Genomic DNA, 56,257 nt, shown 5'->3' with positions numbered 1-56,257 from the left:
CCGCAACTTCTACGGCCTCTACGTCGTCGGCGTCGCAGGACTGGCGGTGTTCGCGGTGAGCTGGTGGGGGAGCGGGGCGCTGCAGACCCTGGTCGCCTACGCAGGCGCCTGGCTCCTCCTGCTGGCCGCGCCACGCCCGGTGGTCGAGCTCCAGCTGCAGCGCCGCCGGGGAGGGGCACGCACCTCGGACGCCGACCAGTTGGCCAGGCTCACCCGCGTGCCCGGGACCGTGTGGGTGCTGGTGTTCGGCGCCGTGACGTTGGCGTGCCTCGTGCAGGGCGGTCGCTGGTTGTGGGCTCCGGCGTAGGGTCGCCGATGTGCGCATCGGTATCCACTACGCGAACTTCTCCCACCCCGACTGGCAGACGCGGCTGGCCGACCGGCTGACCGAGACCGCCCGGGTCGCCGACCAGGGAGGTGCCTCGCTCTTCACCGTCATGGACCACTGGTTCCAGATGGAGAACCTCGGCGGCCCGCCCGAGCCGATGCTGGAGGGCTACACGACGCTCGGCTACCTCGCCGGCCAGACCGAGAACGTCCGCCTGAGCCTGCTCGTCACGGGCACGACGTACCGCTATCCCGGGTTGCTCGCCAAGATCGTCACGACCCTCGACGTGCTGTCCCGGGGTCGGGCGATGCTCGGCATCGGTGCCGCGTGGTACGACCGGGAGCACGCCGGTCTGGGGGTCACCTTCCCGTCGACCAGCGACCGCTTCGAGTGGCTCGAGGAAACCCTCCAGATCTGCAACCAGATGTGGAGCGACGACGACGGCCCCTACCAGGGCAAGCACTTCCAGCTCGCCGAGACCGTCTGCGTGCCGCCCCCGGTGCAGCAGCCGCACCCGCCGATCCTGATCGGCGGCAGCGGGGAGAGGAAGACGCTGCGGATGGTGGCGCAGTACGCCGACGCCTGCAACCTCTTCGGCGAGAGCCCCGACGTGGTCCGCCACAAGCTCGAGGTGTTGCGCGGCCACTGCGACGACCTGGGCCGCGACTACGACGCGATCGAGAAGACGATGATCGCGATGGCCGACCCGGTTGCCGACCGCGACGGCTTCGTGCGGTCCATGGAGGAGTACGCGGCGCTCGGCATCTCCCTCGTCACGCTGATGCCGCCCACCGACGACCCGGTCGGCTGGACCACCGCGGTCTGCGAGGACGTGCTTCCGCGGCTGGCCGAGATCTGAGCAGGACGCTAGACGACCTTGGTGCCGTACATCTCGCCGAGCGGGTCGGCGATCAGCTCCAGCCGCGCGCCGTCGGGGTCGCGGAAGTAGATCGAGGTGCCGCTCTCGCTGATGTACTGGATGCCGGCCTCGTCGAGCTTGGCCTTGAGGTGCTGCCACCGCGCCGGCTCGACCGAGATCGCCAGGTGGTGGAGGCCGCCGATCACCTCGGCGTACGGCCCGAGGTCGAGGCCCGGGAAGTCGAAGAACGCGATCAGGTTGCCGTTGCCGATGTCGAAGAAGAAGTGGCTGGAGCCCGCGTAGTCGCGGTTCTCGATGATCTCCGTGAGCGGGAACTCCAGCAGCTCCTGGTAGAACCGCACGGTCCGCTCGACGTCGCCGCTCACCAGGGCGACGTGATGCAGGCCGCGGGCCGACGGCGCCGGCCGGGAGGACTCGGGGGAGAGGTACGTCGCGCGGATCCGCTCCCGCTGGGTGTGCACGGCTGCCAGGTCGGTCATGAGGAGACGCTACCCCCGGTCAGTCGGCGTCCGGAACGTCGGCGAACGTGTCCGGCCGGTGCAGCCAGGTGATGTGGTCGCGGGGCCAGAGCACCGCGAAGACCCGGCCCACGACGAGGTCCTCGTCGATGTACTCGTCACCGGGGACGCAGCCCGCCTCCTTCGGCGCGCACAGGTGGAAGCTCGAGTCCGCGGAGTCCGCGCGGTTGTCGCCCATCACGAAGAGCTTGCCGTCGGGCACCGGGCCGGCCGTCCAGTCGCAGTCGCCGGGGCCCTCGGGGCCGCGGCAGTCCTCGGAGTCGGGGTTGTTGACGAAGTCGTCCTCGTCGAGCGGGTAGCCGTTGACCGACAACCGGCCCTGGTCGTCGCAGCAGACGATGGTGTCACCGGCGACGCCGATCACCCGCTTCACGAGGTGGCCGCCAGCGGGGTAGAGGCCGATCTTGGACATCACGGTCGGGATCGCACCGACCGGCCCGACCTTGTCCTCCTGCAGCCAGTCGCCGGGGTCCTGGAACACCACGACGTCGCCGCGCTGCGGGGTCCCGCCGAACCAGTAGGACGGCTTCTCGACCAGGATCCGGTCGTTCTTCACCAGCCCGGGGACCATCGAGGGCGACGGGATGTAGAACGCCTGCACGAAGAACGTCTTGAGCACCAGCGCCAGGGCGACGGCGATGACGAGCAGCAGGATGGTCTCCTGCCAGAGCGGCCGGTGCGGCTTCTTGGTCTTCGCCGTCCCCGAGCCGTCCGTCGTCACGGAGCCGAGCCTAGACGCTGGGTGACCGCCGCGAGGCAAGGCGTACCCCGAGCGCGACGAGCGCGCCCAGGCCCACGACCAGGAAGGTGCCCCACCAGCGCAGCGGACCCGAACCCTCGTCGGCGGTCGTGACCCGGCTCGCTGGGGCGACCGCGGAGGTCGCCCGGAGGTCGGGCGGGTCGCCCGCGGGGTTCACCGTCGCCTCACCGCCGGGGTCGACCCGGTAGTCGACGCGGGCCATGATCGGGTGGAGGTCCACGGCGACCACGTGGAAGGCCGCGACGTACGCGCCGGACTGGTCGGAGTCGCGCAGCAGCTGGGTGACGTAGCGGCCCTCGACGACGGGGTCACCCGCCGTCAGCGACTGCCCGTCGGGCGCGACCACGGCCACGTCCACCTGCGGCGCGACCTCGGCGCTGAACTCGATGGTGATCCGGTCGGGCGCCGCGACGAGCACCTGACCGGGGGCGGGCCAGGCGGCCACGGCCGTCGCGTGGGCGTCGCCCGGCGCCGCCGGCAGGAGGACCAGCAGCACCGCACCCGCCATCGCCGCCAGCGCTCCTGCGCGACGTCGCCACCGGCGGGTCCGGTCGGGCACGGTCAGCCGCGCCGGTGCGCGTAGGGGAGTCGTGCGGTCGACTGTGGGTGGATCCGCCAGTAGTAGACCTGGCCCGCCTGGAGCAGGGTCGGGCTCACCGTGTTGGCACGGGTCTGCGGCACCCCGCGGGCCGCGAGCGCCGCGTTGCGGGCGGCGTACTCGGCGTGCAGGTAGTCGCCGCGCTTGAAGAGTCGCACCGCGACGGCCTTGAACTCCTGGTAGTTCGCGTAGCGGCGGTGGAACTTCCGGTCCGGCGTGGTGCGGCCGTCGGCGCTCTCGGAGGCGAGCAGGCGGCTGAGCGCCTCCTGCCCGGCCAGCAGGTACTCCGCCACGTGGCCGCGCTGGAGCTGGTCCTGGTCCTCGACCTCGTAGGGGCGGTAGTCCATCGCGTACGTCGTCGGCGCGGCCGAGACGTCCATGACCCAGCCGAGCCCGGCCCAGTAGCACTTCCACTCGCCGGCGTTCGGCCCGCCCTCGGGGCAGCGCTCCACGCCGTACGACCCGTCGTGCGGGTGGGAGAGGCCGAGGTTGTGGGCGGCCTCGTGCTCGATCGTGTAGCTGAAGCCGGTGCCGGTCTCCTGGGTCGGCGAGCAGGGGAGGAGCGAGACCTTGTCGCCGTCCTGGTTCACCGACGGGTCGTAGACGGGGTAGTTGGCCGCGCAGGACTTGAAGCGGTCGTTCACGTTGTTGAACACGCCCCACGCGTTGCCGTCGGCGCCGGCGAGCGCGATGCCGCCGACGATCGCCGGGAGCGCCCACGTGTAGGCCTTCTCGAAGGTCATGTTCAGTGAGGGCACGGTGCCGAGGCCCGGGACGACATCGGCCATACCCCTGCGGTGGGCGTCGATGTAGTCGCGGATGATGTCGGTGTTCACCGAGTCGTCGTACGTCGCGCCCAGCAGGCCGGAGGCCTTCGCCTTCTCGATCTGGTTCTGGAACTCCGTCAGGTCGATGGTCGAGCCGTCGCTGTTGGTCTTGATGACGTGCTCGCCGTCGTAGAGCGGTTCAGGCACCAGGTCGACGTCGGCGCCGCTCTGGCGGACGTGGTACTCGGGCGCCGGCAGGTCGGCGTACTTGGGTGACGTGTCGAGCGAGCCGGTCCTCTTGCCGGTCTCGGGGTCGTAGAGCGGGATGACCTCGCCCTTGCGGCCCACCCAGCGCACGTAGGGCATCGCCGACGAAAGCCAGCGCAGCGTGTCGTCGTGGGTCTTCTTCTTCACCGAGTCGATCTTGTAGAGCTTGCTCGGGTTGGTCCACCAGCTGCCGTAGTCGCCGGAGACCGGGGCGCCGTTGACCCACTGCGGCCGGGAGTAGAAGTCGGTGAAGTTGGTGGTCGCCAGCCAGTAGACGTCGCCCTGGGGGATCGGTCGGTAGAGGTAGCCGGCGGTCGAGCGGAAGAACAGGCCGTACGAGACGTCGCGCGCGAGGCGGGGGAACATCGTGCACGGCGTCGGGTCGCCCAGGTAGTCGGGAGCGCTCGCCGGGCAGGGGTCCTGCTGCCACTGGGGGTCGTTCTCGTACTGCCACACCGGCGGGTCGCCCATCGGGAAGTCGCTGGACATGGCGTCGGCACCCTTGCTCAGCCAAGCGGCGCTCTCGTAGTTGTTGGGCGCCGCACCGATGTCGAAGAAGTGCCAGCGGTAGCGGCCGCCCCAGGTGCGGGCGAAGTCGACGCCCGACCACCCGTCGGTGTCGGGGTCGGTGACCCGCCACGAGCCGCCCTCAGCGACGGGCTTCTGGATGATCTGGCCGTCGATCACCTTGTCGGTGGTCCACGTGTGGTACGCCGTCGGCCGGAAGTGGGAGGCCGCCCAGGGCGGGGTGAAGGTGTCGAGGAAGAGGTAGGTGCTGCCCTTGTTGACGCCCTGGGGCATCCGGTCGAGGTCCAGCCCGTGCTTGTCGTAGTAGGGGTCGTGGTAGCCCGGCGTGTCCTGGAGGATCCGCGCGCTGGCGCACTTCTTCGTGTCGAGGTCACGGAAGGCGCAGGCCCACTTCTCGTCGGTCCGGGACTTCCACATCCAGTCCTCGACGGCGTAGGCGTCGACCATGTCGACCTTGCTCGGGTCGGCGACCTGGTAGTCGATGCCGGACTTGTCGACGAGGCGGTACTGGCCGAACGACTCGTCGTACTTCACGAGCTGGGCGGTCATGGTCGGGTCGTGGAACGTCTGGTCCTGGGCCGTGTGCTTCCTCGCGGTCGCGAACAGCGCCTGGCTGTAGGCCTTGGTGGCCGCGTAGACGTGCACGTCGTACCGGAAGCGGGTGCCGAGGAAGTAGGGGTCCTGGCCGGCGGCGAAGGCGCCGCGGTTCCAGTTCAGCAGGCCGGAGGCGGTGCTGAGGAGACCGTCGGGGCTGGGGGCCCCGGCGACGTTGGCGACCGTGGGCTGGTACTGGCTCGGGAGCCACTTCTTCAGCTCGGCGACCTGCTCCTTGGTCGGCGTCCGCCCGACGAACACCACCCGGAGCGGGTACTTCACCGTCAGGTCGTCCATGAGGGTGTCGCGGTTCTCGGGCAGCGTCATCGCCGTGACGAGCTTCTGGCTGGTCAGCGACACGGTGCCGGAGTACGTCGTGGCCGGGAGCGCCGCGAAGCTGACGGCGGTGACGGTGTAGTCGCCGGGCGGGAGCTGCCCGAGCGTGGTCTCCTCGCTGGTGCCGCCGCTGCTCGCCGACTGGGAGACGAGCGCGCCCTGGGCGTCGTACACGTAGAGGTCGAGGTCGGCGCTGGAGTCGGTCCAGTCGATCCGCGCCGAGAGCGAGCCGCTGTGGCTCTTCCAGAAGGTGGCCGGGATCGTCAGGTGCAGTGTCTCGGAGTCGCAGGTCACGCCTTCGGCGCACGCCGACGGGTCGAGGGCGCCGGTGCCGGCGAAGGTGCCGGTCCACGTGGCCTTCTGGGTCACCGGCTTCGTCGAGTCGGCCGGGGGAGCGCCCAGGGTGGACTCGTTCGGGTCCGCCGCCGAGGCGACCTGGCCGCCCTGGACCGGGAGGAGGAGTGCGAGTGCCGTGCCGAGCGCGAGAGCGGCGCCCAGGGCCGCGCGCCGCTGGTACCTGAACATGTCGACCGCCTTGGTGGCCTCGTGGGCCTCGTCGAAACCTGCGTGGGTGCCTGTCGCAACGATCAGCGTTGCCGAGCGGTTACGGCGCGAAACCAGCGCGACCGGGCGGTCTGGACCAAGGCCGACCCCAGGTGCGGACGAGTTGCTCGGGTTCGACCGGCTCCGCGCGGGGAAGAACCCGGGGCATGGATGCACGTAGGACGGTCATCGCCACCACCACGGCGGTGCTGCTCGCGGCCTGCCTGTCCGCCTGCTCGGGTGGCGACGCCGAGCCCCGAGCCCGAGTCGGAAGGTGCCTCGTCCGCTGCGCCGGCCGAGGATCCGGAACCGGACTGGTTGACCGGGCAGGACTGGGTCGACGAGCCGCTCGGGGACGAGCTGGACATGGTCAAGACCCTCGCTCAGCCGACGTACCGGTCCGAGTCCGTCTCCGCCGAGGTGCAGGCGGCGTTCACCGACGACGTGGTCCTCTTCGGAGACACGCACGCCAACCTCTACGAGCTGGATCGCGCCACCGGTGAGCTGGTCTGGCACGTCGCGATGCGGTCCGCCCTTCCCGGCGGGGACACGGTCTGCGACCTGGTGGTCCCGTCGCCGACGGCGACCACGGTCGTGCTCAACCACGGCGGCGGCGAGCTGTGCGGCAACTTCACGGCGTACGACCTCGAAACGGGAGAGGTGGTCGATGAGTACGCCTCGCTGCCGGAGGGGTCGGCAGGCTTCGGGCTCGCGAGCAACTCGTCGCTGTGGAGGCTGGGGGAGCGCGTCTACTGGCTCGACTCCGGCGGGCAGCTACAGGTGCTCGAGGACGACGGGAGCTCGAGCAGCGTGGGCGAGCTGCCCGCCTTGCTGCCGGGCCGGCGTGACTACTCGGTCAGCGCCCTCCAGCTGATCCCCGGCACGGACGTCTTCATGGTGCGCTACCGCGAGCACAGCGACGGGAGCTCCCGCGGTGGCCCGGACGACCGCAACGGTGGCCTTCTCGGCTTCCGGGTCGTCGACGACAGCCAGGTCGAGGAGGTGTGGCACCGCCCCCTGCGCTCGCTGACGGACGAGGCGAACTCACCCGGGCACCGAGGCCACTACCTCTACCTCAGTGACGAGCTCCCCGGCACCGTGCAGGACATGGCGGTGCGGGGCGGCCCGAAGCTCTTCCGCCTCCGCGGAGTCGACGCCGAGACCGGTGACCTGCAGAACCCGGGGGTGCTGGTCCGCGCCGACAGCATGCGGCCCGGCGGGCCGGGGATGCCCGGTTTCGCGGAGTACTACGGGCCCACGCAGGTGCTGGTCGCAGGGGAGGGCGACGTCTTCTCTCCGTTCGAGCTGTCCGACCACGTCGGTTTCACCTCCCTGGTGCGCTACGACCTGGCGACGGGTGCGGCGATCTGGCGGTGGCAGGTGCCGAAGGCGCTCCGGGCGGTGGCCGCGCCGAGCATGGACGTCGTGTCGATCACGCCGGACCGCAGCAGCGTCTACGTCCGCACCTCGGTCGACTACGACAACCGGATCTGGGAGATCGACTACGAGACCGGTCAGCCGCGCCGACACTGGACGCTGCCGGCCACGGGCGCCTATCGGTACGCCATGGACTTCGCCGAGACGTACCTCGACGACGGCGATGTGCTCCAGGTCAACCGGTACGGCTCGCCCGACGACCGCGTCCTCGCGGCGCTGCTGAGGACGGGCGACTGACGTTCTTCGGAGAAGCGGGGAGCGCCAGATGTCCAACAGTTGACATAATGTCAGTTATCGGCACAATATTCACGCTCAGACTGGCCCCGCTCCGACGTACGCCGCGAGGTACTCCCCGGTGAGCGTGGCTCGCTTCCGGACCAGCTCTGCGGGCGTTCCCTCGAAGACGACCGTGCCGCCGTCGTGGCCGGCGCCCGGGCCGAGGTCGATGATCCAGTCGGCGTGCGCCATCACGGCCTGGTGGTGCTCGATGACAACGACCGACTTGCCGGAGTCGACCAGGCGGTCGAGCATCGCGAGCAGGTTGTCGACGTCGGCCAGGTGCAGGCCCGTGGTCGGCTCGTCGAGGACGTAGACGTCGCCCTGGTCTGCCATCTGGGTGGCCAGCTTGAGCCGCTGGCGCTCACCACCGGACAGCGTCGGGAGCGGCTGGCCGATCGTCAGGTAGCCCAGGCCGACCTCGGCGAGCCGGGCCAGGATCTTGTGGGCGGCCGGGAGGCTCGCCTCGCCATCGGCGAAGAACGTCTCGGCGTCGCTGACGGACATCTCGAGCACCTCGTTGATGTCCTTGCCGCCGAGCTGGTGGACGAGGACGTCGGCCTGGAACCGTTTGCCCTCGCAGACCTCGCAGGTGGTGGCGACGCCGGCCATCATCGCCAGGTCGGTGTAGATGACACCGGCGCCGTTGCAGTTCGGGCAGGCGCCCTCGGAGTTGGCGCTGAAGAGCGCCGGCTTCACGCCGTTCGCCTTCGCGAACGCCTTGCGGATCGGGTCGAGCAGCCCGGTGTACGTCGCGGGGTTGCTGCGGCGCGAGCCCTTGATGCCGGACTGGTCGATCGACACCACGCCGTCGCGGCCCTCGACGGAGCCGCGGACCAGCGAGCTCTTGCCGGAGCCGGCGACGCCGGTCAGGACGACCAGCACGCCGAGCGGGATGTCCACGTCGACGTCTCGGAGGTTGTTGGTCGTGGCGCCGCGGACCTCCAGCGCACCCGTCGGCGCGCGGACGTCGTCCTTGAGCGACGCGCGGTCGTCGAGGTGGCGTCCGGTCGTCGTGCCGCTGGTGCGCAGCTCCTCGACGGTGCCCTCGAACACCACCTCTCCCCCGGCGGACCCGGCGCCCGGGCCGAGGTCGACGACGTGGTCGGCGATCTCGATCATCTCCGGCTTGTGCTCGACGACGAGCACGGTGTTGCCCTTGTCGCGTAGCTGCAGCAGCAGAGCGTTCATCCGGGCGATGTCGTGTGGATGCAGGCCGATGGACGGCTCGTCGAAGACGTACGTCACGTCGGTGAGCGAGGAGCCGAGGTGGCGGATCATCTTGGTGCGCTGCGCCTCGCCGCCGGACAGCGTGCCCGCGGGCCGGTCGAGCGAGAGGTAGCCGAGCCCGATGTCCACGAACGAGTCGAGGGTCTCCCCCAGCGACTTCAGCAGCGGCGCGACCGACGCGTCGTCGATGCCGCGCACCCAGTCGGCCAGGTCGCTGATCTGCATCGCGCAGGCGTCGGCGATGCTGACGCCTTGGATCGTGGAGGACCGGGCGGCCTCGTTGAGCCGGGTGCCGCCGCAGTCGGGGCAGGTCGTGAACGTGATCGCCCGCTCCACGAAGGCGCGGATGTGCGGCTGCATCGCCTCGACGTCCTTGGCCAGGAACGACTTCTGGATCTGCGGGATGAGCCCGGCGTACGTCAGGTTGATCCCGTCGACCTTGATCTTGGTCGGCGCCCGGTAGAGGAGGTCGCCCAGCTCCTTCTCGGTGAACGTGCCGATCGGCTTGTCGGGGTCGAAGTAGCCGCAGCCGCGGTAGATGCGGCCGTACCAGCCCTCCATGCTGTAGCCCGGGATCGTGAGCGCGCCCTCGTTGAGCGACTTCGAGTCGTCGTACAGCGCGGTCAGGTCGACGTCGCTGACCGAGCCGCGGCCCTCGCACCGCGGGCACATCCCGCCGGTGATGCTGAAGCTGACGCGCTCCTTGACCTCCCGACCGCCCTTCGAGTGCTTCACCGCGCCCGACCCGCTCACGGACGCGACGTTGAAGGAGTACGCCTGGGGCGAGCCGATGTGGGGCTCGCCCAGCCGGCTGAAGACGATCCGCAGCATCGCGTGGGCGTCGGTGGCCGTGCCGACCGTGGAGCGCGGGTTGGCCCCCATCCGCTCCTGGTCGACGAGGATCGCCGTGGTCAGCCCCTCCAGCACGTCGACGTCCGGGCGCGCGAGCGTCGGCATGAAGCCCTGCACGAACGAGCTGTAGGTCTCGTTGATCAGCCGCTGCGACTCCGCCGCGATGGTGCCGAAGACGAGGGAGCTCTTGCCCGAGCCGGAGACCCCGGTGAACGCCGTCAGCCTCCGCTTCGGGATCTCGACCTGGACGTCCTTGAGGTTGTTGACCCGCGCGCCGTGCACGCGGATCCGGTCGTGGTGGTCGGGCCCGGTCATCGGGCGGGGTCGGCGGGCAGGTCCGCGAACGCCGTCGTGGTGGCCGGGCGCCGGGTCGGCGTCCTCATCTCAGCGCACCTCCTGGATGCGCACCATGTTGCCCGCGGGGTCACGGAAGGCGCAGTCGCGGATGCCGTACGGCTGCTCGGTCGGCTCCTGCACGACCTCGGCGTCGGTGGCCTGGACCTTGTCGAACACGCCGTCGAGGTCCGCGGTGGCGAGCATGATCCAGCCGTAGGTGCCCTTGGCCATCATCTCGGCGATGGTGGTGCGCTCGTCCTCGGTGATCCCCGGGTCGGCGGCGGGCGGGCCGAGGAGGATGCACGTCTCGGGCTGGCCGGCCGGGCCGACCGTGATCCAGCGCATCGTGCCGCTGCCGACGTCGGTGCGGACCTCGAAGCCCAGGGCGTCGCGGTAGAAGGCCAGCGAGGCCTCCGGATCGGCGTGCGGAAGAGCCGTGGTGTGGATGGTGATGTCCATGCCGCTCACGCTAGTAGCCGGTCCGCCGCCGGTGCTTCTCCATTCCTGATCGATCTGGCCCGGACCGGTCGCGTGACCTGCTTGACGACGCACTGCGGCAGGGTCGCCGAGCCGTGCACGGCGTCGCGCCGGTAGGTGCTGGGCGGCATGCCGACCAGCTCCGTGAAGCGGGTGCTGAAGGTGCCCAGCGACTGGCAGCCGACGGCGAAGCACACCTCGGTGACGCTGAGGTCGCCCCGACGCAGCAGCGCCATCGCGCGCTCGATGCGCCGCGTCATCAGGTAGGAGTACGGCGACTCGCCGTACGCCGCCCGGAACTGGCGGCTGAGGTGTCCGGCCGAGATGTGCACGCCCCTCGCCAGCGCCTCGACGTCCAGCGGCTGGGCGTACTCCCGGTCGATCCGGTCGCGCACCCGGCGCAGCACGGCGAGGTCGCGCAGGCGCTGCTCCGAGACGGGACCGGTCACCCGAGAAAGCGTGCCACAGTCACTCGAGGCCGGAGAGCTCGTCGCCACAGGCGGTGGCGTCGTCGGTGGCCTCCGTGACGACCCAGCCGCCCTGGGACGTCCTGCTCACCGAGACCCACCAGCCGTCCCCGGCGTCGTTCTCGATGACCACCTGGTCGGGCTCCGGGTCTCCGGAGTCGACCTGGGTCCAATCCTCGTCCGGGGGTTCCGACAGCCCCTCGTGTCGCTGGAGCCAGGTCTCGAGCGCCGCGATCGGCGACCCTTCACCCCGGCCGTCCAGGTCGGGGTGGTAGCTCTGACCCCCGCAGTCGTCGTCGCCCGAGCAGGCGGTGAGGCCCAGCGTCACGGCGAGCAGGCCCGTCAGGAGCCACCGGATCGTCACCGCGACAGCATGTCAGCGACTCCCCTGCTCGTCAGGAGAACGCGCCCGGCGGCGTCGACCCCTGGCCCGTTCGGACTACGTCGCAGTGACCCGTACGGGGCATTGTCGGGCGTTCCGCACACCCGCGCCCGTCCACCTCTTTACCTTCGAGACGATGTATCCGCCGGCCGCGACCGGTCTCCTCCGAGCTGGGGTGTTGTCCACCGGGCTGAGGGCCTCGCGGGTGCGGGTCGTCCTTGGGGGGCATCATCCGAAGCGCGGGAGGAGGTAGAGCTATGTGGGACACCGTCCAGACCAACGCGGTGCACTTGTCGCATGACATGCCGTGCCCACAGTGCGGGCACGCCCTCCACACCTACCTTGCGTGTGGAGACTCCTGCGACTGTGTGCCGGCGCGCGTGCCCGGCAGGTCCGCAGACCTCGTGACCGTCTGAGTCACACCACACGCACCACCGCTGCACACCCGACCCCCCTCCGGAGCGTCGGCTGAGCGTCGTCTCGGCGTCTCAGGCGACTCGGGTCGGCGGTCGCCACCCCGCTTGAGCACGGGCCGTTCCTGGCGACCGTCGACCTGCCCCCACCGCCTCCGACCGAGCGGCGCGCTCAGCCGATCGGGTCGACGGCCGCGACCCGCCTGAGGGCCGGCAGGTCCGCGCGTCCGGTGACCTCACCGGCCGACCACCACATCCGCAGGCCCTCCGGGCAGAACTCCAGCACGGCGAGGTTGTTGTCGAACCAGGGTCCCTGGGTCACGGCCCACCGGATCGGCTCCAGCGGGACCCGGCCCGAGAGCGACATCAGCCGGCCGCCCATCCCGGACACGCGCCGGGATGCGGCCGTCATGAAGCGCTTCATGTACGGCGGCAGCGGGTTGCGGATCGGCGAGCACACCGCCTGGAGGATCCGGCTCGCGACCACGCCGTCGCGCGGCCACGCCTCGGCCACGTAGCTGTGGTGCACGTCGCCGGACAGGAACGTGATCGTCCGTGGTGCCCGGCCCCGCTTGCCGGCCGCCACCTCGAGGACGATCTCGGCCACGTCGCGGAAGCCCTGCTGGAACGCCGCCCAGTGCTCCAGGTCGGCGGCGGTGCGCGCCTTCTCCCCCAGCCACATCCCGGGCTTCGCCCAGGCGCCCTGGGCGATCGACTCGCTGAACGACTCGATGTGGTGGAGCCCGGGCGCGAGCAGGAACGGCAGCGAGGTGCCGATCAGCAGGTGGTCGACGTCGCCCTGCAGCTGGGCGTCGAGCCACATCAGCTCGCCGTCGTCGAGCATCGAGCGGTGCTCCGGCTCCAGCACCCGGGCCGCGCGCGAGTCCACGACCACCAGCCGCGCCTGGGTGTCGAAGTCGCGCGCGTAGCTCCACCGGTAGGTCTCGGGGTGCTGGTCGGCACGGTCGGCGAGCGCGTCCAGCGCGGCGGTCACGTCGAGCTCACCGTCCCCGTCGTACGACGTGATCCGCCGCCACAGCTCGTCGGCGGCGCGGTCGTCGTGGCCGAGGTTGCCGAGGTGCTGGTAGACCCAGTACGACGCCAGCCCGCCGACGACCCGGTCGTGCCACCAGTCGGTGGCCTCCATCTCCTGGCGCCAGGTCCAGCTGGTGTTCCAGTCGTCGCGGATGTCGTGGTCGTCGAAGATCATCGCGCTCGGGAGGGTCGAGAGCAGCCACCGGTTCGCCGGGTCCTGCCACGCGAGCGCGTAGAGGTGCGCGTACTCCTCGAAGTCCTGGAGCTCGTACCACGGTGCCTGCTCGGGGTCGCGGCGCTGCTCGATGAACTCGCGCATCGCCTCGCTGGTCTCGTCGGCGTACACCTGGTCGCCGAGGAAGAGCACCAGGTCGGGCCAGCGCTCCTCGTCGGTGGAGCTGCCCTCGGTCAGCCCGGCCATGAAGAGCGCGTAGGCGCGCAGCGCGTCGACGCCGAACTCGGCGTTGCCCCGCTCGTCGTGCGGCACGCTCACGCGGCACGACCCGAACGCCATCCGCAGCGGCTTGCCCTCCCGGAGCGTCGGGATGACCGGCTCGGGGAAGTCGGAGAGCTCCGGAGCCGACGACGGCCACACCCGTTCGCCGTCGACGTCCACGACGTACGGCGTCCTGGTCCCCGGCTCGAGGCCGTCCAGCTCGACCAGGGCGTAGTGGTGGCCGTGCGCGCCGAAGGTCCGGGCCGAGGCGCGGTGCTCCCCCGCCGTGACGGTGACGACGGCGGCGGTCGCCGTCTCCACCCAGATCGTGGCCGAGGTGTGGTCGACGTGACGCAGCAGGGGGCCGAGAACGAGGTCGGTCATGGAGTCGAACCTACGTGGGATCTACGATCTGACCATGGCGACTCCCGTCCGGCGCCCCAGCGCCTCCGTCCCGGCCACCCCCACCTCCGGTTACACGCCCGCGGCCCCCGTGCCCGTCGTCGCGCCGTTCGGCTGGATCCTCGCGCTCAGCGCGGGGATCGGCCTGGTCCTCGCGACCTGGGTGCTCTACCCCATCGACTACGACGGCATGTGGGCCGGCTACCGCGACGGGATCATCGGCACGCTGGTGATCATCGCCGCCATGTGGCTGCGTTCCAGCCTGCCGGCCGCCCCGGCACTCGGGCTGATCGGGCTGTGCGGGGTGGCCGCGGTGCTGTTCGCGGTCTTCCTCGACAACTCGACCAAGGTCTTCGTGGCCGAGCTCGCCGCCGGCATCGTGATGCTGGTGAGCGCGGCGTTCCAGGCCAGCGCGCTGCGCGACTAGCCTCGAGCGGCCGCGGCCGCGGCTAGGGCTCGATCAGCACCTTGATCGCGCGCCGCTCGTCCATCGCCCGGTAGCCGTCGGCGACCTGGTCGAGCGGCAGCGTGCTGTCGAAGACCAGGCCGGGGTCGACCGCGCCCGACAGCACCAGCTCGAGCAGCTCGGGCAGGTAGCGGCGCACCGGCGCCATCCCGCCGGCCAGGCCGACGTTGTGCTGGAACATCCGGCGCACCGGCAGCTCCACCCCGTGGGGCACGCCGACGAAGCCGACCATCGAGCCCGGACGCGCGATCGCGAACGCCGTCTTCATCGCCTGGTCGGTGCCGACGCACTCGAGCACGGCGTCGGCCCCCACGCCGCCGGTGATCTCCTCGATGGCGGCGGCGCCCTCCCGGTCGCGCTCGGCGACGACGTGGGTGGCGCCGAACGCACGGGCCACCTGCTGGCGGGACTCGTGGCGCGACATCGCGACGATGGTCTCGGCGCCCATCACGTGGGCGGCCAGGACGCCGCAGAGGCCGACCGCGCCGTCGCCGATGACGACCGCGGAACCGCCCTTGCGGACACCGGCCGACACCGCGGCGTGCCACCCGGTCGGGAACACGTCGGTGAGGGTGAGCAGCGACGGGATCAGCGACGCGTCGGGCATGCCGTCGGTCTTCACGAGGCTGCCGTCGGCCTGGTGGACCAGCGAGTACTCGGCCTGGCCGCTCTCGGTGAAGCCGAGGTTCTCGCAGACCGACTGGGCGCCGAACAGGCAGTGCGGGCAGGTGTTGTCGCAGTGGCAGAACGGCACGACGACGAAGTCCCCGGGCCGGAACGACCGGACGTCGGAGCCCACCTCCTCGACGATGCCGACGCACTCGTGGCCGATCGTCTGCCCCGGCGTGATCTCGTTCTCGCCGCGGTAGGGCCAGAGGTCGGAGCCGCAGACGCAGCCGGCGACGACCTTGACGATCGCGTCGGTCGGTGCGGTGATCGTCGGGTCGGGGACATCGGATACCCGGATGTCCCGGGTGGCGTGGAGGGTGGTGGCGCGCATGCCGCCATCCTGACAGGAGGGCCCGCCGCCCCGCTCCCCCGGCACCGACACCGGGCTCCGGTGTTGTTGCGTTATCTCATATGTGAGTTACCGTGGATCGCATGATCGAGGGATACAAGAACCGCATCGGGAACCTCATCCGGGACGCCCGCAAGCACCGGGGCCTGACCCAGCACCAGCTCGCCGACCTGCTCGGCACCAGCCAGAGTGCGATCAACCGGATCGAGAAGGGCCACCAGAACCTCTCGCTGGAGATGCTCGCCCGCATCGGCGCGGCCCTCGACTCCGAGATCGTCGCCCTCGGGGCCGGTCCCACGCACCTGCGGGTCAGCGGCCCGACGACGCTGTCCGGCACCATCGACGTCAAGACCTCGAAGAACGCCGGCGTCGCGCTGCTCTGCGCCACCCTCCTCAACCGCGGCCGCACCACGCTGCGCAAGGTGGCCCGGATCGAGGAGGTCAACCGCCTGCTCGAGGTGCTCACCTCGCTGGGCGTCCAGTGCCGGTGGCTGAACGACGACAACGACCTCGAGATCGTCCCGCCCAAGGAGCTCGACCTCGACCACGTCGACGCCGAGTCGGCCCGTCGTACCCGCTCGATCATCATGTTCCTCGGCCCGCTGCTGCACCGCGCCGACGTGTTCGAGCTGCCGTACGCCGGCGGCTGCGACCTCGGCACCCGCACCGTCGAGCCGCACATGGCCGCGCTGCGCCCGTTCGGGCTGGAGATCAAGGCCACCGACGGCATGTACCACGCCCAGGTGAACCGCGCGGTCGAGCCGCACCGCCCGATCGTCCTCACCGAACGCGGTGACACCGTCACCGAGAACGCCCTGATGGCCGCGGCGCTGCACCCCGGCACCACGGTGATCCGCAACGCCTCGTCGAACTACATGGTCCAGGACCTGTGCTTCTACCTGCAGCGCCTCGGCGTCACCGTCGAGGGCGTCGGCACCACCACGCTGACCATCACCGGCCTCGAGGACATCGACGTCGACGTCGACTACGCACCCAGCGAGGACCCGATCGAGGCGATGTCGCTGCTCGCCGCCGCGATCGTCACGAAGTCCGAGATCACCATCCGCCGGGTGCCGATCGAGTTCCTCGAGATCGAGCTCGCGCTGCTCGAGGAGATGGGCCTCCAGTACGACCGCTCCGAGGAGTACGTCGCGCTCAACGGCCACACCCGTCTGGTCGACCTGACGACCAAGTCCTCGAGCCTGCACGCGCCGCTCGACAAGATCCACCCGATGCCCTTCCCGGGCCTCAACATCGACAACCTGCCGTTCTTCGCGGTCATCGCGGCCGTCGCCGAGGGCCAGACCCTCCTGCACGACTGGGTGTACGAGAACCGGGCGATCTACCTCACCGACCTCAACAAGCTCGGCGCCAAGGTCAAGCTGCTCGACCCGCACCGGGTGATGATCGAAGGCCCGACCAGCTTCACCGGCACGGAGCTCGTCTGCCCGCCGGCGCTGCGCCCGGCCGTGGTGATCCTGCTCGCGATGCTCGCCTCGAAGGGCACGTCCGTGTTGCGCTCGACGTACGTCATCCACCGCGGCTACGAGGACCTCGCCGAGCGGCTCAACCAGCTCGGCGCCACGATCGAGACGTTCCGGGACATCTGAGCGCGCCTCGACCGAGCTTGCGAGGGCGAGGAGATCCGCGCCAGGTCGAGTAGCCCCGCGGCCGACGAAGGAGGACGCGACGGGCGTATCGAGACCACGACTGGGTCTCGATACGCGGGTCGCGAGCTCGTCCCTCGCCCGCGCCGCTACTCGACCTGATGACTGGGTCCGAGCCCTCGCAGGCTCGGGCTCGGGTCATTCAAACAGCGTCTCCACCCAGGCCCGGGGCGGGGCCTTGCCGACCGGCGGGGCGGCCATGTCGGCGGTGATCCGGGGCATCGGCGCGGTGTGCTGACCGGCATGCCGGTGCCAGTCGCTCTCGGACTCGATGAGCGCACCGAGGTCGGGCCGGGCCAGGAAGACGCCGTGTCCGTCGGGACACAGGCTGACCTCGCCCTCACCCAGGGACGAGCTGATGGACCGGGTGAGCATTTCGGCGCCGCAACGAGGACAAGTCAGGCTCTCCATGCGACGACGCTACCGCCCCCGGGGTGAGCCCGACCGGACGCACGCCGCGCCGTCGGGGAATACTGCACCCGTGACCTCGCCCCGCACCGGGTTCGCCTACCTGGACACGGTGCTCGACCCGCCCGGCTCCGTGCTGGCGTTCGCGCATCGCGGCGGCGCCTACCACCCCGAGATCGAGGGCCTGGAGAACACCCTGGCCGCGTTCCGGCACGCGGTGGCGCTCGGGTACGACTACCTCGAGACCGACGTCCACGTGACGCGCGACGGCGTCCTGCTCGCCTTCCACGACAGCCTCCTGGACCGGGTGACCGACCGGAAGGGCGAGATCGCGACCCTGACGTACGCCGAGGTCCGCGAAGCGCGGGTCGGGGGTCGCGAGCACGTGCCCACGCTGGCCGAGCTCTTCGACGCCTTCCCGGGCGCCCGCTTCAACATCGACATCAAGTCCGAGGGCGCGGTGCCGGTCCTGGCCGACTTCGTGGCCGCCCGCGAGGCGTGGGACCGGGTCCTGGTCGGGTCCTTCGCCCAGAGCCGGATCGACCTCTTCCGGGAGCTCACCCACGGCCGGGTCGCGACCTCCGCGACGCTGCGGGAGATCGGGCTCTTCCGGTTCCTCCCGAGCGCCCGGCTGGCCGGGTGGCTGACCCGCAACCGGTTCGCGGCCTTCCAGGTGCCGCCACGCCGCGGCCGGCTCACCGTCGTCACGCCCGGCTTCGTACGCCGGGCGCACGCGGCCGGCAAGCACGTGCACGTGTGGACCGTCGACGAGTCCGGCGCGATGCACGACCTCCTGGACCGGGGCGTCGACGGCGTCTTCACCGACCGGACGGACATACTCAGGACCGTGCTGACCGAGCGCCACGCGTGGCGCGGACCGCGGAGGGACGACGCATGACCGCAGCGGGGACGAGCGGTGTGGCCGATCTGGGGCCCCTCGAGCGGGCCCGTGAGCAGAAGGCCTGGTACTGGTACGACTGGGCCAACAGCGCGTTCGTGACGACCACCGCGGCGGTCCTCTTCGCGCCGTACCTCACCTCGGTCGCCGAGAAGGCCGCCTGCGGTCGGGCCACCGACGAGGACCTCGGCTACAAGTGCACGACCGATCTCCACGTCCTCGGGCTCAGCCTGTCGGCCGGCTCGCTGGTGTTCTACATCGTCACCGCCGCGACGATCCTGTCCGCGCTGGTGCTGCCGGTCGTCGGCGCGGTCGCCGACCGCAGCTCGAACAAGCCGAGGCTGCTCGGCGGCTTCGCCTGGGCCGGAAGCCTGATGGCGATGCTGATGTTCTTCGTCGCCGGCTCCGCCTGGCAGCTGGGCGCGGTCCTGCTGCTCCTCGCGACGCTGTTCCTGGGCGCGAGCCTGGTCGTCTACGACGCCATGCTGGTCGACATCGCGGACCCCGACGAGCGCGACCGGGTGTCCTCGCGCGGCTGGGCCCTGGGCTACCTGGGCGGCGGCCTGCTGCTGGCCGTCAACTTCGGCCTGCTCACGGTGATGAGCGACCACACCGAGCTGGCGGTCCGCATCAGTCTGCTCAGCGCCGGCCTCTGGTGGGCGGCGTTCACGATCATCCCGGTGCGCGGGGTCCGCGCCCGTCCCCCGGTCAACACCGTCGCCGAGCCCGGCGGCCTGGTGTCGGCGAGCTTCGGCCAGCTCTGGACCACGCTGAAGGACCTGCGCCGCTATCCCGTCACGATGACGTTCCTGCTCGCCTACCTCTTCTACAACGACGGCATCCAGACCGTCATCTACGCCGCGTCCGTGTACGGCGAGAAGGAGCTGGGCTTCGAGAAGAGCACTGTCCTGCTCGCCTTCCTCGTGGTGCAGTTCGTCGGGATCGGCGGTGCCCTCTGGTTCGGTCGGGTCGCGCGCCGGCGCGGTGCCTACCGGGTGATCCTCGTCGGGCTGATGGTCTGGCTGGTGGTCGTCGTCGCGGGCTGGCTGACCCCGGACGAGAACCTGCCGCTGTTCCTGCTCCTCGCGGTGGCGATCGGCGTGGTGCTCGGCGGGACGCAGGCGCTCTCCCGGTCGTTCTACAGCCAGCTCATCCCGCGCGGCCGCGAGGCGGAGTACTTCTCGCTCTACCAGGCGTGCGAGCGCGGCACGAGCTGGATCGGGACGCTGATCTTCGGCCTGGTCCACCAGTGGACCGACTCCTATCGGCCCGCGCTGCTGGCGCTCATGGTCCTCTTCGTCATCGGCATCGTCCTGCTCTCGCGCGTCGACCCCCGAAGGGGCATCGAGGAGGCGGGCAACACGGCCCCGGCGGTCGTCTGACGGTGAGCGCGGCTATACCGGGGTTTTGCCGGAATTGTGGACCCCCCTCTACCGTTGAACTGATTGAGACGGCATTGCGATGGGTACACGAATCCCTGATATCGGTGTCATGAACACCGGTGTTGTCCGTCTCGGTCAGGCAATTCGGGGGAAACAAGATTCGGGAGGTGGCTCATGGCTGAGCGCACACTGCGTGGAGCGCGGCTCGGGGGCCAGAGTTTCGAGGACGAGCGCGGCATCGAGTTCGCGGCTCGCCAGCAGGTCGGTTACCAGTGCCCGCAGGGGCATGTTTTCGAGATCACGATGTCGGTCGAGGCCGACGTCCCGGCGGTGTGGGAGTGCCCGCGCTGCGGCGCCGAGGGACTCAGTGTCTCCGGCATCCAGCCCGAGGTGAAGGCCGAGAAGCCGGCCCGTACCCACTGGGACATGCTGCTGGAGCGGCGCTCGGAGAAGGAGCTCGAGGACATCCTCAAGGAGCGCCTCGAGCTGCTGCGTGGCGGCGAGATCGGACCCGCCCACCTGCACCGCGCCAACCAGAAGAAGCGCAAGGCGACCGCGTAGGCCTCTCAGGCCTCGTCGTCGTCCACGACCTCGCCCCGGACCACGGGCCCCGATGCGGGCCCGGGTCCGGGGCGGGTCACGTTCAGGACCACCCGGCGCGCGACCAGCATCGTCAGCAGGCGGCGGAAGACCGGTCGCGTCGGCGGCAGGATGAGCACGATCCCGAGTGCGTCGGTGACGAAGCCCGGTGTGAGCATCAAGGTGCCGCCGATCAGGATCAGCGCGCCGTCGGCGAGCTCCCGGCCCGGCATCCGCCCGCTGTCCAGCGCGTCGCGCAGGGCCCGCCAGGCGCGGACGCCTTCTCGGCGGACCAGCCATGCACCGACCGCGCTGTCCAGCACGAGCAGCAGGATGGTCCACGGCGCACCGATCACCTGGCCGACCTGGACGATCACGTAGATCTCGACGATCGGCAGCACGATGAAGACGATGAAGAGCCCCAGCGAGACCGCCGGGCGACGGCGGCTCATCGCCGGCCTCCCAGGGCCCGGCGCACCTGGGCGGCGCGCTCCCGCAGCCCCCAGGCGGTGATCCGCTTGAGCGACTCGGCCGCGACGGAGCCGCTCATCTTCGAGTCGCCCCGCACCCGCTCCACGAACTCGATCGGGACCTCGCGCACGGTGAGGCCCGCGGCCAGGGCCCGCGCCACCATGTCGGTCTGGAAGACGTAGCCGGTCGACTCGACCGAGTCGAGGTCGATCTTGTCCAGCGTCGCCCGCCGGAAGAGCCGGAAGCCGGCCGTCGCGTCGCGCACCGTGATGCCGAGCAGGAGCCGGACGTAGAGGTTGCCGCCGCGCGAGAGCAGCTCACGCTGGAGCGGCCAGTTCACCACCGACCCGCCCGGCACCCAGCGCGACCCGATCACCAGGTCGGCGTCGACGAGCGCGGCCAGCAGCCGGTCGAGCTGCTCGGGCTGGTGGGAGCCGTCGGCGTCCATCTCGCCGATGACGTCGTAGCCCGCGGCCAGGGCGACGCGGAAGCCGTGCAGGTACGCCGCGCCGAGTCCGGCCTTCTCGGTGCGGTGCACGACCGACACGGCCGGGTCGGCTGCCGCGAGGTCGTCGGCGACCTGTCCGGTGCCGTCCGGCGAGCCGTCGTCGACCACGAGGACGTCGATCGCGGGCTGGGCGGTGCGCAGGCGTGCGACGATCCAGGCGAGGTTGGTCGCCTCGTTGTAGGTCGGGATGACGACGACGACGCGGCCGAGGCCGTCGATGCCCTCGCTGCTTGCGGGCCTCACGCGCTCCGCCCTTCACTCGCTCCTGCGGCAGAGGTGGCGGGAGCAGACCGTGCCGGGCCGTCCTCGGCCTGCTGCCGGTTCCGGGACCGACGATACGGGACTCCGGTGGTGACGAGGGCGAGGATCAGCCCGATCAGCGTCAGCGCGATGCAGAGCCGGCCGCTCCACGGCCCGATGCGGACGGCGGGCGTCACGCTGTCGTCGAGCTCGACCCGCTCGACCAGCGCCTGCTGGGTGCGCGGGGAGGCGCTCGCGACCACCGAGCCGTCGGGCGAGATCACCCCCGACACGCCGTTGGTCGAGGCGACGACCAACCAGCGCCCGGTCTCGATCGCTCGCAGGCGGGTGATCGCGAACTGCTGGTCGATCTGGTCGGTGTGGATGAACGTCGCGTTGCTCGTCTGCACGGTCAGCAGCTGGGCGCCGTGCTCGACCTGGGCGTAGATCGCGTCGTCGTACGCGACGTCGAAGCAGATGGAGTCGGCGACCTGCACCCCGGCGATCGTGAGGGGCTCCTGGCGGGTGCCGGCGACCATGTCGCGGCCGACCATGGTCAGGCGCCCGATCTGGAGGCTGTCGAGGTAGCGACGGAAGGGGATGTACTCCCCGAACACGACCGGGTGGTGCTTGGTGTAGCGGTCCCCGGCGCCGGTCACCGGGTCCCACACGATCCCCTGGTTGAGGACGTGGGTGGGACCCGCGTCGACGATCGCACCGACCAGGATCGGCACGCCGATGGCATCGCTGGCGGTCCGGATCGCCGCGTTGGTCTGGTCGTCGCGGAACGGGTCGACCGCGGTCGAGTTCTCGGGCCACACGACGAAGTCAGGACGCGGCTCGGCCCCGGACGCGACGTCGCGAGCGAGCTGGGTGGTCACGTCGACCTGGTTCTGGGTGACCTGGCGGAAGTCGTAGAGGATGTCGTCGCCGTTGCCGGGGACGTCACCTTGGACCGCGGCGACGGTCACCGTGCCGTCCGGCGTCGGCTGCCACGGGACGGCCAGCGGACCCACCAGGGCGGCCACGGCGAGTCCCCCCACGCAGCCGGCGGCGACCAGGCGGGTCCGACCCTCCGCCACGACCGCCCAGGCCAGCAGCGTGCCGCTGAGCGCGAGCACGAGGCTCACCCCGGTCGTGCCGATCCAGGGCAGCGCGTCGGCCACCGGCGTGTCGACGACCGCGAACGCGAGCCGCCCCCAGGGCATCCCGCTGAACGGCCAGGTGCTGTACCAGAGCTCCGTGGTCACCCAGGCGACCGCGATCCAGACCGGCCAGAGCCGGTGTCGCTGCAGCACGGGTGCTGCGGCGCCCAGGACCGCGAAGTACAGCGACTGCCAGATCGAGAGCCCGACCCAGGCGTCCGGGCCGACGGTCCGCATCCAGAAGAGGAGGACGGCCTCGAAGCCGAGCCCGAACGCCAGGCCCACGAGGAGGCCGCTGCGCACCCGGAGCCCGCGGGTCACGAGCACGAAGCCGGCGACCGCGAACGGGATCACCGGCGGAGCCGCGACCGGCTCGAAGGCGAGGGACAGCCCCACGCCCGCGAGGGCGGCGGCGAGGACGCGGATCAGCACGAGGACAAAATTACCGGGCCTCCCCTCGGGGGAGGCCGGCTCGGCTCCTGTGCGGCGGTGCAGAACTCCGGAAGAGACCCGCACCCTTCGGTCCAACGCGCCGACGACCGGCTGCCGAGAGCGAGCTGTTGTCTAGGGGACGCGGGTCCCTTCCGTATCCGGTCTCGCGGAGCGGACCGACCTCCGCGAACCACGTCGGACGGGATGGGTGGCACCCCACCCTCCGACACGGCCACTCGGACGTCGGTTCGCCGGCCACGATCTGCATGAGCGGACGGCACAGATTGGATCGTTGACCCGGTGGCTGTCAACCGGTCTTTGACCTGCGGAAACGTGCGAACTCGCAGGTCAACGAGGTGATCGGGAACACGAAAATTCCCAGCAAAATCTCACCGGGCTCCGGCGTGTCGCGGGCGACGCGCCGCCGCTGGGGCAGGAGGTGCCCGTGGTCAGCCTGGGACGACCACGGTGCCGGTCGCCGTGGTCGCCAGGACCGGCTCGACCAGGACCTCCGCGGCGCCCGGCCGGTCGTCGGTCGCCGCGCCGCGCGCCACGACGTGCACCGCGAAGTCCATGACCCGCGACCGGGTGCCGACGCGGACCAGCTCGCAGCTGATCTCGAGGACGTCCCCGGCGCGGACCGGGGCTCGGAACTGCACGTCGGAGTAGGACGCGAAGAGTCCCTCATCGCCGTCGGTCCGCATGCACATCTCGGTCGCGACGTCCCCGAAGAGGCCCAGGCTGTAGGCGCCGTCGACGAGGTTGCCGGCGTAGTGCGCGTGGGAGTACGGCACGTAGCGACGGTGCACGACGCGGGTGCCGACGGTGGCGCTCTGGGGGGTGCTCATGCGGCGGACCTCTTCCTGGCGAGCTGGTGGACGAGGTACGACGCGACCTCGCCGGGGGTGGTGCCGCGCGTGAACACCCGGTCGACGCCGAGGTCGGCGGCCGCGCTCTCGTCGAAGCGCGGCCCGCCCACGATCAGCAGCGGCCGCTTGTCGGACGGGTAGGACTCGCGGAACGCCGCGGACATCTCGCGGGTGTTCAACAGGTGGGCGTCGCGCTGGGTCACGACCTGCGAGACGAGGACGGCGTCCGCCTTCTCCTCGCGCGCCCGCTCGACCAGCTGGGGCACCGAGACCTGGGCGCCGAGGTTCACGACCTTGAGCTCGCGGTAGTACTCGAGCCCCTTCTCCCCGGCGAAGCCCTTGATGTTGAGGATCGCGTCGATGCCGACCGTGTGGGCGTCGCTGCCGATGCAGGCCCCGACGACGGTGAGCCGGCGGCGCAGCGCGCGCTTCACGGCCGCGTTGACCTCCTTGGGCGTCAGCAGCGGGTAGTCGCGCTCGACGACCTCCACCAAGCTCGTGTCGACCAGGTGGTGGACCCGGCCGTAGACGACGAAGAACGTGAAGTCCGGACCCATCGGCTTGGCGTGCACGACGAGCGCCGGCTCGATGCCCATCTTGGCGGCGAGCTGGGCGGCCGCGCCCTCGGCGACCTTGGAGTGCGCCATCGGCAGCGTGAAGCTGACCTGCACCATGCCGTCGCCGGTGGTGTCGCCGTACGGCCGGATGATGTGGCCCCCGGACGGTGATGGAGGAAGGCGTTCTGCGCCCGTCTCGGAACTCATCGCTCCTCCAGGATCTCGCTGGCGGGGTTGTAGTAGGCGCCGGACTTCTCGGCGACGCCGTCGAGGCCGCGCCCGGCGTCGGCGGGCCGCTTCATCAGGCCGAAGGTGCCGTCGGCGATTGCGTCGAGCAGGCCGTGCTCGTGGTCGAGGATCTGGTGCATCAGGTCGACCGACTCCCCCAGCACCTGGCGGGCCCGGTTGGCGATGAAGCCGTCGGGCTCGGGACGGAAGTCCTGGTGGAGGTTGCCGGCCGCGTTCATCACGTAGCGGACGTTCTGCAGGGCCAGGTCGCGGTCGGAGAGCCACGGCGTGACGACGGCCTCGGTCATCATCCCGACGAGCAGGATGCCCTGGCCGGTGAGCGCGCCGACCAGGTTGAAGAACCCGTCGAGCAGGTAGCCCTTGAAGATGTCGCCGGTCATGTGCCGGGTCGGGGGCATCCACTTGAGCGGCGCGTTCGGGAACAGGTCGCGGGCCAGCATCGCGTGCGCGAGCTCGAGCCGGAACGAGTCGGGCACGTCGGGGTCGATCTCGAAGGCGTGGCCCAGGCCGAGCTGCCAGTCCTCGAGGCCGGCCTCCTTGGCGAAGTACTCGTTGAGCAGCTGGCTCGTCGTGACCGTGTGAGCGGCGTCGACCGCGTCGGCGGTGGTGAGGTAGTTGTCCTCGCCGGTGTTGATGATGATCCCGGCGCGGGCGTGCACCTGGCGGCTGAAGCGCTGGTCGACGAACGTGCGGACCGGGTTGATGTCGCGGAAGAGGATCCCGTACATCGAGTCGTTGAGCATCATGTCGAGCCGCTCCAGGCCCGCCAGCGCCGCGATCTCGGGCATGCACAGGCCCGAGGCGTAGTTCGTGAGCCGGACGTAACGGCCGAGCTCGCGGCTGGACTCGTCGAGCGCCGCGCGCATCAGGCGGAAGTTCTCCTGCGTGGCGTAGGTGCCGGCGAAGCCCTCACGGGTCGCGCCCTCGGGCACGTAGTCGAGCAGGCTCTGCCCGGTCGAGCGGATCACCGCGATGATGTCGGCGCCCTCGCGCGCGGCCTGCTGGGCCTGCGGGATGTCCTCGTAGATGTCGCCGGTCGCGACGATCAGGTAGATCCAGGGCTTGCGCGGTGCGTCACCGTGTCGCTTGATCAGCCGCTCGCGCTCGACCCGGCGCGCGTCGATCCGCTTGATGCCCTTCGCGACCTGGGCGCGTGAGGCACGGCGCGCGCGATCGGCGTCCCTGCCCTCGGGCAGGCGGAAGGTCACGGAGCCCGCGGACGCCTTCTGGGCCAGCGTCGACAGGTCGTCGGCCTCGCCACGCCGGAGCGCGTCCCACACCGGCAGCGCCACCCCGTGCTCGAGGCCGGTGTCGGCGCGGACGACGTCCATCAGCCGGTTGACCCAGGGCGTGCCGTCGGGGTCGGCGCCCTGCAGCCCGGCGAGCCGCAGCGTGGCCCGCTCGACGGCGACCGTGGTGTGCTTCTTGGCCAGGGTCACGATCGGCCGCCCGGTCTTGCGGGCCAGCGCCCGCGCCTCCTTGACGGTGGCCGGGTCGAGGTCGAGCTTGGTCCGCGGACGGGTCGTCACTGGTGCACCTCCATCCGGCGCTCGAAGAGCGACCGCACACCCGGGACCTCACGGAGGAGCTCGAGGGCGTACGCCGCGTGGCCGGGCGCGTAGCCGTTGCCGACCAGCATCGTGACATCGGCGGCCAGGCCCTCGGCGCCGAGCGCGGCCGCGGAGAACGACGTCGCCATCGAGAAGAAGACCACGGTGCCCGACTCGGCGGTGGCCAGGATGGCCCCGCCCTCGCACCCGGGGACGTCGACGCAGACCACGGTCACGTCGGCCGGCCCGCCGGCGGCGGTCACCGCGTCGCGGAGCGCGATCGGGTCGCGGGCGTCGGCGACCACGACCTCGTCGGCGAGGCCCGCGCCGCGGAGCAGCTGGGCCTCCGCCTCGTGCGGGACGACGCCGATGGTGCGCTTGGCGCCGGCCCGCCGGGCGGCGGCGAGGCTGAGCGAGCCGGACTTGCCGGCGCCGCCGATGACGGCGACCACCGCATCGTCGTAGTCGTCCACGACCCGGCCGGTCAGCGCGGGCGCCCCGCAGACGTCCAGGACCGAGAGGCTGAGCTCGGCGGGCAGGTCGTCGGGCAGCACCGCGGCGATCGAGCGGCCGAAGAGCACGGCGTACCCGTCGCACGGCACCTGCTCCCCTCCCCCGTCCCAGCGCTCGAGACCGTCCTCGATGACCAGCGGCGTGAGGGTGAGCGACACCAGCGTGGCGACGGGGTCGCCGACCGCCAGCCCGAGCGGCGACTCCGGGCCGACCTCCTCGACCGTGCCGACGAGCATGCCGCCGGAGCCGGTCTCCGGGTTCTGCATCTTGCCGCGGGCCGCGACGATCTCGAGGACCTCGGCGCGGATCGCGGCGCCCGCTCCCCCGTGCTTGCGCTCGAGCTGGCGATAGGACGCGGCGTCCAGGTTGAGCCGCTCCACGCGGATGCGGACCTCGTCGGGCCACAGCTCGCGCCGGGTGTCGAGCCGCTCGGCGGCCTGGGGCAGCCGCACGGCGTCGTCCAGGACGCGGTGCAACCCAGTGGGATCGCTGGCACGGGCGGTCATGGCGGTGCATCCTCCGATGAAACAGTCGATAGACAGAAGATTATGCGGCGCGTCATTGGACGAACCGGATATCGTCCTCGTACTCTGACAGAGGTTGCGTGCCTCACACAAACGACTCGCCGCCGACGTACCCCTTCACCGCTGGGAGCGCCAGACATGAGTATCGAGACCTCCATCGCCTCGCTGATCGAGGGCCAGACCGGACAGCCGTACCCCTACCGGCGAGTCGAGCTCGTCGAGCCCGACTGGACCCGTTTCCCCGGGTGGAGGGACGTCAGCGTCGCGGAGTGGGAGTCGGTGCAGTGGCAGCGCGCGCACTGCGTCAAGAACGTCAGGCAGCTGCGCGACCTGCTGGGTGACCTGGTCGACGAGCGGTTCTATGCCGACCTCGAGCGCGACCAGGCCGAGCGGGCGACCATGTCGATGCTGGTGCCGCCGCAGATGATGAACACCATGGTGCCCCACGCCGGTGACACCGGGGGCCAGGCCGGTCCGGGCTCGCTGACCGAGGCGTTCTACGCCGACCCGGTCCGGCACTACATGATCCCGGTGTTCTCGGACCGTCGGACGGACTGGTCCTCCCACCCGCACGCCACCCGCGACTCGCTGCACGAGCACGACATGTGGGTCGCCGAGGGCCTCACCCACCGCTACCCGACCAAGGTGCTGGCCGAGCTGCTGCCGACCTGCCCGCAGTACTGCGGCCACTGCACCCGGATGGACCTGGTCGGCAACTCGACCCCGGTCATCGAGAAGCTGAAGTTCACCGCCAAGCCGAACGACCGGCTCGGCGACATGCTCGACTACCTGCGCCGTACGCCGTCGGTGCGCGACGTCGTCGTCTCGGGTGGCGACGTGGCCAACATGCCGTGGGCGAGGCTCGAGGACTTCCTGACCCGGCTGCTGGAGATCGAGAACATCCGCGACATCCGGCTCGCGACCAAGGCGCTGGTCGGCCTCCCCCACCACTGGCTCCAGGACGACGTGGTCGAGGGCATGACCCGGATCGGGTCGCTGTCGCGCTCCCGGGGGGTGTCCGTGGCGATCCACACCCACGCCAACCACGCGAACTCGATCACCCCGCTGGTCGCGAAGGCGACCCGGGCGATGCTCGACGCCGGCATCCGCGACGTCCGCAACCAGGGCGTGCTGCTCAACGGCGTCAACGCCGACCCGCACGCGCTGCTCGACCTCTGCTTCCGCCTGCTCGACGGCGCGCAGATCATGCCGTACTACTTCTACATGTGCGACATGATCCCGTACTCGGAGCACTGGCGGGTCTCGGTCGCCGACGCGCAGCGGCTGCAGCACCACATCATGGGCTACCTGCCCGGCTTCGCGACCCCGCGGATCGTCTGCGACGTCCCATTCGTCGGCAAGCGCTGGGTCCACCAGCTCGCCGACTACGACACCGAGCGCGGCATCTCGTACTGGACCAAGAACTACCGCACCTCCATCGAGGCCACCGCCGAGGACGCCCTCTCCCGGACCTACGAGTACTACGACCCGATCCACACGCTGCCCGCCGCCGGCCAGGAGTGGTGGGCGCAGCACGGCAACCTGGACGAGTCCGCGCTCAAGGCCGCCGAGGTCGCCGAAGCCTCGCGCCGGATGGCGGCCCTGCAGGCCTACTGACAGCGCCGTCGCGCTGCGGTTTGGTCCCAAACCGCAGGTTTGGAGCGCTCCCACGTGCGGTTTGGGACCAAACCGCGGAGTCGGGAGGCCACAGGAACGCCGACACCTAGGACGACGACGGCGACCCGGACGGCGACTCCGACGGCGCGGCATCGCCCTCCACGAGGCCGAGCTTGTCCTCGAACACCGCGTGCAGCGCCTGGTACTCGTCCACGGCGCTGATCTTCCCGAGCTCGTCGGAGAACGCCGTGATCTTCTTCTGACGGGCGACGTACGACTCGTTCGCGTGCTTGAGGGCCTTGAGGGCCTTGTCCATGCTCGCGTCGGTGTAGCCGATGTCGCTCATCGCGTTGTTGCGCTCGGCGATCAACCGGTGGGTGCTCTCGACGTACTCGCGGATCCGGTAGTTCCCCGAGTCGGCGAGCGGGTCCAGCCGCGCCTCGCACGGCTTCGTGAGCTTGCGGTGCTGGGCGAGCCACTCGGTCTGGTAGGCACCCGGCAGGGCCATCAGCGGCCCGAGGTCGACCTTGACGTCGAAGATCTTCACGCAGACGTCGAGGGCCCGCAGGAACTCCGGCATCGACGCGTTGTAGCCGTCCTGGAAGGCGAACATCTTCTCGGCCGCGGTCGCGAACTCCTGGTACGCCGAGGCGACGTCGGGATCGTCCATCCCCGGCATCTCGCCGAGCTCGGTGATCGCCTCGTCGCGGGCGTCCTCCCGCTCCTGTTGCTCGGCCAGCGCCGCGTCGATCGTCGGGTCGGTCAGCACTGCTGCGGGGTCCTTCTCGCGCACCCCGTTGACGACGCCCTGGTAGTCGCCGGCCCCGTCGCCCGCCGCATCGATCAGGTCGCCGACCTCGTCGAGTGCCTCGTGCATCTCGATGAGATCGTCCTTCGACGAGCCCTTCGACTCCGGCGGGTCGTCGGAACCACCGCCCCCGCACCCACTCAGCAAAGCGGTGGTCAGCAGTGCGCCGACCGTTCCTCGGACCAGGACCCCCGTGACGTGTCGCATGCCGGTCTCTTGCCACGCCGGCGTGCGGGGCAAACGCGCGGGTCAGGTGACCGGGCGGCCCTCGTACGGCGTGGAGAGCACGATCGTCGTACGCGTGGAGACGTTGGCGGCCGCCCGGACCCGGGCGAGCAGGTCCTCGAGCGCGGTCGGGGTCGCCACCCGCACCTTGAGGATGTAGGACTCGTCCCCGGCGACCGACCAGCAGGACTCGATCTCGGGGATCTCGCGGACCCGCTCGGGAGAGTCGTCGGGCTGCGACGGGTCGATCGGACGGATCGAGATGAACGCGGTCAGCGGCAGGCCGAGCTGCTCGTGGTCGATGGTCGCGCCGTACCCCTGGATCAGGCCGCGGCCCTCGAGGCGCTTGACCCGCTGGTGGACGGCCGAGGTCGAAAGTCCTGTGGCCTTGCCCAGGTCGGTGAAGGACATCCTGCCGTCATTCGCGAGCAGCTCGAGGATCTTGCGGTCGGTGCCTTCGAGTTCGGACTGAGTCACGCGGGACAGAGTAGCGGCGCGTGGCAGGATGCGCGGCGTGACTGAGAAGCCCGGGCGCCTGATGCTGCTGGACACCGCCTCCCTGTACTTCCGGGCGTTCTACGGCGTCCCCGAGATCACCGGGCCGGACGGCACGCCCGTCAACGCGGTCCGGGGGCTCCTGGACTTCATCTCCCGGCTGGTGGGCGACTACCGGCCCACCGACCTGGTCTGCTGCTGGGACAACGACTGGCGACCGCAGTGGCGCGTCGACCTGCTGCCGTCGTACAAGGGTCACCGCGTCGAGGCCGAGAAGACCGGTGAGCCGGACGTCGAGGAGGTGCCGGACCCGCTCCAGGTGCAGATCCCGATCATCCTCGACGTGCTCGACGCGTTCGGGATCCGCGTCGTGGGCGCCGACGGGTACGAGGCCGACGACGTGATCGGCAGCCTCGCCGCACAGCGCAGCGCCGCCGGGCAGCCCGTCGACATCGTCACCGGCGACCGTGACCTCTTCCAGCTCGTCGACGACGACGCCGACGTGCGGGTGCTCTACATCGCCCGCGGGGTCGGCAACCACGAGCGGGTCACCAACGACTGGGTGCGGACCAAGTACGGCATCGACGCGCGCCAGTACGCCGACTTCGCGACCATGCGCGGCGACGCCTCCGACGGCCTCCCCGGCGTGCCCGGGGTCGGCGAGAAGACCGCGGCCACGCTGCTCGGCCGCTTCGGCGACATGGACGCCATCATCGCCGCGGCCCTCGACCCCGAGTCCGACATGGGTCCGGGACCGCGCGGCAAGATCAAGGCGGCCGCCGACTACCTCGAGGTGGCGCCCGCGGTCGTCGCCGTCGCCCGCGACATCGACCTCGGCTCCCCCGACACAACGCTCCCCCGCGAGCCGCGCGACCTCGCGAAGGTCGCCGAGCTCGGCACCCGCTGGGGCATCGAGAGCCCGGTCCAGCGGCTCACCGAGGTGCTCTGCAGCTAGGCCGGCTACCGGGAGCGCAGCATCTCGTCGACGACGATCCGGGCGGCCGAGGGGCAGCCCTTGGTGAAGCCGTAGAACGGTCCGAAGTCGCGGGTCGACGCGAACCCGACGACGTACAGGTCGTCGAGCGTCGTCTCGAAGCCCTCCGACAGGTCCGGGAACCCGTCGGTCACCGAGACCCGGTCCAGGACGCCGGCGAGGTAGGGCACCCGGGCCAGGTCGGCCTGGTAGCCCGAGGCGAACACGACGTGGTCGACCTCCAGCGCGCCCCCGTCCGACAGGGCCAGGGCCACGGCTCCGTCGGGACGCACGTCGACCGCGGCGACCTCGGTGCCGGGGTGGCTGTGCACGACGCCGGGCGTCATCCGTGGCACCAGCCAGGGCTCGAGGGTCAGCCGCCCGACCGCCCAGAACTGCTGGGCGACCGCGGCCTTCTGCTCGGCCGGCAGCTGCCGCCACCAGCCCCGGTGGGTCAGGGTCTGGTCGACGTAGTCGTCCACGAACGCCCAGCTGACCTTGGCAAACTCCGGCGTGTCGTGGCGGTGCACGACATCGACCCTCGCGACCCCGTGGTCGCACAGCAGTGCTGCCCACTCGTAGGCACTCTGCCGACCGCCGACGATCGCGACCCGCGCGCCCGCGAGGTCGTCGAAGGACACCAGGTCGCGCGTGTGCGAGCGCCGGTCCGCCGGGACGTCGGCGTGCCACGCGGGCAGGTGCGCGAAGTAGCCGACGCCCGGCGCGGCCAGGACCTTGTCGGCCTCGATCGTGGTGCCGTCGTCGAGGGTCGCGACGTACCTGCCGTCCGGCTTCGTCAGCTCGGTGACCAGGCGCGGGTCGGCCACGACCCCCTTGCGGGCGGCGAACCACTCGGCGTGGTCGAGCCACACGCCGATCGGGATCGGGTCGTGGTCGGCGGGATCGAGACCGCGGTCCTCGAAGAAGGCCTCGAAGGTGTCCTCCCGGTTGGCGTCGAGGTGCCAGTCGGGACCGGAGCGCAGGTACATGTCGGGCGGCATCTGGTCGCGCCAGAAGGCCAACGGCAGCCCGACGACGTGGGTGTCGATGCCCCGGTCGCCGGCGTACGCCGCCGCGGAGTAGGCGTAGGGACCCGCTCCGATCACGAGCAGGCCGGTGTGCGAGGTGGCCACGCTCGCACGGTACGCCGCAACCGGACCGCTCGTACGGTGGTTGCATGAGTCGAATCGCGATCGTCGGCGGCCACGGACAGGTGGCCCTTCACCTCCTCCACGTCCTGCGCCGCTCCGACCACACACCGGTGGCGCTGGTCCGCAACGAGGGCTACCGCGCGGAGCTCGAGGACCGCGGCGCGGAGGTCCGCCTCCTCGACATCGAGCGGCAGGGCGCCGGCGACTTCGCGGCGGCGTTCCAGGGCTGCGACGCGGTGGTCTTCGCCGCCGGGGGCGGCCCGGACGGCAACATCGAGCGCAAGCGGACCGTCGACCTCGAGGGCTCGCTCAAGTCGATCGAGGGAGCCCGGCAGGCCGGCATCACCCGGTTCGTCCAGATCTCGGCGATCGGCGTCGACGACCCGTTGCCGGACGACACCAGTGACGTCTGGAGGGCGTACGTCGAGGCCAAGCGCGACGCCGACGCGGCGCTGCGCACCAGCATCCTGGACTGGACGATCCTGCGCCCCGGCCGGCTCACCGACGACCCGGCGACCGGCCTGGTCGCCCTCGGTGCCGACGTCACCCGCGGCGACGTCACCCGGGCCGATGTCGCCGCGGTCGTGGCCGCGGTCCTCGACGCCGACTCCACGATCAGGAAGCAGTGGAACCTCGTGAACGGCGACACGCCGGTCAACGAAGCGGTCCGTCAGGCCTAGTCCGCCAGGGCGGTGTAGGCGACCACGCCGCGGCGCAGCGCCCGGACGGTGTCGCGGGCGGTCTCGCGCAGCGCGGAGTCGCCGGCGGCGTCGGCGACCTGGCCGGCCAGGTCGATGAGCTGCTTCATCCAGCGCACGAAGTCGCCGGCGGCCAGGTCGCTGGCCTCCAGGACGCTGTCGAGGTCGTCGCCCTCGGCCCAGCGGTAGGCGACCCACGCGAAACCGAGGTCGGGCTGACGCAGGAAGTCGAGCCGGTGCTCGCGCTCGAGGACGTCGAGGCTCCCCCAGAGCCGCACCATCTCGCCGACGACCTCGCGGACGCCGCCGCCGGGCAGCCGCGGCGACGACGCGTTGTCGGGGCGCCGGGCCTCGAACACCAGCACGGACAGGGCCGACGCGAGCCCCGAGGGCGAGAGGTCGTCCCAGAGGCCGTTGCGCATCGACTCGGCGGCCACGAGGTCCATGTCGGAGTAGAGCCGCATCAGGTGCCGGCCACGCTCGGTGACGGTGTCACCGTCGAGGTAGTCGAGGGCGGTGAGCACCTCGCAGACCCGGTCGAACTGGCGGGCGACGGTGTTGGTGCGCTGCTCGACGCGGCGCTTGAGCGTCTGGGCGTCGCGGTCGAGCTTGAAGTAGCGCTCCGCCCAGCGGGCGTGGTCCTCGCGGTCCGGGCAGTCGTGGCACGGGTGCGCCTTGAGCGCGGCCCGCAGCCTGGTGATCTCCGCGTCGGCGTGGGTCTGGGCGGGGTCGGCGCTGCGGCGGGCGGCCTCGCGCCCGGGAGGCGGCGGGGCGAGGTCGTGGGTGCGCGAGCGCAGCGCCGAGGCGAGGTCGCGGCGCATCTGCGGGTTGCGGCCGTTGAAGTTCTTCGGGATCTTCAGCCGGGTCACCGCGGACACCGGCGTCGGGAAGTCGATCATCGCGAGCCGGCGGGCCTGGCGGTCGGCGGTGACGACGTACGGGCGCGGGCCCTCGGGTGACCAGCCGGGGTCAACGACGACGGCGTACCCGGCGAACTTGCCGGTCGGCACCTGGATCACGTCGCCGGGCTTGAGCTCGCGCAGCGAGGCGAGCGCCTCCTCGCGGCGGTCGGTGCGCTTGGCGCGGGTGGCGCCCTTCTCGACCTCCTTGATCTGGCGGCGCAGGTCGGCGTACTCCATGAAGTCGCCGAGGTGGCAGGTCGCGGCCTCGCGGTAGCCGGCCAGCGCCTCCTCGCTCTTGCGCAGCTGGCGGGCCAGCCCGACGACGGCCTTGTCGGCCTGGAACTGGGCGAACGACTGCTCGAGCAGCTGGCGCGAGGTGTCGCGGCCGAACTGGTGCACGAGGTTGACGGCCATGTTGTACGACGGGCGGAACGACGACCGCAGGGGGTAGGTGCGGGTCGACGCCAGGCCGGCCACCTCGCGCGGGTTCATGCCGGGCTGCCACAACACGACGCCGTGGCCCTCGACGTCGAGGCCGCGGCGCCCGGCGCGCCCGGTCAGCTGGGTGTACTCCCCCGGCGTGATGTCGGCGTGCGTCTCGCCGTTCCACTTCGAGAGCTTCTCGATGACGACCGTGCGGGCCGGCATGTTGATACCGAGCGCCAGCGTCTCGGTCGCGAAGACCACCTTGCACAGGCCGCGGATGTAGAGCTCCTCGACGCACTGCTTGAAGGCGGGCAGCATGCCGGCGTGGTGGGCCGCGATGCCACGGGTCAGGCCGTCGAGGAAGTCGTGGTAACCGAGCGCGTGCCGGTCGTCCTCGGGCAGGTGCCGGCAGGCCTCCTCGACGTACTCGTAGATCGCGTCGCGCTCCTCGGGCTTGGTGAGCCTGATGCCGGCGCTGAGGCACTGGGTGACGGCCGCGTCACAGCCGACCCGGCTGAAGATGAAGACGATCGCGGGCAGCAGCCCCTCGCGGTCGAGGCGGTCGATGACGTCCGCGCGGCTGGGGATCCAGACCCGGCGGCCGTTGCCGACCTGCCGGGGCCCGCCCCCGCGCTGCCCGGGCTTGCTGCGGCCCTTCGGCGAGCGTCGGTCGGTGATCCGGCTGCTGGCCCAGTCGTCGCGGGCGATCTTCACCAGCTCGTCGTTGACCGGGGCGCCCTCCTTCACGAAGCCGGCGGCCGCGTCGATGTCGGAGGAGGCGAAGAGGTCGAGCAGCCGCTTGCCGACCATGACGTGCTGGTAGAGCGGGACCGGGCGCTTCTCCTCGACGATCGTCGTCGTGTCCCCGCGGACGGTGGCCAGCCACTCGCCGAACTCCTCGGCGTTGGACACGGTCGCGGACAGGGAGACCAGCGCCACCGACTCCGGCAGGTGGATGATCACCTCCTCCCAGACCGCGCCGCGGGCCCGGTCGGCGAGGTAGTGCACCTCGTCCATGACCACGAACCCGAGGCCGAGCAGGGTGCGCGACCCGGCGTACAGCATGTTGCGCAGCACCTCGGTCGTCATCACCACGATCGGTGCCTCGCCGTTCACGACGTTGTCGCCGGTCAGCAGGCCGACCTGGTCGGGGCCGTAGCGGGCCACGAGGTCGTTGTACTTCTGGTTCGAGAGCGCCTTGATCGGGGTCGTGTAGAAGCACTTGCGGCCGGTCTCGAGGGCCAGGTGGACGGCGAACTCGCCCACGATCGTCTTGCCGGACCCGGTCGGTGCCGCGACCAGCACGCCGCGGCCCTCCTCGATCTCCCGACAGGCCTCGACCTGGAACCCGTCGAGCGGGAAGTCGTAGAGCCCCGTGAAGGCCCGCAGCACGGGGTGCTGGCGGCCGCTGCGGTAGTCGGCGTACCGCTCGGACGGGGAGAGTTCCTGGTCGTCCGCGGTGCTCATGCCCCTCAGCCTAGGTGAGCACCGTCAAGGCCCCGGGAGCACACTCGATCGTGAGCGGCAGCGCTCCGAAGCGCTCGCCGTCGGCGTACGAGATGATCCCCGGCGCCGCGACGGTCACGCTGCGCACGCGGTGGTGCTCGTACTGCGGATGGGTGACGTGGGTGCCCTTGAAGAGCTTCGGGTACGTCGTGACCAGCGCCATCTTGCTCATCGGCTTGATGATCACCACGTCGAGCATCCCGTCGTCGAGGAGCGCGCCCTCGGTGATGCGCAGGCCGCCGCCGAACGACGGGCCGTTGCCCACCGAGACCATCATCGCGTCGAGGGTGAGGCTCGTGCCGTCGAGGTCGAGCGTGTACGGCAGCGGCTTGAAGGTGCGCAGCTCGGCCAGGGTGGCGATGTTGTAGCGCATCTGCCCCTTGGGCCAGGTCATCCGGTTGGCGCGCTCGTTGACGATGGCGTCGAACCCGGCGCAGAGCACGGTCATGAAGTGCAGGGTGCCGCTCCGGGCCAGGTCGACGACGCGGGTCCGCCCGGCCACCACGCGGTCGGCAGCGGCGCCGGGGTCCTTGCGGGGCAGGTCGAAGTAGCGCGCGACGTCGTTGCCGGTGCCGGCCGGGATGAGGCCCAGGCTGGTGCCGGTGCCGGCCACCGCCTGCACGCCGAGGTGGACCATGCCGTCACCGCCGACCACCACCAGCGAGTCGACGCCGTCGGCGACGCACTGGCGGGCCAGGTCGAGAGCCTCGTCGGCGTCGCGGCCCTCGAGGTCGCGGACGGTGATGCCGGCGGAGCGGAGCCGGCTCAGCGCGACCGCGCGAGCTCGGGCGCCCTTGCCCTTCCCGGCGGTGGGATTCGTCAGGAGCGCGATCTCGCGGTCGGGGCCGGTCACGCGGCTGAGACTAGTCACCGGCGCCCTCAGGCATGCGGTTTGGTCACAAACCGCAGACTGGGAGCGCTCCCGGCTGCGGTTTGGGACCAAACCTCAACGCGAGACGCCGATGCGCAGGCGGACGGAGTAGTGGTCCTCGGAGGCCCCGACCGCCTTGGCCAGGCGGCCCAGGGCGTCGAGGACGAGGTCGGCCGTGAAGCCGGTGCCGGGGACCGCCAGGGTGAGCCGGCCGGCGGCGTCGACGAGCAGCACCTGGCCGTAGCGCCAGGCCTGGTGGGCGTCGTGACGCACCCCGTCGGAGGCCACCGGGACCGGGTAGGCGACGTCGACCGCGAGGAGGTCGCACGGGAGCGGGCCCTGCCCGTCGGCGCCGAGGTGCCCGGGTACGGCGTACCCGCTGCGCAGGCCGGCCTCGGCGGTCCAGGTGACGTCGGCCTCACCCAGCCACTCGGGAAGGTCGAAGGGGTCGACGACGGCCAGCGCCGGCGGTGAGCTCACAGGGGCGAGACCTCGTCGTCGCCCCACTGGTCGGTCGAGCCCTGGGCGCGGCCACGGGCCCGGTCCACGGAGCGCGCGATGATCTCCGCGGCGCCGAAGAGGACCAGCATCGGGATCGCCAGCATCAGCATCGAGAACGGGTCGGTCGACGGGGTGGCGACCGCGGCGAAGACGAACGTGCCGAGGATGATCCATGGCCGGTACCTGCCGAGCGCCTTGCCCGAGACCACCCCGGCCAGGTTGAGCATGATCACGAAGAGCGGGATCTCGAAGGCGATCCCGAAGACCAGCAGCATCCGGGTCAGGAACGAGAAGTAGTCGTTGAACTCGACGAGGTTCTCCAGGCCGGCCGGGGTGAAGCCGATCAGGACCTCGAGGCCCTTGGGGAGGACGTAGTAGCCGGTGAGCACGCCGACGATGAACAGCGGTCCCGCGACCGCGGCGAAGATCCGCGACCACTTCTTCTCGGAGTCGTGCAGGCCCGGGACGATGAAGCCCCAGATCTGGTACAGCCAGTACGGGCTGGACGCGACGACCGCGGCGACACCGCAGAGCTTGAGCTGCAGGAGGAGCGGGCCGGTCTGACCCGCGACGTACGCCTTGGTCTGCGTCTTGCCGCTGAGTGCTTCCTGGGCGTCGTTGTAGGGGCGCAACACGAGCTCGAGAAGCCCGCCGTCGGGATGCTCGAAGAAGGCAAGGGCCACGAAGAAGGCGACGATGAGCACGAGCGCCGACCGCAGTAGTCGGGCGCGCAACTCTCGGAGATGATCCCCGAGCGCCATCCGGCCGTCCTCGCCGATGGGGTGGCGTGGGCGGCCGGAGAAGTAGTCGAAGACCCCGCTGATGGCCAACTGAGACGGCGCCGCGGTCAGGCGGTGTCGTTGCGGCGCAGGCGGTCGCGTTCGGCGTCGATCTCGGCCTGCCGGGCGTCGAGCTCGGCCTGGCGCGTCTCGATCTCGCGCTGCTCGGGCGTCTTGGTCACCGGGTCGACCGTGACCTCGTCGTCGTCATCCATCAGGCCCTTCGTCTCGGCCTTGAAGATGCGCAGCGCCCGGCCGCTGCCGCGGGCCAGGTCGGGGAGCTTTGTCGCACCGAACAGCAAGACGACGACGGCCAGGATGAGCAGGAGCTCGGTGGTGCCGAGGCCGCCGATGAGAAGCGGAGACATGTGCGTCCTCACGTGTAGGTCTGGATGGGCTTCATACTACGCTGGAGTCACTCGTAGAGGCTGAGGGCGGCCCGTGCGGCCGAGGTGTACGCCTCGGCGTACTCCACCGGGTGGAGCACCTCCGCGTGGGGGGTCAGCCGGAGCAGCAGGCGTTGCAGCCAGCGCTCGTCGGCGATCAGGAGGTCGACCTCGAGGACTCCCCCGCGGCGCGGGCGGACGGCCTCGACCGGGTAGTACTCGACGATCCAGCGCGCCTCGCGCCCCAGCCGGAGGGTCACCAGCGTGGTGTCGTCGGCCCGGGCGAAGAGCCCGTCGGCCAGGTCACGGGGGGCCTCGGGCGGCGTCACGACCGGTGATTCGGAGACCTCGGCCCGCCGGATGCGGTCGAGCCGGAAGAGCCGCGGCGCCTCGGCGCTGTGGCACCAGGCATCGAGGTAGGTGACGCCGTGGGCGGTGACGACGCCGCGCGGGTCGACGGTGCGCTCCGACTCCTCGTCGCGCGAGGGCACGAAGTAGGTGATGGCGACCTGCACGGCCCGGTCGGCGGCGTCCTGGAGCCGCGCGGCGAGCTGGGTGAGGTCGGTGCCGACCGGGTCCTCGCCCGGGTCGATCTGGACCGCGGCGGAGCCCTCGGCGGCCGCCGCCTCGAGCTTGGCCAGGGCCCGGTCGACGACCTCACGGGTCTCGTCGCGGGCGCCGTTGCGCAGCGCCCGGAGCGCCACGATGATCGCGGTCGCCTCGGTCGGCGTGAGCCGCAGCGGCCGGGCCAGGTAGTCGGCGTTGGTCACCCGGATGACGCCGTCGGCCTCCGGGCCCTCGAGCGCGTCGAGGTCGACGTCGATCAGGTCGTCGGGGTAGCCGCCCGGCAGGCCGCACATGAGCAGCACCTTGAGGTCGCTGAGCAGCTGGTCCTGAGGCACGCCGAGCGCCTTCGCGGCGTCGTCGAGCCGGACCTGCCCGCGGGCGTGCAGGAACGGCACCAAGGCGAGGAGCCGGGCGACCTGGTCCTTCGCGCCGGCCTGCTGGGAGTACGACGGGGAGCTCGTCATGACGCCGCTCCGACCGCGGCCCGGAGCCGGTCGACGACGGTCGTGCGCAGCTCGGCCGGCTCCTCGACGTAGACGTCGGCGCCGTACCCGAGCACCTCGTCGGAGACCCCGTCGCCGCCGCGGCTGATCACGACCCGGTCCCACGCCGTGCGCTCGTCGGGGCCGACGACGCCGCGCTCGACGGACTCCGCGTCGCGGCGCAGCGCCAGCCCGGCGTGCTCGCGGACCAGCAGCACCGCCCGGCCGGTGGTCGGCGCGGGTGCCAGGCGCATCGTGGTGGCACGGATGTCGGTGCCGGGCGGCACCTCGTACGAGCCGGGCTCACCCGACTTGCGGGCGTCGCCACGGACCCGGGACAGGCGGAACACGCGCTCCTCGCCCCGATCGGTGTCGAGCCCCACGACGTACCAGCGGCCGGAGTAGCGCACGACGCCCCACGGCTGGAGGTGCCGCTTCGTGGTGGTGGTCGCGCCCGAGCGCCGGTAGTCGAACTCGACCGGCGTGCGCTCCTGGGTCGCCTCCCAGAACACGTCGAAGGACGGTTCGTCGGCGCTGAGCCGCGACTCGGCGATGTCGAGGGCGCTGACGTCGATCGGGACGCCCAGGGCGGTCAGCTTGCGCACCGCCTCGGTCGTCGCCTCGGCGAGCCGGGCGTGCTCCCAGACGCGGGTCGCGAGCCCGATCACCGCTGCCTCGTCGGCCGTGAGCGAGATGTCCGGGAGCGCGAACTGGTCGGGACGGATCCGGTAGCCCGGGTCGTCGTCGAAGTAGGGGTCGATGCTGCCGACCTCGATCGGGACGCCGAGGCTGCGCAGCTCCTCCTTGTCGCGCTCGAACATCTTCTCGAAGGCGTCGGTGCTGGAGCCCGGGTAGAGGATCGCCCGGATCCGGTCCTTCGGGACGTACGTCCGCTGGACCAGCAGCATGATGAGCAGGTTGAGAAGGCGCTCGCTCTTGCGCACCGTCATGCTCATGGCCATGCTGCTGATCCTCGCGGACAGATCAGGATGCAGCCAGGATGTCGACCACGAAGTACAGCGTGTCGGTGCCCTTGATGCCGGCGCCCGAGTTGCCTTCCTTGCCGTAGCCGTCGTTCGGCGGGATCGCCAGGATGATCCGGCTGCCGACCGTGACGCCCACGAGGGTCTTGTCCCAGCCGGAGATCACGGCGCCGGTGCCGATCGCGAACGAGGCGGGCTGGCCCTTGCTGTAGCTCTCGTCGAACGGCGCCTTGGCGCCGTAGACCTGGCCGAGGTAGTTGACCGTGATCGTCTGGCCCTTCTTGACCACGTCGCCGTCGCCCACGATCAGCGGGGCGGACTTCAGCTTGCCGTCCGGCTTGGGCGTCGCCTTGAAGTCGAGCCCGGTGATGGCGTCGCCGTCCTGGACCAGGCCGGGCGCCCACGACGGGGCGGGCTTCTCGTCGCCCTGCGGGCCGTCGAGGACCGTGGTCTTGCTGATCAGGTCGACGATGATCAGCACGGAGTCCTTGTTACCGATGCCGAGCTGCGGGTTGCCGGACGCACCGAACGCGTTCTCCGCCGAGGAGGTGACAGCCACGCGCGAGCCGACCGTCTGGCCCTCGAGCGCGTCCTTGAAGACGGGGCTGAGGTCGTCGCTCACCGTGACGGACTGCGGCTGGCCCTCGTCGTAGGTGCTGTAGGCCTTCTTCTCGGTGTAGCCGTTGCCGATCCAGATGTGGGCGGAGACCTGGTCGCCGGAAGCGACCTCCTCGCCGTCACCCTTGGTCAGCACGGTGGTCTCGATGTCGCCGGCCTCCATCTTGCCGTCCCAGGTGACCTCGGGCTCCTTGCCGGGATCACCCGTGACCGTGACGCCGTCGAGTGCGCCTGCGGAGGCGGAGGACGACGAGCCGCCGTCGGAGGAGTCGCCGCTGTCGGAGCCGCAGGCGGCCAGGGTGGTGGCCAGCACGAGCGGCAGCAGCAGGACGGGCAAGCGTCGGAGACGTCGAGACACAGGGTTCACCTTCACAGCTTCGGGTGTGTTTCAGGGAGCCCGCACACACTAACGGGCAACCCTGAGCGCAGCCTGATCGGCGTTCACATGCCGTCGATGAGGCGCTGCACCCGCTCGTCGTACGCCCGGAACGGGTCCTTGCACAGCACCGTGCGCTGCGCCTGGTCGTTGAGCTTGAGGTGCACCCAGTCGACGGTGAAGTCGCGACGGCGCTCCTGGGCCTTGCGGATGAACTCGCCGCGCAAGCGGGCGCGGGTGGTCTGCGGCGGGACCGACTTGGCCTCGAAGATCTTGAGGTCCGTGGTCACCCGGGCGACCATGCCGCGCTTCTCGAGCAGGTAGTAGAGGCCGCGGCCGCGGTGGATGTCGTGGTAGGCGAGGTCGAGCTGGGCGATCCGCGGGTGGCCGAGGGGCAGGCCGTGCTTGGCGCGGTATTGCTCGATCAGCTTCCACTTGATGACCCAGTCGATCTCGCGGTCCACCAAGCCGAGGTCGTCGGACTCGACGGCCTTGAGGCCGCGCTCCCACAGGTCGAGCGCCTGCTCGATCACCGGGGTGCTGATCTCGCGGCGGTCGACGAAGTCGCGGGCCTTCTGGAGGTACTCCTGCTGGATGTCGAGCGCACTCGCCTCGCGCCCGTTGGCCAGCCGGATCTTGCGGCGGCCGGTGACGTCGTGGGAGATCTCGCGGATCGCGCGGATCGGGTTCTCCATCGTGAGGTCGCGCATGATCACGCCCTCCTCGATCATGCGCAGGACCAGGTCGCAGCTGGCGACCTTGAGCATCGTCGTGGTCTCGCTCATGTTGGAGTCGCCGACGATCACGTGCAGGCGTCGGTACTTCTCGGCGTCGGCGTGCGGCTCGTCGCGGGTGTTGATGATCGGCCGCGACCTCGTCGTGGCACTGGAGACTCCCTCCCAGATGTGCTCCGCGCGCTGGCTGACGCTGTAGCTCGCGCCGCGCGGGGTCTGGGTGATCTTGCCGGCCCCGACGATGATCTGGCGGGTCACCAGAAACGGGATCAGCACGTCGGCGAGGCGGGAGAACTCCCCGGCTCGCCCGACGAGGTAGTTCTCGTGGCAGCCGTAGGAGTTGCCGGCGGAGTCGGTGTTGTTCTTGAAGAGGTAGATCTCGCCGGCGATGCCCTCGTCGTGCAGCCTCTGCTCGGCGTCGAGGAGCAGCCCTTCGAGGACCCGCTCCCCCGCCTTGTCGTGGGTGACCAGCTCGACGACGTCGTCGCACTCCGGCGTGGCGTACTCCGGGTGGCTGCCGACGTCGAGGTAGAGCCGGGCGCCGTTGCGCAGGAACACGTTGCTGCTGCGGCCCCAGCTGACGACCTTGCGGAACAGGTAACGCGCGACCTCGTCGGGGCTGAGGCGGCGCTGACCCTTGAACGTGCACGTCACGCCGTACTCGTTCTCGATGCCGAAGATCCGCCGGTCCACAGGCTCAGCCTAGGCGGCCATCGGTGAAACCGGCCGCGAACCGCCGGTGCCCTGGTGCCTCGGACGCTGCGGTTTGGGACCAAACCGCGAGAAGTCGACGCAGGATCATGAGGTCATCGCCCAATCGATGACGCCGTTGGTCCGCCGCCACCGGTTCATCACCCGCTGGCGTCCCCGCTCGGAGTACAGCGAGTTGTCGACGCGCCGACGCCACGCCGCCAGCCGCCGCGGCAGGTGCGGTCGCCCCAGTGCTCGGTCGATCTCGTGCATGACCACTGCCGGATGGTTGAGCAGGTCGTCGAGCACGAACCCCCGCCGGACGTACGAGGTCCCGGCCAGCGCCCGCTCCCGTCGCAGATCCTTCCGGTGCTGGTCCTTGTCGCGGTGGTAGGCCCCGTCGTACTCGTGCAGGAACGTCGTGCCCCGGACCACCAGGTCGGCGCGACCGATCGAGGTGCCCCGGTCGTCGAACAGCTCGACCTGAGGCTGCACCGGGACGTCGATCGCCTCGTGGAAGAGACGCAGCACCGACTCGCCGGCCGACTCGCAGCGGTCCGTGGACAGGTGGTACGCCGCCCGCAGCACCCGGACACCCGGTCGTCTGCTGGCCAGCAGCGCGTCCATCCGCCCCCGATCGAGATCACCCCTCTCGAGCGCCGAGTCGATCATGATCACCAGGTCGAGGACGCCGAGGTCCCGTGCGGCGCGGAGCAGGATCTCCTCCGGAGCATCGACGGGCAGGCCGTGTCGCTTCCCGGTCGGTGCCCTGTCGGTCAGCAGTCGCGAACAGATCAGCCCGTGCCGCCGCGGCCGCTCGTCGCGCTGGTCGACCGCGGCGAAGACCGGGACCTGCTCCGGGACCTGTGGGAGCCGCCAGCCCATGAGCCGGGCGCCGGTCAGATGGGTGAAGACGGCGGAATCAGGCAGCACGAGCAGATAGGCACGCAGCTCGCGCAGAAGCTCCTCGTCCTCGCTGAGGTCGTCGCGGAGCACCAGGAACAGCCCGTGGCTGACGCGTCGGTGCCCCGCCAGCCTGACCTCGCCGCGGATCGGTGTGTCCTTGTCGTCCATGACGTGGACCCTGCGCCTGGCGCCCCCGATCGAAACGGCGGCACGGTGCGCCTGTGGACAACCGCCCGCGCAGGTCGATGCCCGCGGTTTGGTCCCAAACCGCAAGCAATCTGGCTGCGAACATGCGGTTTGGGACCAAACCGCAACAGACGGCGGCCGGCGACAGGAGTCAGCTCACGGGCGGTGCGACCGGCGGGTCGCCGCCGGCTGCCTCATCCCCGGACAGCGACGGAGTGGAGGAGGAGGCTTCCGGCTCGGGTGCGTGGACGGCGGGCCCGCGCTCGCCGAGCAGCTCCTCGAGCCGGGCGGGGCGGATCCGGCTGAACTTCCGCGGCTGGGTGCGGGTGCGGTCGAGGACCGCGACCTCCAGGTCCTCGACAGGGATGACCCGGTCCTCGGCGTCGCCCTTCTCGTTCGAGGTGTGCCCGAGCGCGGCCACCGCGAGCGCGACGGCGTCGGCGAGCGAGGAGCCCTCGACGTAGCGCTCCTCGAGGTACCCACCCACGACGTCCGCCGCGCCACCCATGACGGCGTAGCCGTGCTGGTCGGCGACCTGGCCGTCGTACGTCAGCCGGTAGAGCTGGTCGTCCGCGGCGGCGTCGCCGATCTCGGCGACGAAGAGCTCGACCTCGTAGGGCTTCTCGCCGCCGCTGGAGAAGATCGTGCCCAGGGTCTGGGCGTACGCGTTGGCGAGCGCCCGGCCGGTGACGTCGCGCCGGTCGTAGGCGTAGCCGCGCATGTCGGCGAGCCGGACGCCGGCGATGCGGAGGTTCTCGAACTCGTTGTAGCGGCCCACCGCGGCGAACGCGATCCGGTCGTAGATCTCGGAGACCTTGTGCAGCGCCTGGGAGGGGTTCTCCGAGACGAACAGGATGCCGTCGGCGTACTGCACGGCCACGACGGAGCGGCCCCGGGCGATGCCCTTGCGCGCGAAGTCCGCCCGGTCCTTCATCAGTTGCTCGGGCGAGACGTAGAACGGCATGCTCATCGCGCGCCACCTCCGTTCAGCGGTGCGGCCGGCCCGTCGGGTCGGGTCATCCGGCCGGCGATGACCCGGTCGGCGATCGCCGCGACCTCGTCGTCGGGCATCCGGTGGCCGCCTTCGGCGGTCATCACCTGGACGACGGGGAAGATCCGGCGGGTGATGTCGGGACCCCCGGTCGCGGAGTCGTCGTCGGCGGCGTCGTACAGCGCCTCGATCAGCGCCTCGACGGTCTGGACGTCGGTCAGGTCCTCGCGGTAGAGCTTCTTCAGCGCCCCGCGGGCGAACAGCGACCCGGAGCCGACCGAGTGGAAGGCGGTCTCCTCGTAGCGGCCGCCGGTGACGTCGTAGCTGAAGATCCGGCCCTGCGCGGCGTCGATGTCGAAGCCGGCGAAGAGGGGGACGACGGCGAGGCCCTGCATGGCCATGCCGAGGTTGGAGCGAATCAGCGCGGCCAGCCGGTTCGCCTTGCCGTCCATCGAAAGCGTGCTGCCCTCGATCTTCTCGTAGTGCTCGAGCTCGGTCTGGAAGAGCCGCACCATCTCGACGGCGAGCCCGGCCGACCCGGCGATACCGACGGCGGAGAACTCGTCGGCCGGGAAGACCTTCTGGATGTCGCGCTGGGCGATGATGTTGCCCATCGTGGCCCGGCGGTCGCCGGCCATGACGACACCGCCGGGGAAGGTGGCGGCCACGATCGTGGTGCCGTGCGGCGCGAGGTCGCCGGCGTGGCCCTGGGGCACGGCGCGGCGCGAGGGCAGCAGGTCGGGGGCCTGGGCGGCGAGGAAGTCGCTGAACGACGACATGCCCGGCTGCAGGAACGCAGCCGGGAGGCGGGGGTCGGTCACTGGCCGCCCTTCTGGATGAACGACTTCACGAAGTCCTCGGCGTTGGTCTCGAGCACATCGTCGATCTCGCCCAGCAGGTCGTCGACATCGCTGTCGAGGGCCTCCTTGCGCTCGGCGACATCCGTCTCCGGGGCGGTCTCGACTGACTCCTCGCTCTCCGAGGACTTCCGCGGTTGCTTCTGCTCCTGTGCCATGACTCGACCCTATCCAGTCATCGGGTGAGAGCGGTGAACAACGCCTCTGCCGTCTCACTGCGGTCGAGCAGCTCACCGACGTGCGCCTTGCTCCCCCGGAGCGGATCGATGGTCGGGACGCGCTGGAGCGACTCGCGCCCGGGCAGGTCGAAGATCACCGAGTCCCACGACGCGGCGGCCACGTGCTCGGCGTACTTCTCCAGGCAGCGGCCCCGGAAGTAGGCCCGGGTGTCCTCCGGCGGGTCGTGCATCGCCGCCTCGATCGAGGCGTCGTCGAGCAGGCGCTCGATCCGGCCCCCGGCGACCAGGCGGTGGTAGAGGCCCTTCTCGGGGCGGATGTCGGAGTACTGCAGGTCGATCAGCTGGAGCTTGGCGTCGTCCCACTCGAGACCGTCGCGCTGACGGTACTGCTCGAGCAGTTGGAGCTTGGCGACCCAGTCGAGCTCCTGGGCGCAGAGCATCGGGTCGCGCTCGAGGCGGTCGAGGACCGACTCCCACCGTGCGAGCACGTCGACGGTCTGGGCGTCCGCGTCCGCGCCGTACCGGTCCTCGACGAACTTCTTGGCCAGGTCCAGGTACTCCAGCTGCAGCTGGATCCCGGTCAGCTTCCGACCGTCGGTGAGAGTCACGGTCTGGCGCAGCGTCGGGTCGTGGGAGATGGCACGCAGGCCGGCGACCGGTCCGTCGACGGTCAGGTCGACGGTGATGAAGCGGTCCTCGATCATCGCGAGCACCAGGGCCGCGGTGCCGACCTTCAGGTACGTCGAGATCTCGGCCAGGTTGGCGTCGCCGATGATGACGTGCAGGCGCCGGTACTTCTCCGGGTCCGCGTGCGGCTCGTCGCGGGTGTTGATGATCGGCCGCTTGAGCGTCGTCTCGAGGCCGACCTCCACCTCGAAGAAGTCCGCGCGCTGGCTGATCTGGAAGCCGTGCTCGCGGCCGTCCTGGCCCAGTCCGACCCGGCCGGCTCCGCAGATCACCTGGCGGCTCACGAAGAACGGGGTGAGGTGCTTGACGATGTCGCCGAACGGCGTGGACCGGCGCATCAGGTAGTTCTCGTGCGCCCCGTACGACGCGCCCTTGTTGTCGGTGTTGTTCTTGTAGAGCGTGATCGGCGCGCCGCCGGGCAGCAGGCCGGCCCGGCGCTGCGCGTCGAGCATCACCTGCTCCCCCGCCTTGTCCCACGTCACGATGTCGAGCGGCGTGGTGACCTCGGGGGTGGAGTACTCCGGGTGGGCGTGATCGACGTACAGGCGCGCGCCGTTCGTGAGGATCACGTTGGCCAGGCCGAGGTCCTCGTCGGTCAGCTGGCTCGGGTCGGCAACCTGGCGCGACATGTCGAACCCGCGCGCGTCGCGCAACGGGGACTCCTCCTCGAAGTCCCAGCGCGCCCGGCGCGCCTTCACGGTCGCCGACGCGTAGGCGTTGACGACCTGTGACGAGGCGACCATGGGATTGGCCAACGGCTGTCCCTGGACCGAGATGCCGTACTCCACCTCGGTCCCCATGACCCGTCGCACGCTCATGACTCGAGCGTACGCGAGCCCGGCAGGTCCTAACCTCGGTCCATGGCCTTCTGGACCGATCGCGTCGTACCCCGCATCACCGACCGGGCTCTCTCGTCGCCGGACGTGATGGAGCTGCGCAGCGTCGCCTGCGACGGCCTGACCGGCCGGGTGCTCGAGATCGGCTTCGGGAGCGGGCTCAACGTCGGCTGCTACCCCGACGGCGTCACCCGGCTGGACGCGGTGGAGCCCTCCGAGGTCGGTTGGTCCCTCTCGGCCCGGCGCCGCGCCGGCTCCCGGGTGCCCGTCGAGCGCACCGGCCTGGACGGCCAACGGCTGAGCGCGGCCGACGGTCAGTACGACGCCGTGCTGTCCACCTTCACGCTCTGCACGATCCCCGACGTCGGGCGGGCGCTGAGCGAGGTACGACGGGTCCTCGCGCCCGGCGGGACGTTCCACTTCCTCGAGCACGGCCGGGCTCCCGACACCGGTGTCGAGCGGTGGCAGCGCCGGCTCGACCCGGTGCAGCGTCGCGTGTGCGGCGGCTGCCACCTCAGCCGGGACATCCCGGCACTGGTCGCCGCCGCGGGTCTGGAGGTCACCGACCTCACCGCGGCGTACCTCCCCGGGCCGGGCGTCGCGCGCCCCTGGGCGCACGGGTTCGTCGGCCGCGCCGTCCACCCGGCGTAGGTTCCTCCCCATGGCCGAGAGCACCCCTGACGACAACTCCGGGCGGGCGATCGCCGCGGCCGAGGGGCTCGGCCTCGCCCACACGGTGACCCGGCACGGGCCGGTCCGATCGCTGGAGGAGGCCGCAGCCGCCCGCGGCGTCGAGCCGCGTCAGGTCGTCAAGACGATGGTGGTGCGGGTCAGCGACGGCGACCACCGCCTCGTGCTGGTGCCCGGCGACCGGGAGATCGCCTGGCCCAAGCTCCGCGCGCTGCTCGGCGTCAACCGGATCTCGATGCCGAGCGCCGAGGCGGCCTACGCCGTGACCGGCTACGTGCGCGGCACCATCACCCCGCTGGGCAGCACCACTGCGCTGCCGGTGATCGCCGACGCGTCCATCGCAGGCCCGATCAGCCTGGGCGGTGGCGCGCACGGCGTCGCGCTCACCGTCGACGCCGCCGACCTGCTGCGCGCGCTCGACGCGACGGTCGCGGACGTGACCTGACCGGCAGCCAGCGCTGCTGCGGCTACAGGTACTGCCCCGTGTTGGAGACCGTGTCGATGGAGCGTCCCGGCTCGGTGCCCTGCTTGCCGGTGATGAGCGTGCGGATGAAGACGATCCGCTCGCCCTTCTTGCCGGAGATGCGGGCCCAGTCGTCCGGGTTGGTGGTGTTCGGGAGGTCCTCGTTCTCCTTGAACTCGTCCACGCACGCCTGGAGGAGGTGCGAGACCCGCAGGCCGCGCTGGTCCTGCTCGAGGAAGTCCTTGATGGCCATCTTCTTCGCGCGGTCGACGATGTTCTGGATCATCGCACCGGAGTTGAAGTCCTTGAAGTACAAGACCTCCTTGTCGCCGTTCGCGTAGGTCACCTCGAGGAACCGGTTCTCCTCGGTCTCGGTGTACATCCGCTCGACGGTGGCCCGGATCATGCCGGTGACGCAGGCGTCGCGGTCGTTGCCGAACTCCGCCAGGTCGTCCGCGTGCAAGGGCAGGCTCGTGGTGAGGTACTTGCTGAAGATGTCGCGTGCCGACTCGGCGTCGGGGCGCTCGATCTTGATCTTCACGTCGAGCCGGCCGGGCCGCAGGATCGCGGGGTCGATCATGTCCTCGCGGTTGGAGGCACCGATGACCAGGACGTTCTCCAGCAGCTCGACACCGTCGATCTCGCTGAGCAGCTGCGGGACGATGGTGTTCTCGACGTCGGAGGAGACCCCGGATCCGCGGGTGCGGAACAGGGAGTCCATCTCGTCGAAGAACACGATGACCGGCGTCCCCTCGCTGGCCTTCTCCCGGGCGCGCTGGAAGACCAGCCGGATGTGCCGCTCGGTCTCGCCGACGTACTTGTTGAGCAGCTCCGGGCCCTTGATGTTGAGGAAGTACGACTTCCCCTCCTGGCCGGTCTTGGCCGCGACCTTCTTGGCCAGCGAGTTGGCGACCGCCTTGGCGATCAGCGTCTTGCCGCAGCCGGGAGGGCCGTAGAGCAGCACGCCCTTGGGCGGCTTCAGCTCGTGCTCGATGAACAGCTCGGGGTGGAGATAAGGCAGCTCGACGGCGTCGCGGATCGTCTCGATCTGGCCGAACAGGCCGCCGATGTCGCTGTAGTCGATGTCGGGGACCTCTTCGAGGACCAGCTCCTCGACCTCGGACTTCGGCACCTTCTCGTAGACGTAGCCGGCGCGGGAGTCGAGCAGGAGCGAGTCGCCCGCCCGGATCGTGAGGTTGCGCAGCGGCTCGGCCAGGCGTACGACGCGCTCCTCGTCGGCGTTGGCGATCACCAGGGCGCGTTCGCCGTCGGCGAGCAGCTCCTTGAACATGACGACCTCACCGACCTGCTCGTACTCGAGCGCGGCGACGACGTTGAGCGCCTCGTTGAGCATCACCTCCTGGCCACGGAACAGGTGGTCGAGGTCGACGCTCGGGCTGACGTTCACCCGGAGCTTGCGGCCGCCGGTGAAGACGTCGATGGAGTCGTCCTCGTTGCGGGCGAGGAAGGTGCCGAAGCCGGCCGGCGGCTGGGCGAGCCGGTCGACCTCCTCCTTGAGCTTCATGATCTGGTCGCGGGCCTCGCGCAGGGTCTGCGCGAGCCGCTCGTTCTGCGAGGTCAGGCCGGCCAGCGAGCGCTGGGCGTCGGCCAGGCGCAGCTCGAGGCCGCGGGACGAGGTCGGGCTCTCGGTCAACCGGCGCCGGAGGTCGGAGACCTCGGACTCCAGGAGTCGTACCTGGCTCGCCAGCTCCTCAGGGCTGCGCCCCCCCGTGCTGGAAACGCCCTCCGATGTCGACATCAGCGCCACCTCCTCGTGCGTTTGACCCTACCCGCGGGTGCCTCGAACGGAAGGGCTCATTTCGCAGTGTTGGTCACGATTTGGGCGCGGGCGGGTCGCGGCACGGCATGCGGTTTGGTCACAAACCGCAACCGAGCAGCCCCGAAACCTGCGGTTTGGTCCCAAACCGCAGAGTTCAGTCGGTCAGGTCGTCGACCGCGATCTGCTCGACGGCGGCGGGCGACCGGGGGCCGGTGTAGTCGGACCCGTAGGCGCCGGGAGCGGGTCGGCGCTTCTTCATCGGTGCCTTCTCGCCTGGGGCCATCCGTCGCGCGGTGACGAGGAAGGCGGTGTGGCCGATCATCTTGTGCCCGGGACGTACGGCGAGGCCTTCGACGTGCCAGTCGCGCACCAGCGACTCCCACGCCTGCGGCTCCGTGAAGCCGCCGTGCACCCGGACGGTCTCGACGAAGCGGGAGAGCTGGGTCGTGGTCGCGACGTACGCGCAGACGATGCCGCCGGGCCAGAGGGCGTCGGCCGCGGCGTCGAGGCACTCCCAGGGCGCGAGCATGTCGAGGATGATCCGGTCGGCACGGTCGCCGGACGCCGGCAGCGCCTCGGCCAGGTCGCCGACGGTGAGCTCCCAGGCCGGGTGGGTCTCGCCCTCCGGGCCGCCGAAGAACTGCGCGACGTTGCGGCGGGCGACGTCGGCGAACTCCTCGCGGCGCTCGTACGACGACACTCGTCCGAACGGTCCGACGGCCCGCAGCAAGGAGCAGGTCAACGCTCCCGAGCCGACGCCGGCCTCGACGACGTGGGCACCAGGGAAGATGTCGGCGAAGGCGACGATCTGGGCCGCGTCCTTCGGATAGACGACCGCTGCGCCGCGGGGCATCGAGACGACGAACTCCGAGAGCAGCGGGCGGAAGACCAGGTACTCACCGCCCGACGAGGACACGATCGTGAAGCCCTCCTCGCGGCCGATCAGGTCGTCGTGCGACATGCCGCCACGGTTGGTGTGGAAGGTCTTCCCGGGCTCCAGGCAGATGTTGTGCCGGCGGCCCTTGCCGTCCAGGAGTCGCACCCACTCCCCTGCGCGCAGCGGCCCGCGATGGACGCCGGACCAGGCCGCGGGGGTGACGTCGGGGGCAACATCGGGACTCTCGGACACGGCCCGCACCCTAGTGCGCGGACCCGCGGAACGCCCTATCGACGTCGGCGGTCGCGAGCACCCCGAAGACGGTGCCGTCCGGCTCGACGAGGAGGTACTCGTCCGCCGGCGTACGGCTGATCGCCATCACCAGCTCCTCACCCCGGATGTCGGCGGGCAGACGGAGGCCGCTCTCGAGCGTCCGCGACACGGCCGACACCGGCACCCAGGGGCGCCGCTCCTCGGGCGTCGCCTGCAGTGCGGCCTCGCTGACGATGCCGACCGGTACGCCGGTCCCGGTCACCGTGACGAGACTCCCGGCTCCGGACTCCTGGGCCCGGCGGATCGCCTCGCCGAGCGGCAGGTCGTCCGGGACGGTGAGCGTACGGCGGGCCAGCTCCCGCGCAACGAGCTGCGGGAACCTGCTCCGCAGCCGGGCGGACGACATCGCGGCGGTGGCGCCCGACCACAGGAAGGCGGCGATCACGAAGGCCAGGACGACGTCGAGGATCTCCGGCGACGTACCGAACAGCGGCTCCTGGAGGGCCGGCCACAGCAGCACCGCGACCGCCGTGACACGACCGCCCCAACCGGCGACGATCGTGCCCCGGTGCACGCTGCCCGTGAGCTGCCAGACCGCCGACTTGAGGACCCGACCACCGTCGAGCGGCAGCCCGGGGATGAGATTCAGGCCACCGACGAGGAGGTTGGCACCGGCGAGGCCCTCGACCGCCATGAGGAGCAGCCCGTCCGGCGTGAACGGTCGTAGGCCCAGCGCGACCGCGCCGACCGCGATGGAGGTCAGGGGGCCGACGACCGCAATGAAGAACTCCTGCCGCGGCTTGCGGGCCTCGCCCTCGATCGCCGTCATGCCACCGAGGAAGTGCAGCGTGATCGAGGTGACCGGGAAGCCGTAGCGGCGCGCCATGATCGCGTGCGACGCCTCGTGGAGCAGCACCGAGAGGTAGAGGATCACGGCGAACGCCACGCCGGCGACGTACTTCAGCGGGCCGAGCCCCGGCTGGGCGACCTCGACGACCGGCGCCATGATCACGGCGATCAGTCCGGCGACCAGGAACCACGACGACGAGACGAGAACGTCGCTCCCGGCGATCGTGCCGACCTTGAACGTGCCCGGTGGTCGAGACCGGGGCGGCGAGTCGGGCACGTGTCGAGGCTATCCGACGCTGCGCGAGGGAGCTGTGGGAGTGTCCGCGGGCCCCTCTAGGGTGAGGTGCATGAGCGTGGGGCAGGAGTCACCGGCCGCCCGGGTCTCGACGCCGGTCGACGGTGTCGAGGTGCTGGGCGCGTTGTCCCCCAGCAGGGCAGGCGACTTCTTGAGCTGCCCGTTGCTGTACCGCTTCCGCACGATCGACCATCTGCCGGAGCCACCCTCGCCCGACGCCGTGCGCGGCACGGTCGTCCACAAGGTCCTCGAGGACCTCTTCGACCTGCCGGCGGCCCAGCGCACGCCCGAGCGCGCCCAGACGCTCCTGGAGCCGGCCTGGGAGCAGCTCGCCGAGCAGGAGCCGGCACTGCTCGAGATGTTCGCCGGCGCCGAGCCCGACGCACCCGGCCCGGATGCGGCGGCCTGGCTCGCGTCGTGCCGGTCGGTGCTGGAGCGGTACTTCACCCTCGAGGAACCCAGCCGTCTCGAGCCCGCCGAACGCGAGCTGTACGTCGAGACGGTCCTCGACTCGCGGCTCCTGCTGCGTGGGTTCGTCGACCGCATCGACGTCGCCCCCGACGGCGCCATCCGCGTCGTCGACTACAAGACCGGGCGTTCGCCGGGTGAGATGTTCGAGGCGAAGGCCCTGTTCCAGATGAAGTTCTACGCCCTGGTCATCTGGCGCACCCGCGGAGTCGTCCCGGCGATGCTGCAGCTCGTCTACCTCGGCAACGGCGAGATGCTCCGCTACGTCCCCGACGAGCGCGACCTGCTCGCGACCGAGCGCAAGGTCGAGGCGATCTGGCGCGCCATCCGGGCCGCGGAGGAGTCCGGCGACTGGCGACCCAGCCCGGGTCGTCTCTGCGACTGGTGTGCGCACCAGGCGGTCTGCCCGGCCTGGGGAGGCACTCCCCCGCCGCTGCCTGTCCCGGACGCCGTGCCTGACCGCTGAGGCGCTCGCTGGGCGTGCGGTTTGGTCACCAACCGCAGATCTGGAGCCCTCTGCGTTGCGGTTTGGGACCAAACCGCGACCTCCGGGGCGCCCGGGTCAGAGGTTGCGCTCGGCCCAGAGGGCGGCCTGGGTGCGGTCGGCGACACCGATCCGAGCGAAGGCTGACGTCAGGTGTGCCTTGACGGTTCGCTCGCTGATGTCGAGCCGGCGCGCGATCTGCTTGTTCGCGAGGCCTTCGCGGACCAGGCCGAGGACCTCGGACTCCCGACTGGTCAGCTGGACCTGGCTCGACCCGGCCCGGACGCCGAGCAGGGCCCGGGCGGCCTTGGGGTGGATCGGTGACTCTCCGCGGCTGACCGCCCGGATCCCCTGGAGCACGTCCTCGGGGTCGGCGTCCTTGAGCAGGTAGCCCACGGCGCCGGCGTCGAGCGCGGCCACGATCCGTTCGCCGTCGGAGAAGGACGTCAGCACGAGCACGTCGACGCCGAGGTTCTCGGCCATCATCATCCGGGTGGCGGCCACGCCGTCGACCTCGGGCATCTGCAGGTCCATGAGCACGACGTCGGGTCGGATCTCACGGACGACCGTGAGCGCTTCGGCTCCGTTGGCGGCCGTTCCCACCACCGTGATGTCGGGGGTGCCGGCGAGCAGCTGCGCCAGGCCGGCCCTGATGACGGCATGGTCGTCCACGAGGACGACGCGGATCGGGGTGTTGCTCATCGGGCATCAACTTCCATTCGCACGGTCGTGCCCTCACCCGGAGAGGATCGCACCTCGAGGGTGCCACCGCTGTCGGCGACCAGGCTGCGGAGGCCCCGCAGCCCGTAGCGGTCGGGGTCGCGTGCGCCGGCCGGGTCGAACCCGGTGCCGTCGTCGACGACCTCGAGGGTGATGCCGTCGCCGTTGCCGCGCACCGTGACCGCGATGGTCGATGCGCCCGAGTGACGGATCGCGTTCCGGACCGCCTCCTGGGCGACCCGCCACACGAGCGCGGCATCCTGGTTCGAGACCGTCTCGGTTCCCTCGACGCTGACCGAGGCCTGGATTCCCGCCGCGGCCGCGGGGGCGATCAGGTCGGCGAGCGCGGACGCGAGCCCCTCAGCGTGCAGGTCGGGTGGGTGGATCTCGGCGAGCAGCGAGCGCAGCGAGGTCAGACCCGAGCGCAGGGAGGTACCCGCAGCCGTGAGCGTGTCCCGAGCGTCGGGGGGCGTCTCCGGGTTGCGGGCGACCGCGCTGACCGAGAACGCTGTCCCCGCGAGGTCCTGGACGACGCCATCGTGCAGGTCGCGAGCGATGCGTCGACGCTCGGCGTCGGAGGCGTCCATGGCGGAGCGCAGCAGCCGCTCCCGGTCCTTGCCGGCCCGGGTGAGCTCGCGCGCCAGGCCCACGAGCAGGAGTGTCGCCAGGAGGATCAGCAGGACCAGCGGGCCCAGCGTGATCCACCGGAAGGAGCCGTAGATCTCGGAGCTGCGCTGGGAGATGTCATCGACGTTGTAGTAGGTCTCGAACAGCAGCGGCTTGCGCCCGGCGTACTCCATGGGCGTGTAGATCTGGATCTGGGACTCCGTGACGGAGGCGCCACTCTGCGGATCTCGCGACGACGCGCCCTCGGGTCGCTGGTTCTCGGGCCGGTCCGGGTCGACGACCTTCGACCCGACGCCGCCCGCCCGGAGAACGCGGCGCTGGTCGGCGTCGAGCTCGAACTTCTGGCCGATCAGGGCGGGGTCGCTGGAGTAGACGAGGACGCCGTCCTCCGTCCAGATGTTGATCTGGCGCACGAGCTTGAGGTCGATCAGACGTTGCTTGATCTCTCGGTCGAGCTGGTCGAGCGCAACGAAGTACCGGGCATTCTGGCGCGAGGTCAGTCGGGCCAGGCCCGGAGGCACCAACGGACCGACCGCGGCCTTCGCGAGGATCTCGGTGCTGCTGCTCGCCTCGGCGATCGCCTCGTCGCTGGCGGCGCTGTCGGCGCGTTCGTTCGTGCCGACGATGAGCGCGGCGACCGCGACGATGGCCACGATCAGGAACAACGCGACCGGACTCTTGAGCAATCGCACCGACGGACCCTCCCTGGAGCTGGGCTCAGGATAGGGCTCAGTAGTCGACGCTGGTGCGGCAGACCTCTCCGGTCTGCTGGTTCTCGGCGCGGAACACGACGGTGTCGGTGCCGAGGAAGTTGATCATCGTGCGGCTGATCCGGAAGGAGAGGTCGACGTCCTCACGACCGCGGGCCCGGCCCTCGTCGGACACACCGCCGTTGTGCTTGAGCTTCCAGGTCCACACGTCGTTGTCGTCGCTGAAAACGGTGCCGGTCACCTGGAGTCGGGA

At 70.8% G+C, this 56,257-nt stretch carries 55 protein-coding genes (2 of these 55 running past the window's edge); 14 read left to right on the top strand and 41 right to left on the bottom strand.

The window, feature by feature from the left end; translation table 11 throughout:
• Both PD653B2_RS03535 and PD653B2_RS03530 read left to right on the top strand, forming a co-directional pair.
• Positions 1-307, top strand: partial view of a M50 family metallopeptidase gene (locus PD653B2_RS03535; protein ID WP_207559257.1) — the final stretch only. It extends 407 nt beyond the left edge of the window; the window shows 307 of its 714 coding nt (coding positions 408-714); its start codon lies beyond the left edge, outside the window; its stop codon occupies positions 305-307.
• 10 nt (positions 308-317) lie between these two features.
• Positions 318-1,187 (top strand): LLM class F420-dependent oxidoreductase, encoded by an 870-nt coding sequence (locus PD653B2_RS03530; RefSeq protein ID WP_085870941.1) that lies wholly within the window; start codon positions 318-320, stop codon positions 1,185-1,187.
• Between the two features lie 8 nt (positions 1,188-1,195).
• On the opposite strand, the gene PD653B2_RS03525 is transcribed toward PD653B2_RS03530, so the two are convergent.
• From PD653B2_RS03525 to PD653B2_RS03510, 4 genes are read right to left on the bottom strand one after another with little or no spacing between them, the layout of a single operon-like run.
• Entirely contained in the window at positions 1,196-1,687 is a 492-nt protein-coding gene (locus tag PD653B2_RS03525; RefSeq protein WP_085870940.1) for a VOC family protein, read from the bottom strand.
• 19 nt (positions 1,688-1,706) lie between these two features.
• A complete protein-coding gene (gene lepB, locus PD653B2_RS03520; RefSeq protein WP_242665120.1) occupies positions 1,707-2,447 on the bottom strand; it encodes a signal peptidase I in 741 nt (246 codons plus the stop codon).
• 10 nt (positions 2,448-2,457) lie between these two features.
• Positions 2,458-3,045: a copper resistance CopC family protein gene (locus PD653B2_RS03515; protein ID WP_133058891.1), complete on the bottom strand. Its 588-nt coding sequence runs from the start codon at positions 3,043-3,045 to the stop codon at positions 2,458-2,460.
• Positions 3,046-3,047: 2 nt separating this feature from the next.
• Positions 3,048-6,101: a FimB/Mfa2 family fimbrial subunit gene (locus PD653B2_RS03510; protein WP_085870937.1), complete on the bottom strand. Its 3,054-nt coding sequence runs from the start codon at positions 6,099-6,101 to the stop codon at positions 3,048-3,050.
• Positions 6,102-6,359: 258 nt separating this feature from the next.
• Here PD653B2_RS03510 and PD653B2_RS03505 point away from each other — a divergent pair, with 258 nt between their 5' ends.
• The gene (locus tag PD653B2_RS03505) at positions 6,360-7,793 is read left to right on the top strand and encodes a PQQ-binding-like beta-propeller repeat protein (RefSeq protein ID WP_165763311.1); all 1,434 of its coding nucleotides are present in this window, start codon (positions 6,360-6,362) and stop codon (positions 7,791-7,793) included.
• Between the two features lie 75 nt (positions 7,794-7,868).
• On the opposite strand, the gene PD653B2_RS03500 is transcribed toward PD653B2_RS03505, so the two are convergent.
• From PD653B2_RS03500 to PD653B2_RS03480, 5 genes are all read right to left on the bottom strand, one after another.
• A complete protein-coding gene (locus PD653B2_RS03500; protein WP_085870935.1) occupies positions 7,869-10,229 on the bottom strand; it encodes an ATP-binding cassette domain-containing protein in 2,361 nt (786 codons plus the stop codon).
• Between the two features lie 69 nt (positions 10,230-10,298).
• Entirely contained in the window at positions 10,299-10,709 is a 411-nt protein-coding gene (locus PD653B2_RS03495; RefSeq protein ID WP_085870991.1) for a VOC family protein, read from the bottom strand.
• Between the two features lie 5 nt (positions 10,710-10,714).
• Complete coding sequence (locus tag PD653B2_RS03490) at positions 10,715-11,176, bottom strand: helix-turn-helix transcriptional regulator (RefSeq protein WP_085870934.1); 462 nt, start codon at positions 11,174-11,176, stop codon at positions 10,715-10,717.
• Between the two features lie 19 nt (positions 11,177-11,195).
• Positions 11,196-11,558: a hypothetical protein gene (locus tag PD653B2_RS03485; protein WP_085870933.1), complete on the bottom strand. Its 363-nt coding sequence runs from the start codon at positions 11,556-11,558 to the stop codon at positions 11,196-11,198.
• 603 nt (positions 11,559-12,161) lie between these two features.
• Positions 12,162-13,844: an alkaline phosphatase D family protein gene (locus PD653B2_RS03480; RefSeq protein ID WP_085870932.1), complete on the bottom strand. Its 1,683-nt coding sequence runs from the start codon at positions 13,842-13,844 to the stop codon at positions 12,162-12,164.
• A gap of 34 nt (positions 13,845-13,878) precedes the next feature.
• Between PD653B2_RS03480 and PD653B2_RS03475 the strand changes: the two genes are divergently transcribed.
• Positions 13,879-14,289 (top strand): hypothetical protein, encoded by a 411-nt coding sequence (locus tag PD653B2_RS03475; protein ID WP_133058890.1) that lies wholly within the window; start codon positions 13,879-13,881, stop codon positions 14,287-14,289.
• Positions 14,290-14,311: 22 nt separating this feature from the next.
• Here the strand turns inward: PD653B2_RS03475 and PD653B2_RS03470 are convergent, their stop codons facing one another.
• Positions 14,312-15,328, bottom strand: coding sequence for a zinc-dependent alcohol dehydrogenase family protein (locus PD653B2_RS03470; RefSeq protein WP_085870930.1), 1,017 nt, complete (start codon positions 15,326-15,328; stop codon positions 14,312-14,314).
• Positions 15,329-15,429: 101 nt separating this feature from the next.
• Here PD653B2_RS03470 and PD653B2_RS03465 point away from each other — a divergent pair, with 101 nt between their 5' ends.
• On the top strand, positions 15,430-16,956 hold the full coding sequence (locus tag PD653B2_RS03465) for a UDP-N-acetylglucosamine 1-carboxyvinyltransferase (RefSeq protein WP_085870929.1): 1,527 nt from the start codon (positions 15,430-15,432) through the stop codon (positions 16,954-16,956).
• A gap of 195 nt (positions 16,957-17,151) precedes the next feature.
• Here PD653B2_RS03465 and PD653B2_RS03460 read toward each other — a convergent pair whose 3' ends face one another.
• A complete protein-coding gene (locus tag PD653B2_RS03460) occupies positions 17,152-17,424 on the bottom strand; it encodes a zf-TFIIB domain-containing protein (protein ID WP_085870928.1) in 273 nt (90 codons plus the stop codon).
• A gap of 70 nt (positions 17,425-17,494) precedes the next feature.
• Between PD653B2_RS03460 and PD653B2_RS03455 the strand changes: the two genes are divergently transcribed.
• The 3 genes from PD653B2_RS03455 to PD653B2_RS03445 all read left to right on the top strand — a co-directional run bounded on the left by PD653B2_RS03455 (position 17,495) and on the right by PD653B2_RS03445 (position 20,262).
• Entirely contained in the window at positions 17,495-18,319 is an 825-nt protein-coding gene (locus PD653B2_RS03455) for a glycerophosphodiester phosphodiesterase (RefSeq protein ID WP_242665119.1), read from the top strand.
• A complete protein-coding gene (locus PD653B2_RS03450) occupies positions 18,316-19,701 on the top strand; it encodes an MFS transporter (protein ID WP_085870990.1) in 1,386 nt (461 codons plus the stop codon). The genes PD653B2_RS03455 and PD653B2_RS03450 overlap by 4 nt, the downstream gene beginning before the upstream one ends.
• Before the next feature lie 174 nt (positions 19,702-19,875).
• The gene (locus tag PD653B2_RS03445) at positions 19,876-20,262 is read left to right on the top strand and encodes an RNA polymerase-binding protein RbpA (protein WP_085870926.1); all 387 of its coding nucleotides are present in this window, start codon (positions 19,876-19,878) and stop codon (positions 20,260-20,262) included.
• Between the two features lie 5 nt (positions 20,263-20,267).
• On the opposite strand, the gene PD653B2_RS03440 is transcribed toward PD653B2_RS03445, so the two are convergent.
• The 7 genes from PD653B2_RS03440 to PD653B2_RS03410 form a co-directional block, all read right to left on the bottom strand.
• Positions 20,268-20,732 (bottom strand): FxsA family protein, encoded by a 465-nt coding sequence (locus PD653B2_RS03440; protein WP_085870925.1) that lies wholly within the window; start codon positions 20,730-20,732, stop codon positions 20,268-20,270.
• Positions 20,729-21,502 (bottom strand): polyprenol monophosphomannose synthase, encoded by a 774-nt coding sequence (locus tag PD653B2_RS03435; RefSeq protein WP_085870924.1) that lies wholly within the window; start codon positions 21,500-21,502, stop codon positions 20,729-20,731. Before PD653B2_RS03435 ends, PD653B2_RS03440 begins: the two co-directional genes overlap by 4 nt.
• The gene (lnt, locus tag PD653B2_RS03430) at positions 21,499-23,076 is read right to left on the bottom strand and encodes an apolipoprotein N-acyltransferase (RefSeq protein WP_089503874.1); all 1,578 of its coding nucleotides are present in this window, start codon (positions 23,074-23,076) and stop codon (positions 21,499-21,501) included. The genes PD653B2_RS03435 and lnt overlap by 4 nt, the downstream gene beginning before the upstream one ends.
• Positions 23,077-23,525: 449 nt before the next feature.
• Complete coding sequence (locus PD653B2_RS03425) at positions 23,526-23,924, bottom strand: hotdog domain-containing protein (protein WP_085870923.1); 399 nt, start codon at positions 23,922-23,924, stop codon at positions 23,526-23,528.
• Entirely contained in the window at positions 23,921-24,709 is a 789-nt protein-coding gene (locus PD653B2_RS03420) for an OAM dimerization domain-containing protein (protein WP_085870922.1), read from the bottom strand. The genes PD653B2_RS03425 and PD653B2_RS03420 overlap by 4 nt, the downstream gene beginning before the upstream one ends.
• Positions 24,706-26,280, bottom strand: a complete 1,575-nt coding sequence (locus PD653B2_RS03415; protein WP_085870921.1) for a lysine 5,6-aminomutase subunit alpha — start codon at positions 26,278-26,280, stop codon at positions 24,706-24,708. The genes PD653B2_RS03420 and PD653B2_RS03415 overlap by 4 nt, the downstream gene beginning before the upstream one ends.
• Positions 26,277-27,320: an L-erythro-3,5-diaminohexanoate dehydrogenase gene (locus PD653B2_RS03410; RefSeq protein WP_085870920.1), complete on the bottom strand. Its 1,044-nt coding sequence runs from the start codon at positions 27,318-27,320 to the stop codon at positions 26,277-26,279. Before PD653B2_RS03410 ends, PD653B2_RS03415 begins: the two co-directional genes overlap by 4 nt.
• A 156-nt stretch (positions 27,321-27,476) precedes the next feature.
• On the opposite strand from PD653B2_RS03410, the gene PD653B2_RS03405 reads away from it, so the two are divergent.
• Entirely contained in the window at positions 27,477-28,955 is a 1,479-nt protein-coding gene (locus PD653B2_RS03405) for a KamA family radical SAM protein (RefSeq protein ID WP_085870919.1), read from the top strand.
• Between the two features lie 106 nt (positions 28,956-29,061).
• Here PD653B2_RS03405 and PD653B2_RS03400 read toward each other — a convergent pair whose 3' ends face one another.
• Positions 29,062-29,970 carry a hypothetical protein gene (locus tag PD653B2_RS03400; protein ID WP_085870918.1) on the bottom strand — a complete coding sequence of 303 codons (909 nt, stop codon included), beginning with the start codon at positions 29,968-29,970 and terminating at the stop codon, positions 29,062-29,064.
• A 42-nt stretch (positions 29,971-30,012) separates the two neighbouring features.
• Positions 30,013-30,465: an Lrp/AsnC family transcriptional regulator gene (locus PD653B2_RS03395; protein WP_085870917.1), complete on the bottom strand. Its 453-nt coding sequence runs from the start codon at positions 30,463-30,465 to the stop codon at positions 30,013-30,015.
• 37 nt (positions 30,466-30,502) lie between these two features.
• Here PD653B2_RS03395 and PD653B2_RS03390 point away from each other — a divergent pair, with 37 nt between their 5' ends.
• Positions 30,503-31,438 carry a 5'-3' exonuclease gene (locus PD653B2_RS03390; RefSeq protein WP_345775738.1) on the top strand — a complete coding sequence of 312 codons (936 nt, stop codon included), beginning with the start codon at positions 30,503-30,505 and terminating at the stop codon, positions 31,436-31,438.
• Between the two features lie 5 nt (positions 31,439-31,443).
• On the opposite strand, the gene PD653B2_RS03385 is transcribed toward PD653B2_RS03390, so the two are convergent.
• The gene (locus tag PD653B2_RS03385; RefSeq protein ID WP_085870915.1) at positions 31,444-32,589 is read right to left on the bottom strand and encodes an FAD-dependent oxidoreductase; all 1,146 of its coding nucleotides are present in this window, start codon (positions 32,587-32,589) and stop codon (positions 31,444-31,446) included.
• Between the two features lie 44 nt (positions 32,590-32,633).
• On the opposite strand from PD653B2_RS03385, the gene PD653B2_RS03380 reads away from it, so the two are divergent.
• A complete protein-coding gene (locus PD653B2_RS03380) occupies positions 32,634-33,287 on the top strand; it encodes an SDR family oxidoreductase (RefSeq protein WP_085870914.1) in 654 nt (217 codons plus the stop codon).
• Here PD653B2_RS03380 and PD653B2_RS03375 read toward each other — a convergent pair.
• The 14 genes from PD653B2_RS03375 to dop all read right to left on the bottom strand — a co-directional run bounded on the left by PD653B2_RS03375 (position 33,284) and on the right by dop (position 47,750).
• Positions 33,284-36,100: a DEAD/DEAH box helicase gene (locus tag PD653B2_RS03375; protein WP_085870913.1), complete on the bottom strand. Its 2,817-nt coding sequence runs from the start codon at positions 36,098-36,100 to the stop codon at positions 33,284-33,286. The genes PD653B2_RS03380 and PD653B2_RS03375 overlap by 4 nt on opposite strands.
• Before the next feature lie 10 nt (positions 36,101-36,110).
• On the bottom strand, positions 36,111-36,992 hold the full coding sequence (locus PD653B2_RS03370) for a diacylglycerol kinase (RefSeq protein ID WP_085870912.1): 882 nt from the start codon (positions 36,990-36,992) through the stop codon (positions 36,111-36,113).
• A gap of 93 nt (positions 36,993-37,085) precedes the next feature.
• A complete protein-coding gene (locus tag PD653B2_RS03365; RefSeq protein WP_085870911.1) occupies positions 37,086-37,490 on the bottom strand; it encodes a hypothetical protein in 405 nt (134 codons plus the stop codon).
• The gene (gene tatC / locus PD653B2_RS03360) at positions 37,487-38,341 is read right to left on the bottom strand and encodes a twin-arginine translocase subunit TatC (RefSeq protein ID WP_085870910.1); all 855 of its coding nucleotides are present in this window, start codon (positions 38,339-38,341) and stop codon (positions 37,487-37,489) included. Before tatC ends, PD653B2_RS03365 begins: the two co-directional genes overlap by 4 nt.
• 17 nt (positions 38,342-38,358) lie before the next feature.
• Entirely contained in the window at positions 38,359-38,658 is a 300-nt protein-coding gene (gene tatA, locus PD653B2_RS03355; RefSeq protein WP_085870909.1) for a Sec-independent protein translocase subunit TatA, read from the bottom strand.
• Between the two features lie 47 nt (positions 38,659-38,705).
• Positions 38,706-39,707 carry a helix-turn-helix transcriptional regulator gene (locus PD653B2_RS03350; protein WP_085870908.1) on the bottom strand — a complete coding sequence of 334 codons (1,002 nt, stop codon included), beginning with the start codon at positions 39,705-39,707 and terminating at the stop codon, positions 38,706-38,708.
• A complete protein-coding gene (locus PD653B2_RS03345; protein ID WP_345775737.1) occupies positions 39,704-40,687 on the bottom strand; it encodes a helix-turn-helix transcriptional regulator in 984 nt (327 codons plus the stop codon). The genes PD653B2_RS03350 and PD653B2_RS03345 overlap by 4 nt, the downstream gene beginning before the upstream one ends.
• A gap of 22 nt (positions 40,688-40,709) precedes the next feature.
• The gene (locus PD653B2_RS03340; RefSeq protein WP_133058889.1) at positions 40,710-41,684 is read right to left on the bottom strand and encodes an FKBP-type peptidyl-prolyl cis-trans isomerase; all 975 of its coding nucleotides are present in this window, start codon (positions 41,682-41,684) and stop codon (positions 40,710-40,712) included.
• Positions 41,685-41,767: 83 nt separating this feature from the next.
• Positions 41,768-43,129, bottom strand: coding sequence for a Pup--protein ligase (gene pafA / locus PD653B2_RS03335; protein WP_085870906.1), 1,362 nt, complete (start codon positions 43,127-43,129; stop codon positions 41,768-41,770).
• A 105-nt stretch (positions 43,130-43,234) separates the two neighbouring features.
• Entirely contained in the window at positions 43,235-44,200 is a 966-nt protein-coding gene (locus PD653B2_RS03330; RefSeq protein ID WP_085870905.1) for a hypothetical protein, read from the bottom strand.
• 169 nt (positions 44,201-44,369) lie between these two features.
• Positions 44,370-45,188 carry a proteasome subunit alpha gene (gene prcA, locus PD653B2_RS03325; protein ID WP_085870904.1) on the bottom strand — a complete coding sequence of 273 codons (819 nt, stop codon included), beginning with the start codon at positions 45,186-45,188 and terminating at the stop codon, positions 44,370-44,372.
• Positions 45,185-45,988 (bottom strand): proteasome subunit beta, encoded by an 804-nt coding sequence (prcB, locus tag PD653B2_RS03320; RefSeq protein WP_165763314.1) that lies wholly within the window; start codon positions 45,986-45,988, stop codon positions 45,185-45,187. The genes prcA and prcB overlap by 4 nt, the downstream gene beginning before the upstream one ends.
• A 38-nt stretch (positions 45,989-46,026) precedes the next feature.
• Positions 46,027-46,224 carry a ubiquitin-like protein Pup gene (locus PD653B2_RS03315; RefSeq protein WP_085870902.1) on the bottom strand — a complete coding sequence of 66 codons (198 nt, stop codon included), beginning with the start codon at positions 46,222-46,224 and terminating at the stop codon, positions 46,027-46,029.
• Positions 46,225-46,241: 17 nt separating this feature from the next.
• Entirely contained in the window at positions 46,242-47,750 is a 1,509-nt protein-coding gene (gene dop, locus PD653B2_RS03310) for a depupylase/deamidase Dop (RefSeq protein ID WP_085870901.1), read from the bottom strand.
• Between the two features lie 42 nt (positions 47,751-47,792).
• Between dop and PD653B2_RS03305 the strand changes: the two genes are divergently transcribed.
• Positions 47,793-48,419, top strand: coding sequence for a class I SAM-dependent methyltransferase (locus tag PD653B2_RS03305; RefSeq protein WP_085870900.1), 627 nt, complete (start codon positions 47,793-47,795; stop codon positions 48,417-48,419).
• Positions 48,420-48,429: 10 nt separating this feature from the next.
• The gene (locus PD653B2_RS03300; protein ID WP_085870899.1) at positions 48,430-48,903 is read left to right on the top strand and encodes an aminoacyl-tRNA deacylase; all 474 of its coding nucleotides are present in this window, start codon (positions 48,430-48,432) and stop codon (positions 48,901-48,903) included.
• A gap of 22 nt (positions 48,904-48,925) precedes the next feature.
• Here the strand turns inward: PD653B2_RS03300 and arc are convergent, their stop codons facing one another.
• The 3 genes from arc to PD653B2_RS03285 form a co-directional block, all read right to left on the bottom strand.
• Complete coding sequence (arc, locus tag PD653B2_RS03295; protein WP_085870987.1) at positions 48,926-50,680, bottom strand: proteasome ATPase; 1,755 nt, start codon at positions 50,678-50,680, stop codon at positions 48,926-48,928.
• Positions 50,681-50,855: 175 nt separating this feature from the next.
• The gene (locus tag PD653B2_RS03290) at positions 50,856-51,830 is read right to left on the bottom strand and encodes a tRNA (adenine-N1)-methyltransferase (RefSeq protein ID WP_085870986.1); all 975 of its coding nucleotides are present in this window, start codon (positions 51,828-51,830) and stop codon (positions 50,856-50,858) included.
• A 10-nt stretch (positions 51,831-51,840) separates the two neighbouring features.
• Positions 51,841-52,977: a site-2 protease family protein gene (locus PD653B2_RS03285; protein ID WP_085870898.1), complete on the bottom strand. Its 1,137-nt coding sequence runs from the start codon at positions 52,975-52,977 to the stop codon at positions 51,841-51,843.
• Positions 52,978-53,047: 70 nt separating this feature from the next.
• On the opposite strand from PD653B2_RS03285, the gene PD653B2_RS03280 reads away from it, so the two are divergent.
• On the top strand, positions 53,048-53,929 hold the full coding sequence (locus tag PD653B2_RS03280) for a RecB family exonuclease (RefSeq protein WP_085870897.1): 882 nt from the start codon (positions 53,048-53,050) through the stop codon (positions 53,927-53,929).
• Between the two features lie 96 nt (positions 53,930-54,025).
• Here the strand turns inward: PD653B2_RS03280 and PD653B2_RS03275 are convergent, their stop codons facing one another.
• The 3 genes in view from PD653B2_RS03275 to PD653B2_RS03265 are tightly spaced (at most 37 nt apart) and all read right to left on the bottom strand, a layout consistent with a single transcriptional unit that may run on beyond the window.
• Positions 54,026-54,649, bottom strand: a complete 624-nt coding sequence (locus tag PD653B2_RS03275; RefSeq protein ID WP_085870896.1) for a response regulator — start codon at positions 54,647-54,649, stop codon at positions 54,026-54,028.
• Positions 54,646-55,986, bottom strand: coding sequence for a sensor histidine kinase (locus PD653B2_RS03270; protein ID WP_133058888.1), 1,341 nt, complete (start codon positions 55,984-55,986; stop codon positions 54,646-54,648). The genes PD653B2_RS03275 and PD653B2_RS03270 overlap by 4 nt, the downstream gene beginning before the upstream one ends.
• A 37-nt stretch (positions 55,987-56,023) precedes the next feature.
• On the bottom strand, positions 56,024-56,257 hold the 3' portion of the coding sequence (locus PD653B2_RS03265; RefSeq protein ID WP_085870894.1) for a hypothetical protein. Its footprint extends 189 nt past the window's final position; 234 of the gene's 423 nt are visible here — the last part of the coding sequence; its start codon lies off the right edge, out of view; the stop codon is at positions 56,024-56,026.

It is taken from the genome of Nocardioides sp. PD653-B2, from assembly GCF_002117935.1.
Lineage (GTDB): Bacteria > Actinomycetota > Actinomycetes > Propionibacteriales > Nocardioidaceae > Nocardioides.
This window is presented reverse-complemented; position numbering and strand designations above follow the sequence as displayed.

Bases quoted from the DNA above. Each gene is read 5' to 3' on its own strand.
- PD653B2_RS03525 (WP_085870940.1), bottom strand. From the start codon at position 1,687: ATGACCGACCTGGCAGCCGTGCACACCCAGCGGGAGCGGATCCGCGCG.
- PD653B2_RS03510 (WP_085870937.1), bottom strand. From the start codon at position 6,101: ATGTTCAGGTACCAGCGGCGCGCGGCCCTGGGCGCCGCTCTCGCGCTC.
- PD653B2_RS03500 (WP_085870935.1), bottom strand. From the start codon at position 10,229: ATGACCGGGCCCGACCACCACGACCGGATCCGCGTGCACGGCGCGCGG.
- PD653B2_RS03495 (WP_085870991.1), bottom strand. From the start codon at position 10,709: ATGGACATCACCATCCACACCACGGCTCTTCCGCACGCCGATCCGGAG.
- PD653B2_RS03480 (WP_085870932.1), bottom strand. From the start codon at position 13,844: ATGACCGACCTCGTTCTCGGCCCCCTGCTGCGTCACGTCGACCACACC.
- PD653B2_RS03475 (WP_133058890.1), top strand. From the start codon at position 13,879: ATGGCGACTCCCGTCCGGCGCCCCAGCGCCTCCGTCCCGGCCACCCCC.
- PD653B2_RS03470 (WP_085870930.1), bottom strand. From the start codon at position 15,328: ATGCGCGCCACCACCCTCCACGCCACCCGGGACATCCGGGTATCCGAT.
- PD653B2_RS03465 (WP_085870929.1), top strand. From the start codon at position 15,430: ATGATCGAGGGATACAAGAACCGCATCGGGAACCTCATCCGGGACGCC.
- PD653B2_RS03460 (WP_085870928.1), bottom strand. From the start codon at position 17,424: ATGGAGAGCCTGACTTGTCCTCGTTGCGGCGCCGAAATGCTCACCCGG.
- PD653B2_RS03450 (WP_085870990.1), top strand. From the start codon at position 18,316: ATGACCGCAGCGGGGACGAGCGGTGTGGCCGATCTGGGGCCCCTCGAG.
- PD653B2_RS03445 (WP_085870926.1), top strand. From the start codon at position 19,876: ATGGCTGAGCGCACACTGCGTGGAGCGCGGCTCGGGGGCCAGAGTTTC.
- PD653B2_RS03440 (WP_085870925.1), bottom strand. From the start codon at position 20,732: ATGAGCCGCCGTCGCCCGGCGGTCTCGCTGGGGCTCTTCATCGTCTTC.
- PD653B2_RS03425 (WP_085870923.1), bottom strand. From the start codon at position 23,924: ATGAGCACCCCCCAGAGCGCCACCGTCGGCACCCGCGTCGTGCACCGT.
- PD653B2_RS03420 (WP_085870922.1), bottom strand. From the start codon at position 24,709: ATGAGTTCCGAGACGGGCGCAGAACGCCTTCCTCCATCACCGTCCGGG.
- PD653B2_RS03410 (WP_085870920.1), bottom strand. From the start codon at position 27,320: ATGACCGCCCGTGCCAGCGATCCCACTGGGTTGCACCGCGTCCTGGAC.
- PD653B2_RS03405 (WP_085870919.1), top strand. From the start codon at position 27,477: ATGAGTATCGAGACCTCCATCGCCTCGCTGATCGAGGGCCAGACCGGA.
- PD653B2_RS03400 (WP_085870918.1), bottom strand. From the start codon at position 29,970: ATGCGACACGTCACGGGGGTCCTGGTCCGAGGAACGGTCGGCGCACTG.
- PD653B2_RS03380 (WP_085870914.1), top strand. From the start codon at position 32,634: ATGAGTCGAATCGCGATCGTCGGCGGCCACGGACAGGTGGCCCTTCAC.
- PD653B2_RS03375 (WP_085870913.1), bottom strand. From the start codon at position 36,100: ATGAGCACCGCGGACGACCAGGAACTCTCCCCGTCCGAGCGGTACGCC.
- tatA (WP_085870909.1), bottom strand. From the start codon at position 38,658: ATGTCTCCGCTTCTCATCGGCGGCCTCGGCACCACCGAGCTCCTGCTC.
- PD653B2_RS03350 (WP_085870908.1), bottom strand. From the start codon at position 39,707: ATGACGAGCTCCCCGTCGTACTCCCAGCAGGCCGGCGCGAAGGACCAG.
- PD653B2_RS03345 (WP_345775737.1), bottom strand. From the start codon at position 40,687: ATGGCCATGAGCATGACGGTGCGCAAGAGCGAGCGCCTTCTCAACCTG.
- PD653B2_RS03330 (WP_085870905.1), bottom strand. From the start codon at position 44,200: ATGGACGACAAGGACACACCGATCCGCGGCGAGGTCAGGCTGGCGGGG.
- prcA (WP_085870904.1), bottom strand. From the start codon at position 45,188: ATGAGCATGCCGTTCTACGTCTCGCCCGAGCAACTGATGAAGGACCGG.
- prcB (WP_165763314.1), bottom strand. From the start codon at position 45,988: ATGTCGTCGTTCAGCGACTTCCTCGCCGCCCAGGCCCCCGACCTGCTG.
- PD653B2_RS03315 (WP_085870902.1), bottom strand. From the start codon at position 46,224: ATGGCACAGGAGCAGAAGCAACCGCGGAAGTCCTCGGAGAGCGAGGAG.
- dop (WP_085870901.1), bottom strand. From the start codon at position 47,750: ATGAGCGTGCGACGGGTCATGGGGACCGAGGTGGAGTACGGCATCTCG.
- PD653B2_RS03305 (WP_085870900.1), top strand. From the start codon at position 47,793: ATGGCCTTCTGGACCGATCGCGTCGTACCCCGCATCACCGACCGGGCT.
- PD653B2_RS03300 (WP_085870899.1), top strand. From the start codon at position 48,430: ATGGCCGAGAGCACCCCTGACGACAACTCCGGGCGGGCGATCGCCGCG.
- arc (WP_085870987.1), bottom strand. From the start codon at position 50,680: ATGTCGACATCGGAGGGCGTTTCCAGCACGGGGGGGCGCAGCCCTGAG.
- PD653B2_RS03280 (WP_085870897.1), top strand. From the start codon at position 53,048: ATGAGCGTGGGGCAGGAGTCACCGGCCGCCCGGGTCTCGACGCCGGTC.
- PD653B2_RS03275 (WP_085870896.1), bottom strand. From the start codon at position 54,649: ATGAGCAACACCCCGATCCGCGTCGTCCTCGTGGACGACCATGCCGTC.